Here is a 57,671-nt window from a genome sequence, read left to right as displayed (position 1 = left end):
AAATTCCTTAAAAATATCAACAAGCGCATCGTATAATGACTTGCCTTGTTTCTTATAAAAGGCTGCGACCTCAACTGCTAATAGCGCCGCTTGAACTGCATCTTTATCTCGTGCAAAATCACCGATCAAATAGCCGTAGCTTTCTTCATAGCCAAATTGAAACGTGTATTCTCCGCTTTCTTCAAACTGCTTGATTTTTTCTCCGATAAATTTAAAGCCAGTGAGCGTATCAATCGTGTCAGCTCCAAATGCTGAGGCAACAGCACGCCCAAGCTCACTTGTCACAATCGTTTTCATCACAACGGGGCGAGGCGGTAGCTGACCTAGTTTTTGTTTTTCAGATAATAAATAATGAAGTAGTAAGGCGCCTGTTTGGTTGCCGGTCAAAACGGTAAATTCACCATCATGATTTTTCACAGCGATACCTAATCGATCTGCATCTGGATCTGTCGCAATCAACATATCAGCATTTTGCTTTTTGCCAAGCTTGATGGCGTATTCAAAAGCGGCATGCTCCTCTGGATTTGGAGATGTGACCGTCGAGAATTGCGGATCTGGTTTTTCCTGTTCAGGTACAACCGTCACATGCTCATAACCAAAGGCCTGAAGTCCGTTTCGGACAGGTTTATTCGCCGTCCCATGAAGCGGGGTAAACACCACTTTGACATCGACTTCTTTTGCAAGCTCAGGGTGCACACGAATGGTTTTTAATTTTTCCATATACGCTTGATCGATTTCTCCACCAATCATACGGATCAAACCATTTTGCTTCAATACTTGTTCTGATTCCACTGAAATGGCTAATTCATTTTCGATGGCATCTACTTCTTTAATGACTTGATCTGCTTCAAATGGGGGCATTTGGCCTCCATCTTCTCCATATACTTTATAGCCATTATATTCCGGCGGATTGTGACTTGCTGTCACAACAATCCCTGCAAAGGCATTCAGTTCTCGAACTGCAAAAGAGAGTTCTGGTGTCGGACGCAGTTCATCAAATACGTATGTTTGAATGCCATGTGAAGCAAGTGTTTTGGCCGCTTCCATCGCAAATTCAGGAGATTTATGGCGTGAATCATAGGCAATGGCGACGCCTCTTTTTTTTGCATCCTCTCCATGTGCTGCAATATACGCAGCAAGACCAGCGGATGCTTTTCGAACAGTGTAAACATTCATTCGGTTCGTTCCAGCACCAATTTCTCCGCGCATTCCTCCAGTACCAAACTCAAGGTTTTTGTAGAAACAGTCTTCAAGTGCTTGATGATCATCTTGATGTGCCTCCAGCCATTCCCTCAGTTCAGTATCCAGGTGCTTCTCATTGATCCAACGCTCATAATTCGTATTCCAACTCATGGTCGTCCTCCCAGCTCTTATCATCAATAAAATAACATCTACTGTTATTTTATATGGAATTATCCTTCATGTCATGTTATATCATGAACATATGAAAAAACGATGAACAAAATAAAAAAAGCCGATACACGATCGGCTTTTTACTTATTCAGCATCAAGCGGTACGACTGCTTCATGGAATAGTCGGTCTAATTCAGTTTGATGTTTCTGTTTTGTCTCTTCATCCCAGCCAAAACGATCTGCCATATAGTCAACAACAGGCTGTGCATACGTTTTTGCCCAATTGATATTAAATAATAGGCTGCCTGTTCTTCTCAAGAAGAAATCGACAGGTGTTACAGCCAATTCTTCTTCGATCGCATAGACAAGTTCAGCCAACACATATGCGGGAATGTTTCGTTTGTCTGCTTCCCCTTGAAGCTGCTCTACACGCTTGAAGACATTGCTGACGTTTGAGCCATATTTCTCAGCTAATTTTTGTGCAATCGGTTCTGTCAAACCAACGGATGCTCCTTCTGCCGTTTTCGCTTGAACAAAGGATGCCATATTTTTCGAACCGCCTACATGCCCACCTGAAATTGGCATATGTTTCGTTTTACATGGTCCGAAATCTTTTCCAGTTTCCTCTTTAAGTCCATCACGTACAAGATTCACAATGTGTTCAGCCATTTTACGGTAACCTGTTAATTTACCGCCGGCAATCGTGATTAAGCCTGAAGATGATGTCCATACCTCATCTTTACGAGAAATTTCTGAAGGATCTTTCCCTTCTTCATGAATGAGTGGACGAAGACCAGCCCAGTTAGATTCAACGTCTTTCTCTGTAATGTTAAGATCTGGGAACATATATTGAATGGCTTTGATCACATAATCACGATCTGCTTTTGTCATACGCGGATGTTCCAGCTGTTTTTTGTAAACGGTATCTGTTGTTCCCACGTACGTTTTTCCTTCTCTTGGAATGGCAAAGACCATTCGTTTATCAGGCGTGTCAAAATAGATTGCTTGTTTTAATGGGAAAACAGATTGATCAAATACTAAGTGAATTCCTTTTGTATGCTGTAAATGTTTCCCCTCTTTTGAGTGATCCTTGTCTCTTAGCTGATCGACCCATGGACCTGTCGCATTGACGATTTTTTTCGCATATACATCGTATGTTTTCTGTGTTGTGACATCTTCAATGACAACACCGACAACTTTGCCTTTATCATAAATAAATTCTTTTACTTTCGCATAGTTGACCGCTTCTGCCCCAAATTTCACAGCCTCTTTCATGACTTCAATTGTCAGGCGTGCATCATCTGTACGGTATTCAACATAGTAGCCCCCGCCTTTTAAGCCATCCTTTTTCACAAGCGGTTCTTTTGCAAGTGTTTCTTTCGCATTTAGCATACTTCTGCGTTCACTATGCTTAACGCCAGCTAAAAAGTCATATACTCTAAGTCCAATTGAAGTTGAAAACTTACCGAATGTCCCGCCTTTATGCATCGGAAGAAGCATCCATTCTGGCGTTGTCACATGAGGACCGTTTTCGTATACGATGGCACGCTCTTTACCGACCTCTGCGACCATTTTCACTTCAAATTGTTTTAAATAACGAAGTCCGCCGTGTACAAGTTTCGTTGAGCGGCTAGACGTACCTGCTGCGAAATCCTGCATTTCCGCAAGACCGACACGCATTCCGCGTGAAGCCGCATCAAGTGCCGTACCTGCGCCTGTAATACCCCCACCAATGATAAACACATCATATGGTTTTTTTGTCATGTCCTGAAGCATTTGTTCTCTTTCTAAGCTAGAAAAAGTCATCTCTTGTTCCTCCCATGTTGTACGGTAAAGAAAAAGAGACCGCAAACACCCAAAGCGTATTTCTACACTTCGGTGCTTGCGGTCTCTCCAGTTCTCCAACCGTTCTATTAACTTACTTGAAGTATACCATACTTTTTGTTTATTTGAAAGCTTGAGCTGCTTTTACAGCCTTTTTCCACCCGCTGTATAACGAGTCACGGCTGTCTTCTTCCATTTTAGGTTCAAAGCGCTTGTCAAGGTTCCATTGTTTTGCAATGTCTGAACGGTCGTTCCAGAAGCCAACTGCTATTCCCGCAAGATAGGCCGCACCGAGTGCCGTCGTTTCATTAATTTCTGGACGTTCTACTGGTACATCGAGCAAATCACTTTGGAAGCCCATTAAGAAATCATTCTTTACAGCCCCGCCATCGACGCGCAATGTTTTAAGTGAGATGTTTGAATCTTTTTCCATCGCATCTAAAACATCTTTCGTTTGATAAGCAAGTGATTCTAACGTTGCACGAACAAAGTGCTCTTTAGAAGTGCCGCGTGTTAAACCGAATACAGCGCCTCGGACATCACTATCCCAATATGGTGTGCCTAAACCAACGAATGCTGGTACGACATATACGCCGTCTGTTGACTCAACGCGCTCAGCATAAGCTTCACTGTCTTTTGAGTCTTTAAACATTCTAAGTCCATCACGCAGCCACTGGATCGCTGAGCCAGCAACGAAAATACTTCCTTCTAAAGCATATTCAACTTTGCCGTCAATGCCCCATGCAATCGTCGTTAACAATCCATGATCCGACTTAATTGCTTTTTCCCCTGTATTCATCAACATGAAACATCCTGTACCATATGTGTTCTTCGCCATTCCTTCTTCAAAGCAAGCCTGGCCGAATAACGCAGACTGCTGATCTCCTGCCGCTCCTGCAATCGGAATATTTTTACCGAAGAAGTGATAGTCTGTTGTTTCACCATAAATGTGTGATGATGGTTTGACGTCTGGCAGCATGGAAGCTGGAACACCTAAGATATCAAGTAGTTCTTCATCCCATTTCAGATCGTAAATATTGAACATTAACGTTCTTGATGCATTTGAATAATCTGTCACGTGTGATTGCCCGCCAGTCATTTTCCAAATGAGCCATGTATCAATTGTGCCAAACAGCAAGTCACCATTTTCTGCTTTCTCACGAGCACCTTCGACATTGTCTAAAATCCATTTCACTTTAGTACCTGAGAAATAAGCATCAATGAGTAGACCCGTTTTATTTCTAAACGTTTCATCGTGTCCTTGCGCTTTTAGCTCATCACATATACCCGATGTTTGTCGTGACTGCCAAACAATTGCATTGTAAACAGGTGCGCCTGTATGTTTATCCCAAACAACAGCTGTCTCACGCTGGTTCGTAATTCCGATACCGGCGATTTGATCTGCTTCAATTCCTGATTCGATTAAAGCAGTTGAAATAACTGATAGAACAGAGCTCCAAATTTCATTTGCATTGTGTTCTACCCAGCCTGGGTTCGGAAAATATTGATTGAATTCCTTCTGAGCTGTATGTGCAATTTTACCTTCTTGATCAAATAAGATCGCTCTTGAGCTTGTTGTCCCTTGATCTAATGCGAGAATATATTTTTCTTTTGCCATGGTGTTTTCCTCCCCTTACATACTTTCATTGACAGCATTTGTCTGGTTTTTCGTAGAAACATAGAGTCCTAACAATACCACAACTAAAATAACGCTTACAATCCAAAAGGCTGGTGTGACGTTCGCTTTAAAGGCTGCATTATAGAAAACACCGCCAAATGCACCGCCCAAAATTGGACCAACAACAGGAACCCAAGCATATTTCCAATTTGATGGACCTTTACCTGGAATCGGCAGAATGGCATGTGCGATTCTTGGACCTAAATCACGTGCAGGGTTAATTGCGTAACCAGTTGTACCACCTAATGAAAGACCAATCGCAACAATTAAGAAACCAACAATCAACGGATTGACTCCGTCTGCAAATTTATTTGCACCAATCGCTAAAATTCCTACCACCAATACAAATGTACCAATGACTTCACTGAGCACGTTTGCAAAAGTATGCGGAATCGCAGGACCAGTTGAGAATACGCCTAGTTTTGCACCTGGATCGTCTGTCGCTTTCCAGTGCGGTAAGTAATGTAAGAAGACAATAATAGCTCCGAGTAATGCGCCAAGCATTTGACCGACAATATACATTGGAACATCAGCCCAAGGAAAACTTCCTTCTAATGCAAGACCTATTGTCAGCGCCGGGTTTAAATGTGCACCGCTGATTCCTCCAGTGGCATAAGCTGCAATCGCTACTGCAAATCCCCATCCGAAAGCGATTACAATCCAACCGGACTGATAAGCGAGCGATTTCTTTAAACTGACTGCCGCACACACACCGCCTCCGAAAATAATCAGAAGCATTGTACCAACGACTTCACCCCAAAATGGTGTCATGAAAAATTCCTCCTCTGGTTCAGTTGCCATCCCCTATAAATGTGTAGAAAAGATACAGAAAAAAAGATCCACAACAAACATACTTTACATCAGGGTCATTTGTCACCTAGTAAAGCGTCGTTGTGGATCTCCATTTCTCCATCACATGATATTAACTTAGTGCTATAGTATCAGAGGATGAAAACGTTGTCAATCAATTTTCACATTTTATCTTTTTCACTTTTGGAATGCTTTCCAAAGCTCTGTATTCGATGTGGTGACAGCTGTCGCCCCTGCTGCAAGCGCCCTTTCTACATCTTCTTTTGTTCGGATAAATCCTCCTGCAAATATTGGTATTCCAGCTCTTTCGCGCACTTCTGTAATTAAATCTGGCACGACACCCGGCAATACTTCAATAAAATCTGGACGATGTTTTCCGACAAACTCCATGCTTTTTTCCATCGCACTTGTATCAAGTAAAAACATTCGCTGGATGGCATATACCTTTTTCTGCTTGGCTTTCACTATGACAGAAGACCTAGTAGAAATAATGCCAGCTGGTTTCATTTCCTGACAAATAAATTCCGTTCCGTACTCATCATGTTTGATTCCGTGAATGAGATCGACATGGACAAACATTTTTTTATGATGCGCATTCGCCTCATTCATGATGCCCTTAAGCCGCCCTAAATGAACATCTAGTAAGACCCCATATGTAAATGGACTTTTTAAAAATTCCTCAAATTGCTTCATATTGCGAACAGCAGGTAGAATGGGTTGATCATGAAAACTCATATGCCGTCTCCTTCTCGTGTGTATTGGTTCTATCTTCTCCTTACAGTAATAGAATCACATGTTTTTTTCAATACACCTAGTGTGCCCATTGACCATTCAGCCTAGCAAATCGATCAAAACCTGATCCTTTCAGGGCATAGAAAAAAGCAGAGAAACCTCTCTGCTACAGCGTGTAGGCAAATCCTCGCATTCTTTGTCAGTCCTGCGTGCTGGTGCTCACCCTTCCTAGGGCTGCAAAGATTTTCTATCACGCTGAAAAGAAGACAAAGGGCTAAAATAAATAATATTTTAGCCCTTTGTCAACAATCTGAAGCAGAGAAATCTCTGCTATAATTGTGCCATGCTTTCTTTTAAAGTATGAATAATGAATGAGGCGTCTTCATCAGTGATATTTAGCGGTGGTGCGAGCTGTGCCACGTTATTATAGCCAGCCACTGTATCGCCATTTTTCCCGATGATCAATCCCCGCTTTTTACATTCTGCAATCAATTGACCGACTACACTTGGATCAGCTGGCTTTTTTGACGCCTGATCCTGCACAAGCTCAATCCCAAACAGCAGACCTTTTCCTCTCACATCACCGACAAATGGATGCTCTTTTAACTCTTGCAAACGTTCGAGCATGTCTTGGCCAAGCGTGCGTGACCGCTCCACTAATTGCTCGTTTTCCATGATCTCTAGGTTAGCAAGCGCAACCGCACAGGAAGCAGGGTGACCGCCAAATGTATTCACATGCCGTAGCCTGTCATACGTATCTTCTCCTGCATACGCTTCATAAATGTCTCGTTTTACGCACGTTGCAGATAGCGGTAAATATCCACTTGTGATCCCTTTTGCCATGGTGATGATATCTGGCTTCACTTCCTCATGCATAAATCCAAACCGCTTTCCTGTCCGGCCAAAGCCGCATATGACTTCATCCACAATGAGGAGCGCCCCATGATCTTCACAGATTTCTTTCACCTTCTTCAAATATCCTTTTGGCGGCATTAAGATACCGCCTCCTGTAATCATCGGCTCCATGATGACGCCAGCAATGGTCTCACTTAATTCCCACGTCATGGCCTGATCTATTGCCGCAGCACTTGCCAAGCTCTCTTGATCTTCAGGATGCCGGTACATATCAGGCGGTGCGACATGGATAAATCCCTGCCCTAACGGTTCATATTTGTACTTGCGCTGCGCTTGACCCGTTGCGGCTAGAGCTGCTGCTGTATTGCCATGATACGATCGATATCGAGAAATAAATTTTGTGCGTGTACTCTCTCCCTTTTGCGCATGATATTGTTTGGCAATCTTAAATGCCGCTTCATTCGCTTCAGAACCACTGTTAGAAAAGAAGATCACATAGTCCCCGCCTAGCCATTCATTGAGCTTCTCAGCCAGCTGAATCGCTGGCACATGGCTTTGTGTCAGTGGGTAGTAAGGCATCGTATTTAATTGCCTATACGCCGCTTCTGCAAGCTCTTTACGTCCATATCCGGCATTGACACACCATAGTCCTGACATCCCGTCTAAATAGCGATTTCCATGAATATCTGTCACCCATGCGCCTTCTGCCTCATGAATCACCATACTTTCATTTTCTTTGTTTGTCCCTTTCATATGATGCCAAATGAACTGATCATCTTTCGCCTGAAGATCTTGTGCGTTATGTGTTTTCATCTTCCCACGCCCCCATGTATCCGTTTTCATCATCAAAGAAGCTTAAACCGGTCCTGCATATGACCTCTCCATTCATTATATGGATAAAAAGTGAGGCATATGAAACTGAAACAAGACCGCCCGTGTCGTTACTCTCATTATAAAAAAGGGGCCAGACACATTACATTAGACAGATCGTCAACTGATTGAAAAGAACCATGAGACACTCTACTTGATCCCTTGGCAAATCTAACATATACCGTTAATGGCGATTCCCCTGTAAAAATTCATAAGCAAGGATCGCAAATTCAAGCGCTTGACGTTTTGGCGCTTGCATCATATCCTCACCAAGTAAAGCATGAAGCTTATCCAATCTGTGATAAAGCGTCTGCCTCACAATATAGAGCTGGCTTGCGGTTTCTTTTTTAGAACCGTTTGTCTGTAAAAAGATATTCAGCGTCTGATAGAGCCTGCCGCTATTTTGTTTATCATATAAAATCACCGGCTCTAAATACTCTTTCACCATGCATTCTAATAACCCGCTTTCTTTCATGACAGGCATCAATCGAAGCATATGTAAATCTTGATAAAATGGGCTTTTTATCCGTTGCGGCATCACTTTCTTTAAATGCAGCACTTCTTTCGCTGCTTGAAAACTTTTTCTCATGTACTGAAATTGCTCACAATATGAACCGATTCCATAATTGATGACTGCCTCGCCGGGCTTCTCACGGTCATATAATTGCGTGATGTCGTTTGCCGCTTTTTCTGCACGCTCTTTCCAGTCCTCAACTTTTCTTGTATTCAATAAAATAAATAAGGTTTGTCCTTGATGCTCGTACACAATCAAATGGAAACCAGCACGCTGAAAAATAGAACGGCAAGAGACAAGAAAATAAAGATTCCCTGCGATTTCTTCTATTTGGTGGTTTTTTTGAAAGAGCATCACCACACAGCCTGTCGGTTTTTTCAGTCCTTCTGTTTCCTCAAGGTGTTCTATGATTTCTCTTTCTGTATGCTCTTCATGAAACCATTTTTGCAGCCATTCATTCTCTTTTGTCTTCTTCAGCTCTTCTGTATACAGCTCTCTTAATGTTTGCTGGGCAAGGGCATTCGCTCCTTTATCCATCACAAGCAGTTCAAATTCCGAGAGTGTGTTCGATTGATGAATGAGGACGAGGTCTGCAAAGGTTTGTTTGAGTGCAAGGACTTGTTTTTGCGTCACTTCATATCCTTTTGGTAATGAAGCATATTGCAAATAATTCATCACCAGCTCTTCTGTTTGTTTGGAAGAATCACATAAAATAATCGGCTCACCTTGAACAGGGATCAGCAGTAGTATCCCTCTCACATGCTGATACACTTGATCCAAAATATCCATCTGCGGATGAGGAGTTAGTAAAAGCTCATTCAACTTTGACGACAAGGCTTCTAAATCTGCCATCATCTGATACTGACGTTCAATCATCATCGTATGGAGATGCTGTGTAATATTGACGAACTTCACTTCTTTTGTAAACAAAATAAGCGGAAAATCACGTTCTTCTGCATAAATAATCAGTTCTTCTGGCACATCAAACCGGAGCGGTACAAATTCAATACACAAGCCAGCCGCACCTGAGTCAATCAACTGTCTTAAAAACGCCTGAAAGACTTCCAATTGATCATGGAAGCCTGCGGCCGTCGTTAAGATCAGCTCGCCTCCGTTTAACAAATCCTCTACAGCAGGCACTTCAAGTACATGTACCCATTTTACTTGCCGAAACAATCCCTTTTCCCCAGCTAATACTTTCGCATGCGTAAAATGCTTCGTTTTTAACACATCACTTACTTGAAAATGAATATCTACATTCATTCATAAGTCCCCCTTTGTTTGCCGTCCCCTATCCCAGAGGGTGCATGGATAAAATCCATAATAAAACAGGTAAAGTCACAATACTTAAAATCGTACTGAGAAACGTCGTGCTTGAGACAAACTCAGGCTTCGTTCGAAATTGCACAGCCATCAGCGTTGTATTCGCCGCTGTCGGCATCGCTGCAACTAAAATCATAATTTGTTTCACCAAATCATCAACAGGTAAAATAAGTGTAAAACCAAAGGCGATGAGTGGTGAGATAAACAGCTTCAGCAGCACCGCATAGGAAATATTGCGATAATCCACTTGCTTAAAAGAAATCACTGCGAGCTGCATACCTAAAATCAGCATAATCGTTGGTATCGCTGCATCCCCGACCAGCTGAACACCTGTCATAAGCTCTTTAGGTAATGAAAGGTCAATGAGCTGAAATAATAGACCAAGAAGAGCCCCGTAAGCAACCGGCATACGCAGCACTTTTTTTAGAACGACCTTCAAGTCTCCCGCGTCCTCTCCACCTTTTGCTGCATAATACATGCCGATCGTACTCATGACGAGCTGCTGAAGGACCATTAGCACAATCGCAATATCTAAACCAGCTGCTCCAAAAACAAGAAGGACAACAGGCGTGCCGTAATTTCCATTATTCATAAATGCTGATGACAAAATCATGGCACAATACGTTTCATTCGAATACCCGTAAATTCGAGATAAAATGAAGACACATAAAACAAGTGAAAGACAAAGCCCTACGACAAATATTGATAAGTACACATAGTCCATCGATACTTTATTTTGATAAAAGGTTTCAAACGCAAGAAATGGTGACATTAAATATAAAGACATTGATGAGAGCGTATGTATATCAAAACCAATTGTCTTCTGCCCAATATACCCTATAAGGAATATGCCGAACACTGGCATTAAGACAAGTAAAAACTCCATGTAGCACCTACTTTTCTCTAGATGAATTCCTTCTTTTTTACCCTCTTATCATACCACTGATCATCAATAAAAAAGAAGCACCCTTATGAAAGGTCGCTTCTCTCCTCATCCATATAAAACACTTCCCATAAATGACCATCACGATCCTGAAAGCTCCAGCCATACATGAAATCATGGTCTTGTTTTTCCTTAAACGGTGAACCACCAGCTGCGATCGCACGCTCTACAAGCTCATCAACCTCTTCCCTCGTCTCGACCTGTAAAGAGATAATGACCTCTGCGCCATTTCTAGCATCTACCAATTCCTTCTCTGAAATGGATTGGAAATGCTTAAGTGATAACAGCATGACTGTGATCGTCTCATTCATCACAAAACAAGCAGCATGTTCATTCGTCAGTTCTTGTTGAAAGTCAAAACCTAGCTGTTCAAAGAAAGCCTTTGACTCATTCACATGCTTAACCGGCAAATTGATATACAGATGTTTAGATTGTGGCCCCATATCCCTCTCCCTTTGTAAAACATCATTTCCATTCAGTATATTCGTCTTTTCATTTGGCATCCCTTTGTCGCATGAAAAAATAAGCGGTAAGTCTCATTACCTTATTTTAACAAAAATGTATAATAAATCTCGTGCACAATACTAAATGAACTAGGAGGTTTTCTTAATGAAAACAATCGCAAAATCTTTGATGCTCTCCACCACTGTCCTTTTATTCGCTTCACCTATTACACAAACAGCTGATGCTGCATCTATTCAAACGAAGCAGGTGACAGCAGAAAGTGATTTTCAGCTTCCTTCGACAACAGACACCATTAAACAAAACATTGAACAATCTTTCCAAAAACAAGAAAAATGGCTACAAAAACTAGAAGTGATTGCCGGACAAGAAAAACGTGAACAATTTGAACAGTTTTTCAACCAGCATGTAGGACCTGATTTAAAAAATCTTTTAGAAGAGTCTGATCTTACATGGAAACAAGTAGAAAAAACGATTTATCAATCTCTTGTTAAATCAGACGTTCCATTTTTAGCTGCCAAAAGCATTGCCCATTTTGCTACAGTGGCATTAAAGAAAATGTAAACATACAGAAAAGCGCCTCGCATAACTGCGGGGCGCTTGTTTTGGTTATTTCTTATATTCAATATGGTACACGTCTCTTCTTCGATCTTTCAGCTGACGAACCGTCCCATCTTGACGCTGCCTTCTTAATATTTCTAAGTCGACATCACCAACAACCACCATTTCAATATTCGGGTTGCATTCTCCTACAATGCCATCTCTTGCGAATTCAAAATCAGATGGTGCAAAGATGGCTGATTGTGCATATTGGACATCCATGTTTTCTGTTTGCGGAAGGTTTCCGACCGTTCCAGAAATGACCGTATATATCTGATTTTCAACCGCTCTCGCCTGCGCACAGTAACGTACTCGTAAATAGCCTTGACGGTCTTCTGTACAGAATGGAGTGAAGATAATTTTCGCTCCTTTGTCAGCTGCAATTCGAGCAAGCTCAGGGAATTCAATATCGTAGCAAATTTGGATCGCAATTTTCCCGCAGTCCGTATCAAATACCCGGACTTGGTCACCAGCTGAAATCCCCCACCATTTTCTTTCATTCGGCGTGATATGCAGCTTATATTGCTTTTCAATCGTTCCATCACGTCTAAATAAATAGGCGATATTATAGATTTTCCCTTCCTCTTCAACGAAATGAGAACCACCGATGATATTAATGTTGTACTTGACCGAGAGATCTGTAAACAAATTAATGTAGTCCTCGGTATATTCTGTGATCCGCTGCACTGCTAGACTTGGTGATCTCTCTTCTAAATATGACATAAGCTGCGTTGTAAAGATTTCCGGGAAAACGGCAAAGTCAGCTGACGCATCTGATGCCACATCCACGTAATACTCCACTTGATTCATAAATTCCTCAAAGGAATGAATTTGCTTCATTGCATATTGAATGACACAAATTCGTACTGGGAACGCCGATTTATAATATCTTTTCGATTGCGGGCGATAATCGACATTGTTCCATTCCATTAGCGTTGCGTACGTACTGGAAGCTTTATCATCCGGCAAGTAATTCGGATTGATCCGCATCAGGCTAAATTCATTTAACAGCTGAAAAGATAGCACAGGATCATAAATTTGGTGTAGCATGACTTGCTCTACATATTGGCGAGGCGTCATTTCCTCTTGATATTTATGATAATTCGGGATACGTCCGCCAATGATGATGCTTTTTAAATTTAATCTTCTCGCTAAGTCTTTTCTTGCTTCATATAAACGATGACCGATTTTCATCCGGCGGTACTCAGGACTGACCATTACTTCAATTCCGTACATATTCATCCCATCTGGATTATGGTTTGTGATATATCCATCATCTGTGATGTCCTGCCACGTGTGACGATCATCGTATTCATCAAAGTTAATTAATAAACTTGAACATGAGCCAATGATTTCTCCCTCGAATTCCGCACAGAACTGGCCTTCTGGGAAATGTTCAAGGTGGCTTTCAAGGTGCTCTTTTTTCCAAGGGTCCATGCCTGGAAAGCATACCTCTTGCAATGCGATGATTCGGTCGATATCTTCTTCTCTAATATTTCGAATCACCATTCTTTTTTCAAATCGCGTTAAATCTAGTTTTTCTGCCATGATGTATTGCCCCCTTACTGATCCTCTTTTTCAAGCTGATGGAATAGCTGGAGCAATTCGATTTCAGCCATGGATTCTAATCTCGCATCATATTCTTCAAACTGCAGTGTGCTCGTCACTTTATTTGGCACGATGACACATTTCATACCCGCTCGTTTGGCAGCGATTGACCCATTCACAGAGTCCTCAAATGCCACGCAATCTTTTGGCTCAACGCCTAAGCATTGTGCGGTTTGCAAATAAAGTTCTGGGTGAGGTTTCACTTCTTCCACATCGTCTGACGTGCGGATACATTCAAAGTAATCGAAAAGTCCAATTTGTTTCAGGTGATCAGACACCCATTTATAATCTGAGCTGGAAGCAAGTCCAATCTTAATTCCAAGCTCCTTTGCCGCTTCTAAATAAGCTTCTACACCAGGTCTTGCTGCTTCGTCCTTCATTCTCTTTTGAAAACGTGAACGCCGGTCTTCTGTGAGTGCCTCATGATCTAATGTCTTCCCTAACTGCTCTTCCAAATATTCAAAAGGCTTAAAACCTGCCTGCGTTCCAATCACATTTCCCCATACAGACAGAGGCAACTCCGATTCATGCTCCGCAAACATTTCCTGCAGAACCTCATATTCATGTGTTTCTGTATCTAAAATTAATCCATCAAAATCAAATATAATCGCCTTTACCAAAGAGGCCACTCCTTTTTTCCGAAAGTCTGAAATATCTTCCATACTGCTATCATATCGTGAATAAAATTGACTTTCAAAGATGAATGTCTGCTAAAATGATTATGTATAAAAGGAGCCTGCATCGTTTTGTCAGGCTCCTGTCATGTTCGATTCTTTCTGCAAGAGATCCAAGCGCTCCGATTCGTGGAGAATAGACATTGTTGAAAAAGAGCGGAATTGGTATTACAGATCTTGAAGGTTTCTCCGTTCCCTTAAAAATAGTATGTGCGACGACCTTGTAAGTTAACAAGGAAGTTCACACCAACTTTTACGCATTTTGAAGGTGACGGCCTGCAAAATCATCTAAATCAAACGGGAAAGAAAAGCCGCACGCATTAACTTGTTCACGGTTGAGTTCAAATAACTCACGATCTCGTTTTGTCATATGTCGCTTCGGCTTTAAAATAATGGTATGTAATAGCTGAAGACCTGATAAGATACGAAAAGCATCATCCATTGTCCCGTTATACACACCATCAATGAATGTAAGCGGGGATTGTTTTTCCTGCTCTTCTCCATTGACATTGACAGAATGGGATAAAAGATCTTCAATTTCCTTTGATATTTCTTCAATTGCCTGCTCCTGAAGGTCTGTCGCAGCTTTCATTAATCTCACGTGGCATCTACCTCTCTGTCGTTATTACTCCATTCAGAATAGCACAGAAAAAAAGGCATTCGCTAAGGTAAGTGTTTCCTATATATACCCAAAGAGAGGACGAATATCATGATCATAAAAGGACACACGCTCTCCCTAAAAGTAGGTGAGCAGCAAAATGGCATTTCCTTAAGTCAATTTTTAAAAGACGAAGTGTCTGCCTCTAAACCGATTATCCATTTTTGGATGGAGCACCAAAAAGTCCGTCTCAATCAAAAACCTGCCCACCATGCTGCAAAAGTGAGTACAGGTGATCAGATTCTCATTGATTTATTTGAGACGGAAGAAAGTGATGTGACGCCAGAATACGGTGAATTAGAGGTACTCTTTGAAGACGAGCATTTATTAGTTGTCCAAAAGCCTGCTGGAAGACCGACGCATCCAAATGAAAAAGGACAAACAGGTACGCTGGCGAATCTAGTCGCTTTCCATTTTCAAGCAAATGGAGAAGAAAAGCGGGTCAGACATATACATAGGCTGGATCAAGATACAAGCGGCACCGTCATTTTTGCCAAACACAGGTTGGCACATGCTGTACTCGATCAAATGCTTTCAAAAAAAGCGATTAACAGAACGTATCTTGCCATCGCACAAGGACTGTTTAAGAAAAAGAAAGGAACGATCCAAGCAGCCATTGGACGTGATAAACACCATGCCGTCAGAAGGAGGGTTTCTCCTACTGGTCAAAGCGCCAAGACTCATTATGAGGTCTTCCATCTCAATAAACGTTTACAGATGACGGCCGTTAAGCTGCGATTAGAAACAGGCAGAACGCATCAAATTCGGGTCCATCTTAGCAGTCTCGGGCATCCTTTAGCTGGCGATACATTATATGGCGGGAAGCGTGACCTGATAAACAGATGCGCCCTTCATGCCAAACAAGTAGACATGAACCATCCATTCACAGGTGAAAAGCTGACGATAGAAGCACCGCTCCCACCTGATATGGCTGAATTAATGGACAATATGTAGAAAAAAGAGCCTGATCATACAGGCTCTTTTGACGTTAGACAGATGCTCTTTTCGCATAAATAATGTACCGCTCTGGTGCGTTGCCGACAAAATGAAATGGATAGCATGTGGTTAACACAAGCTCTTCTTTTTTATTTTGTAAGGTAATAATGGATGTATCATGCTGATCCACAATTTTCGTATGCGTAATTTCATAAACAAACTCACCATACGGTACAGTGATTTTCAGCTGATCCCCAATATCCAGTTCACCAGTCCGGCGGAAGACCGTATCCCTGTGTCCCGACAAAACGATTTGTCCATTTTGATCAGGGTAATAACTGCCTTTGTAATGACCGACGCCTTTGGCAAGGTCGTCCGCATCTGTCCCTTCAACAATTGGCAAATCGGCTTTTAATTTCGGAATGGTCAGGATGCCAGAGGCTTTCCCCATTTCAGGTGCAAACTTTTTCTTTGTCATTCCTTGATCAGTTTTTACGACCTTCTTTGCTTCCTCTAACGAATGTGCTGTTTGTAAGTGAGTAGAAGCGATTTGCCAAATTCCCCAGCCAAGCACCACAATCCCCGCTGACATAACAATCACTGCAAGCCATTTTTTCATGCGTTAACTCCTTTGTCTTTGCTGATGATTCTTTAGCTTGCTGCTGCCTTTTCTTCTTGTTTCACTTGTTGAATTCGGCCCTCTTTTTGATACACAATAGAAGCTCCCTCGAAGCTCTTTACAAAAGCGACCGTTGCTTCTAAATCTTCTGGGCCTGTTTCCGGATTTTTCCCTAGCCGTCCAATCGGTGCATACTTACTTCCAGTGGCAGTCGCCATGAAGTTGTTCACTGTGAGTGTATACGTTTTATCGAAATCAACGGAAGAACCATCAGGCAGTTTTAAGTCAACTACTTTATATGTTAACGGATCGTACGAATAAGAAAAGCCTGAAATGCTATAATCCGGTCCAAAGTGAGGAGATATTTGAGCTTCAATGATATCAACTAAATCTTTCCCCTTGATGTCCAGCTTCACTAACACATTTCCAAATGGCTGAATATTAAAGAGATCACCCCAAGTAATCGGTCCTTTTTCGAGATTTTGTCTTATGCCGCCGCCATTCATCATGGCAAAGTCACTTTTCATTGAATATCTCATGCCATCCGCAATGAGGTTGCCAAGTGGTGTATCACCATCATTGGAATAGCCACCTTCCATCTTGACGCCAGCTTCTCCAACAACCTCACTAATAATCGGCTCCACTTCTTTTCCGTAATGGGCTAAAATGTCCGCTGCTTCCTGATCCTTTTCAATACCAGCCTGGTCTACATACTGGATGTTTGCACTCTTTTTGACAATATCTTTTGTTTTCCGGTCAAGTGTGACATTGACTTCTCCAATTGCCTTTCCGTATTCAAAGGCTTGGACAATTAATTTTCCATTCACTTCTCCATTGACCACTTCGTGATTATGGCCAGCGAAAATGACATCAATTTCGTCATCACCTTCTTTGGCGAGCCTTGCGCTTTCTCCAGTAATGGTATCACCATTTTGAGAGGCGGTCATATGAGCCAGAACCGCGATCGCTTTAATCCCTTTTTGCTTTAATTCTTTCGTTGCTTCATTGACAGCTTGGACTTCATCAGTAAATTGAATGTCTTTAATTCCTTCTGGCATGACCATACCTGCCGCTGATGTTGTCACAACCCCGATAAAAGCCACAGGAATTCCTTCGACATCCATGATTTCATAGGCTGGTAAAAGTGGTTTGCCAGTATCCTTGTATTCACAGTTTGCACAAACAAGCGGGAAATTCTGCCCATCGTATCCTTTTGTGCCTTTCGGGTGATCTCCACCTTTTAAGATGCGCAATAGTTCATCCACACCTTCATCAAACTCATGGTTGCCAACTGTCCCAACATCAAAGCCGATGTTCTCCATTAGTTCAACGGTTGGTTCATCTTGTAAAAGAGAAGATATTGGCGAGCTTCCGCCTATCATATCTCCTGCATGAACTGTCAGTGTATTTTTTTGCGCAGCTTGCTTTTGTTTTATATAAGCCGCCACATAATCCATCCGTCCATATGTTCCTTTACTGCCATCACCTTTTACATCCAGCTCATATTGCTGATCAATTTTCCCATGCAAATCATTCATACTTAAAATGGTTAATGGAACTTCACTGGATGATTCTGACGCCTGATATCCAGCCTGCTCTGCTTCTTCTTTAGAAGCAAAAAAGATACGTTTATCCACATCGATCTCATTCCAGCTGTCAGGTGATACGTAGGTTTTTGCAGATGAATCACCCACATAACGTGTGAGCCCTTTTTTCTGCTCGCGTGCTCTAAATTCAAACGGCTGTTCTAACAGAGGATCTTCTTCATTCCAAATACCAAGCCCTTTTTCCTTGGCATCTTTCACTGCTTGCTGGAACATCCGATACTCTTTTTCATCTCCAACAGGCCAGATGAAATAAGTAGGGGCATATCCTTTTTTCACAAGCTCTAGGTTCGTATTCAGCCCTTTTTTGGTTTTGACTTGAGCTAAAAGACGTCCATATCCATCCTTTGCTTCCGGGCCAATCTTTAATGTGACTCGATCACCACTTGAAAGAAGCGTTTTTAAATAATCCGTCGCTTTTTGTCCAAAACGCAGCTGGTTTTGATCTAATTCATTTTTGGGCTTGTGGTAGGTTTCTGGTGTGTCCATATTCACGAAGCGTACCTTTGTTGTGCCGAGCACAGGCTTCTTCAAATGAATGGTATCTCCATCCACAACACGATCTACCGTTGCCTCATATTCTTTTTTGATTTTTGGCGGCTTTGGCTGGTGCTTCAGCAATTTGACATCGGTTTTGTGTCTTGGAAGTACTTGCAGCGTATCATATCTGCTTAAAACGCCAGTAAACTCATACCATTTTCCGGTCTTCACTTGATCAATTGCACCCGTATCAACCATGACTCTAAGGACTGTGCTATGATATTTTTTATCGATGATGGCCACATTGTATCCACCGCCAGCCGGCTGATCTGGCGCCTGTTCTACATAGCCTTTTACCTTCACTAATCTTCCTTCATATTTGCTTGCCTGATCCGATTCCAATTGTTTAATGGAAACTTTCTTTGGCGAAGGCAATGGCTGATTTACAGCATCTATCTTCAGACGATCTTGATCTGGCACAATTTCAACGAGCCCTTTATAAGTCGTCACCTTGCCAGTCACCGTGACCTTCATGCCTGCTTTCAGTTCTGGAAAATTCTTAGGCTGCGCAGAATAAATATTGAGACCAGCTGTTTTGTCTTGAATATATGTTGATAGTTTCCCATTCCCTATAGCGGATTGATCTGCTGTTACGATTCCGCTCACCGTTACCGTTTCTCCTATCAGTTTTCGGGCTTTTTTTATGTTCATCGGCTTTGTTTGTTTCCATAAAGTCTCCTTTTTCTCAGAAGAAGAAAACGCCTCAGCAGTCATCATACTAGGCAGTAAAGATTGCAGACTAAATATCACCAAAATCAAACAACAGACCATTCGAATGGATTGTATACGTTTCATTAGATTTCTCCCCTTTGAACTTCATCTCTTCTAGTGTACAAAGCAATTATTGAGACTGGATGGATTTCATGTAAAGCTGATCTCAATTACTTGGAAACGTAATAATCACACGTGTCCCTTCAAAGCTTTTGCTCTCAAAACGAATGGTACCGCCATGACTTTCAATAATCTTAATGGTCATCATTAATCCAAGACCCGTTCCTTTTTCTTTCGTTGTGTAAAAAGGTTCGCCTAATTTCCCAATCTCCTCTTCTGGTATGCCCTTTCCTTGATCTTCAAATATCAGCATCATTTGGTCGTTTTTCAATAATGAAGTCACTTGGATCACACCTGTTACTCCATCCATCGCTTCAATTCCATTTTTAAGAATGTTAAGAAACACTTGTTTCAGTTCATTTGGAATGCCTTGAATATGTGGCAAAGAGGGAGCCAAATTCTTTTGAATCGACACTCCTTTTAAGACCGCCTGAGATTCAACGACCATAATGACTTCTTCGAGGAGAAGGTTCACATTCACCGGTTCAAATTTAACAGATTTGCTTCTAGAGAGCACAAGGAATTCGTTAATAATAGACTCAAGCCGATTAAACTCTGACATCATCACATCGGCATAATCCTTCTGATACTTTTTACTTTGAATCATTAGCTGTAAAAAGCCTTTTAACGACGTAAGTGGGTTACGTATCTCATGGGCAATACCAGCTGCAAGCTGTCCAACTGCTGACAGCATTTCAGACTTCATCAGCATTTTCTCAGACTGTTTTTGACTTGTAATATCCTCCGAAATCCGCATGACAGTAGACTGCATTTTGTCAGGGTCATCGATTCGGTGTAAAGAGACTCTTTCCCATCGCTCACGCCCTGATAAGTCCTGAAAATACAACTCACCTGTCCAGCTGCCCTCTCTTAAACACACGTCCCATTGTTTCACTAGATCATCACATTGACACAACGCATAATAGACAGAAAAAATATCTTTTCCGATCAAATCATATTCATGCTGCTGTACAAACTGACAAAAGCGCTGATTGACACACTGAATAACACCTTCTCCCGTTGCAACCACAATATGAATATGGCTGTTATCAAGTGCTGTCACCGCAAGATGAAGAGCCTGCTTCAATTTCGTCATTTCGGTCATTTTGATCCAGGTCATCACCGCTCCCTCGCGATCTTGATCATAGAAAGGTGTCATATGAACCGTGAATTGTTCTCCTTCGTTCGTTTCAATTTCACGTTCGATCACGCGCCTATCTGAAATGACAGATTGAATATCATGATAGAGCATTTCCTTCGATAACTTCTTCACCATCGACTGAAACGTTTGCTGGTGCCGGGTTTGAGCTGAAGTGAATAAAGAGGTAGCTGTAGGAGTGTGATAGCGAATATTCATTTCCCGGTCCACAAACAACGTGGCAAGTTCTGGCTTCACAGACGGCCGGTACAGTTCTTCTCTTGTCACCTTTAAGTTGTTGATGATATTAATAAAATGCTCGTTTGTTTTCTCGCGCACTTCTATTTGCTTGTTTTTTTCTTTTAATTGAGCCCTTGCTTCTTGCTCCTTTTGTTTGACCTCATTGAGCTCGTTTTCTAAATCGACAATTCGCTGTTGATAAACCGAATTCTGCTCTAACATCCCTTTGTCCCTGCCGTTCTTTTGATTTTTTCCTCTCTCACTCTTCCGAATGAGAATGACGTATACTCCTTTAAAACGGCGATCAAAATGTTTTACTGTAAAATCTGCATACTGCTTTCTTCCATTTTCCGAAATGAGGACATGTTGAAAGACAACCTCAGTCTCTTCAGTCCACACCTTTTGAAAGCTTTGACTTAGTATCTCTTTCATATAATCAGGGGTTACATATTCACATAATTCATCTGAGACTTCTGCATGCGCTAAGAAAGAATAGGCACCGTTTGATATCGCGAGGATTTTCTCGAAATCGTCTATGATGAAACATGCATCATACTCCTGCTCTACTTCTTTCATATATTGGACAGCTCGTTTTTTTAACTCCGTATGACCTACATTGTATTTAGGAACGTTTGAGTGGGTGTAAATGTTCCACTTTTCATTTAACAAATGAAATAAACGAGGGATATTGGGTACCTTTTCATTCGGTCCTAATATCAACATCCCTTGATCCTTTAGTGCATATTGGAATCGAGATAAGACTCGTTTTTGTACTTCTGGCTGGAAGTACATCAGAACATTTCGGCAACTGATAAAATCGAGGTGGATAAAAGGTGAATCGATCAATAAATTGTGAGGAGCAAAGACAATATGTTTTCTAAGCGACTGCTTCACAATAAAAGCGTCACCTTTTTTTTCGAAATATCGCGCCCTCCATTTTTCTGGCATCCGTGCCATAGACTCAAGCGAATAAACACCTTTGCTTGCACTTTGGATGGCTTTCCGGTTGATGTCTGTTGCAAACACTTGAAGTTCAATGGACACTTGTCTTCGTTTCATTTCTTCTAAAAATAACATCGCAAAAGAATAGGCTTCTTCACCTGTAGAACATCCTGCAATCCAAATGCGGCATCGAGATTTCCCATTTTTCATTGTGTTTTCAATGATCGACGGAATGATGTGATGTTCACATACTCGAAAGGCTTCCATATCTCTAAAAAAGGAAGTCGTGCCGCTTAAAAGCTGTACATGCAGGCGATCAAGCTCATCTGGTTCTCTCTCTAATAAACGATCGTACTCGGACAATAAGGAGATCGATTGGTTCGCACTCCTCATTCTTTTTTGAATGACAGAGAGCAGTCTGCGCTTCTCATAGGTTGAAAATGCAATTCCTTTATGCATTTCAAGACGTTCAATGATTCTGATCAAAACAGGGTCTGCAACATCTGTATGCGGAACGTTGATGATGTTGGCTATATATGACGCAAGTGCAGAAGGGTCTTGAAATGTTTGATGATACATACGATCAAACCCACTATTTGTCTCACTGCACGATATGGCTGTACCGCCTTGCTCAACGATTTGAAGCAAACCACTTCCTACACAATAGCCTTTTTGAAAAAAGATCGCATAGGCCTCTTCCTTTTGCACATTGGCAAGTGACTGAAACAACGAATTTACAGCACACGCCTTGTTTGTAGGATGCTGCTCTGTTATGTGTAGCCGTTTGTCTTCTGTCAATGTCACAGCTGCATGCTGCGGACAAACATAAATCGTATTTTTCATGACTTTCTCACCATGCTTAATCGGCTTTGCCCGGTAGCCAATCGGTAAAACAAGTGCTTCCAAATCAGTTACACAATCGCCTGTCACATGATTTTGCACAACAATAAAAGAGGCATTTAATTCATGCGGAAATGATTGAAAAAAAGCCTCAAGATGATGCTGTTCAAACGGCGAAACACCGATGCCAATCACTGGTGCCTGCACATGTTCGTCTTCTATCAAACGATTAATGATTTTGTCCTGCATCTGGTACCCCCATGTTCATTCGTCTGATACATTTTTTCGACAAAAAGGAAGAAAACCCTCTAATTGTAAATAATGTTTTTTGCATGAAAGGAGGAAAACTTCCTCACATTAAAACAGACTGTATAAACAGAAGGAGGATTCTTTATGCAAAACGATCAGCAGACAAATGTTCAAGGACATGCCCAGCAGCCCCAATTCAATCATGGCGGGCATGAGTTATTTGATTTACATGAGGTATTGGCAGGGACCATTAATATTTTGGATCAATACATGATCTTTCGACAATTTATCCAAGATCCCGCATTATCCGACATTTTAGATCGACAATATCAATTTGTATTGTCCCAATACAACGTCACGGTAGATTGTTTTTCTACTGGTCAAAAGCCTAGTGAAGAAACATCTACTTATATGATGAACGAACATACGCAGGTGACATACGGAATAAAACCATCTCAGCCTAAGAAGCCAAATCAATCATTACAGGATGTAAAAGATGCGGGAATTACAGGGCATATGCTTGGTCTCGTGAAATCTCATGCTGGATTACTCTCAATGACTGCATTAGAGGTCACAAATCCTGTGGTACGACGTGTGCTTGCAGCGCAAATCCCGAACTTTATTGAAATGGCGTATGAAATTTTCTTATATCAAAACAAACATAGCTATTATCAAGTTCCGCAGCTTACAGCGCAAGATATGCAAGCGATGACATCTACATTTGCCCCTATGCAGGGACAAGTGCAGATGCCGCCGAGCAAAGCCAACCAGCAAAAACCGCTTCATTAAACAAAAAAACGGCTAACCGATTTTCAGGTCAGCCGTTTTTTCTTTGATATTTCAGTTTAAATTGCTCTTCAAAATCTGTGAGACGTTGTCCTGTCGCTTGTTCAAACCCTCTATCAAAACGACTAGTTTTCGCCGTTTCCTCCATGATCTCATGTATGACATCTCGTCCATAAAGCTGCACAAGCTCATAGATCATATAGTAGCTTTGTAAATAAACATCTGTCTCATACGTCGTGCGAGATTCTTGCCAGTCTTGATCAGAATAAAGAGATTTAAAAGGAATGACGTCAAACCGTTCAGACGTGGCATTCAGCACATCATAGGCCGTCCATTCTGCTGTTCCTTCATGGAACCAAAGGGGAAAGACGACTGGAGATACCTTATATGCATGCACCTTTTCATAGAAAACGAAATGGGCATACTCATGAATGAATAACGTGTTGAAAAAGTATAAAGGCAGTGTCTCTTTCTTCAACAATTCTTCCCGTTTATCTGGGTATAATCCAATCATATGATCAACATCAGAATAAAAACCTGTAATATGCTTGATGCCAGCAAATTGCTCAATCGTCTCTTTATCATCAAAATAAATGATATCTAACGGTTTATCAGCTTCATACTGAAACACTGACATCGTCCTCTTCTTTGCCTGCTCAAGCGCTTCTATGGTCAGATCGACAAAGGCGCTCTCATCGTCTGCATAGTAGATTCGAATATGTTCATAGACTTGCTTATTGAGTCCTTCCGTTAAGACCGTTTTAGGCGAAGAATGCTCCTCTAGATATTGCCCTGCCAGCTGGAACGCTACATAAATCAAGTACGCAGTGAACGCATAAAAAATCAAACCTGCTGCAATCATTCCGCTTACAAGTTTTTTATGAATTAATGACGGTTTTGCTTTCATTTACTCCCCACCTGAATTCATCCTGCAACCTCTTTCTCTTTCTATGAAAAAACAAAGATCAACAAGAGGTGATATATTTTTTACTTTATGCAGTCAGGTGCGCAAGGTGCGGTTCCAAACAAAAAAGCCGCATATGACATACGGCTTTTGTCGTAGCTATTTAGATTCAGGGAAGACACGTCGAACCGTTTCAGTAAACTCGTCGAAGAATCCTGAAATTGGCTCTCCACTTCTAATACGTTTTCCGTACCCTGCCATACGATCGACAAAGTCTGGATTAGCAGATACATACACATTATCAATTTGTTGATCCGTCGATTTGACTTTGTCAGAAATTTTCTTTTTCAAATCGTCTGTTACATCTCCGCTTTTATTGCCTTCAAGCACGACAGCAACAAATGCATTTTTCCCTGTGACAAGTACGTTCGCTGTTTTCACTTCAGACATGTTGGCAACAAGCTCTGATGCCTTATCTGCCACTTTCACCTTCTGAGGTGTTTGCACATTTGGTTGATCCTGTCTCATGTTGTCGTTCTTATATGTGACATTTTCATACTGTCGTTTCATTGTTCCTCTTCGTTCATCGCCTTGGTTGTTCATTCCACACCCAGCAGTGATCAATGTTGGAACGAGTAATAAAGATAGCATCCATTTCTTATTCATCAATTGATTCCCTCCTTTTGCTCATAGGTTTTTCATCCAGCAGACTTTTTATGCACACATCCTCTATTTCAGCAATGAATTCATAAATCAGCCTTGATTGGTCATCCTAAACATGATGAAGAAGTATCATCACGATCAAATGGAGGGATTCGTTTGTTTAAAAAGAGAAAAGGCATGAGTACTGGTGCAATGATCGCAGCATCAACAGCCATCATTGCATTATTTTCACCACTATTACGGAGAAGACTAAGCAGCATGACTCAAATGAATTTGTCCTCAATGATGAAAGGCAAAGATCAACACCAGCATGAGTCATCTCGTCATGAGCCCCATTCGCATTCACGTAAAGACTCAAAAGGCACAGCTGAAGTAGGACAAATGATCAAGCAAGCATTCAGCGCTGTCCAGCCTAATGAAACAAGCCAGCATCAAACATCATCAAAAACATACCAAACTCATCAGCCGCCGAGAGAGTCTTACGCCCAGTCTCTTCACATTGATGAAAGTGTCATGAATGTAATGGATGATGAATCTATTCAGCAAGTACTCAATGACATCGAGCACAAATAACTAAAACAGGAGCCTTTTTTCAGAAAGGCTCCTGTTTATTCTCCTGAAAAATGCTCTTTCACCATGATGCAGAAGGAAGGCAAGAAGGTGATTTCGATCGTGATAACAAACCGTTCCACACCATCTAATAGTATCAACAGCTCTTTTTCATGCTGCCGATCCTTTTTTATTTCTACATGTCGCACAGTTTTAAAGGCATATACTCCTAAAACGGATGCGTCCTTTTTTCGAACAGCCTTCAAAGAAAATTCTTGTACTCCAAGAGACATCGTCACCACAAATCGCTCTTCCTCATTCTCAAACCGAAACGTTAGATCTTGATATTCAATGGGCATATCTCGTTCAAATCCTTCATCAGGCCACGTCTCAAAAAAAGAAAGCCAGTCTGTTCGATCTGGAAATTGTTTTCTCCTCATTTTAAACCCCTCATAAGTGAAATTTTTATTAATTATCTTGTTTCCCCTTTTCTTTTGCAACAAATTTTAGTAATTTTAAAAAGGTGATTTTATTTTGCTAAGAGACCTCTTTATTAATTTAACAATTCTTGTCACTTTCCATTATTTATTGATGCTTGTGTTTAAAGAGAATTTTTTAAAAAAGGAAGACACCTTGCTCAGACAAATTTTTAAAGGAATCATTTCTGGGTTACTCGGTGTCCTCTTAATGTTTTTCTCTATTAAAGCAGGACCAGCCATCATCGATTTAAGACATATCCCCCTTATTTTAACGGCATTTTATGGAGGCATTGCACAAACGTTCATTGCAGCCTGTGTGATCATTATTGGCCGATTATTAATCGAAGCCAATGTCGCTTCTTTCATTAATATTTTTTCCATGATATTTATCGCCACAGCTTCTTTTTTAATTGCTGAGCGTCATATCAATCACATCGTAAAAATGCTGTTATCTATTACCATGAGCAACGTCATTGCGACTAGTTTATTTATCTCCATCGTCAATGAAAGATCGTTTGAACTGCATGCTGCCTATTGGATTTTCTCGTATATTGCCGGTTTATTTAACTTTTATGTCATTGAGCATCAAACAAAAGCGTATCAGATGTTAAATTTGTATAAATTCCAAGCTCATTATGACTTTTTAACTGGTGTTTTAAATAAACGGAAATTCGATGAAATATTAAGTGATGCTTTTTCTCTGAACTTAAAGCAACCTATCCATCAAATGTCCTTGATTTACCTAGACATCGATTATTTCAAAACCATCAATGATCAGTATGGACATCATGAGGGAGATATCGTTTTAAAAGAAATCGGAACAAGGCTGATTAAGAACACAAGAAGCTCTGACTATATTGGGCGGATCGGCGGTGAAGAATTTGCTGTGCTTTTACCGAATTGTTCCGTTGAAAAAACATGGCAAATTGCGGAACGTTTACGAAAAAAAATGGCGGATCAGCCAATTTATTTGCAAAACGGAACATCTATTCACATTACGGTGTCAATTGGATGTGCTTATGATGCAGGAACAAGTGAAAACATGAAACAATTACCGATTATTGCAGACCAGGAGCTCTATAAAGCAAAGCAGTCAGGCCGAAACCAAGTGAGCTTTTCTGGACGAAAAAGAGAACACTTAACATAGGCTTTTTCCTCAATTTGTTAGCGCTAATTATTTTTAAAAAAGTTTTCGTATAACAGTTGTTTTTTCCCGCAAACACTGGTAAAGTAAAGGTAATTATTTTTGTTCGTATCATCTTTAAGAAGAAAGTTTTGAAAGAGTTTTCGTCTTTGAAGTTTGTGTAAGAGCAAGAATAGTGAATTTAAGCGTTAAGATCGCTTTAGGAGGAAATTTCATGTTAGAAGGTAAAGTAAAATGGTTCAACTCTGAAAAAGGTTTCGGATTCATCGAAGTAGAAGGTCAAGACGATGTATTCGTTCACTTCTCTGCTATCCAAGGCGAAGGCTTCAAAACTTTAGAAGAAGGTCAATCAGTTTCTTTCGAAATCGTTGAAGGTAACCGTGGACCACAAGCTGCTAACGTTAACAAAGCGTAATTTAAGAGCATCTGCTCTTTTAGCACTTTATAGAGTGAAGGAAAACCGCTCGGCTTATGCCGGCGGTTTTTTTGTGTAATAAAAAAAGAGAACCTGACAAGAGGTTCTCTTTTTATTTGTCCTTCTGCTTTAGTTTCTGTAAAGCAGAACGATACATATCATCATTCATTTTCGTCTCTGGTTCTTCTTCTTTGACAGGTGGTTCTGGCTGTTTAAACTTTTGAAGCGCCTGTCTATAGAAATCATCACCTGACGGAGCATCATCTGTCTGAGAAGGCTCTGACGCTTTTTCTTCCACTTCAGGCTCTACAGGTCTCGCCGCAACTTCTGGCTCGCTATGCGGCACGTCAGGATGATTCGATACATCTTCTTTGATCTCTTCCTTCTCGGCCGAAGCGTGTCTGACATTGAACGCTACTAATCCGATAATGACTAGAACAGCAGCTACTAACGCTACAATAATCGTCGCCAAAAGAACCCTCTCCTTATCGCTTAAATGACGCAGTGACTGATGCTACACGTCTTCCTAATGCTTTCCCCAGCTCAATGCCTTCTGTAGAAATCACTTCATCAGAATCAATCGGGCACGTCACACCTGCTCCATAATAAGAGCCGTATAACGCATTTTCTGGAACATTTCCAGGAAGGCCGACCACAAGCATCCCTTGATGGAACATCGGCGTAATCAAATTGTGCATCGTCATTTCTAATCCGCCATGTGTTGTCGCAGTGGTACAGAAAACGGCACCGACTTTATCGATGAGTTTTCCTTCTGCCCATAAATACCCAAGACGGTCAATCCATGTCTTTAATCCAGAACTAATGGTACCAAAGTGACCAGGGCAGCCCCAAATGATTGCATCCATTTGATCAAGCTTGCGGATATCCGCATCTTTCACATGATCAATGAACACTTCAGCTTGCTCTGTTTCACCTGCGCCAGCTGCAATCGCTTCTGCAAGTGCTTTTGTATGGTCACCTTCACTATCGTATACGACATAAATTTTCATGTACGGTCCCTCCACACTTATCTTGCATCTTGGTTTGCTTCCTTAGGTGCTGGAAGCAATGTCATTTCTTGTTTCTTATCCTGCTTTTCTTTTCGCTTTTTATCCTTACGTACATCTCGCAGGAACAAGCTGAGAATCACACCAGCTGCACAGAATAATGTCACCCACATGTAAGCATCATTGATGCCCATCACATTTGAATCAACTTGTGCTTTCGTAAAGAGCTGGGTCGACACATATTTTTGAGCAGCTTCTGCTGTCATGCCCATATGGTGCATCACATTAGAGACAGCCGCCTGGAATGAATTCATAAAGAACGGATCAGCTGTATTCGTTTGATCTGCCATATTAGAATAATGGAATGTCGTGCGATTTGTATAAATCGTCGTGATCAAACTCGTACCGATCGAACCACTGATTTGTCTCAGTGTATTTGACATCGCTGTACCATGACTGTTTAAATGCTGCGGTAATTGGTTCATCCCAGCAGTCATGACTGGCATCATTAAGAGTGACATACCAAAGGCACGTACTGCATACATGAGCACAATGTGACTATAAGATGTATCAATCGTTAGCCTTGTAAACTCGTATGTGGTGACAACTGTAATCAGCATCCCCACAATGGCAAGTGGACGAGGTCCAAATTTATCAAACAAGATCCCTGAAATTGGGGACATAATGAGCATCGCAAGTGCCCCTGGAAGCATTAATAGCCCCGATTGCAATGCAGTAAACCCAACGAGGTTCTGTAAATAGATCGGAAGTAAGAACATCCCAGTGTATAAGGCAACGGTAATAATAATGTTAATAACACTTGATAATGAGAAAATGCTGTATTTAAACACGCGGAAATCAAGCATCGGATTATCCGCTTTTAGCTGTTGGAAAATAAAGAGAATGATCGCAATCGCACCAACAATAATCGTAGATAGAACAATTGGATCTGTCCATCCATCACTTCCCGCTTCGCTCACCCCGTATAGAAGCGAAGCAAAACCAACGATCGACAGAATCGCACCAAGGCTGTCCAGCTTGATTTTTTTAGGCTCTACAATATTTTTAAACATAAAGAAAGCCGCGATAATGACAATCGCACCGATTGGTACAAGTCCATAAAACATAATACGCCATGAATAGTGTTCAATAATATAACCAGATAACGTTGGTCCGACAGCTGGCGCAAACATCATCGCAAGACCAAAAATCCCCATTCCTTTCCCTCTGTTTTCTGGAGGGAAAATAAAAAGGATTGTTGTCATGACGAGCGGCTGTAAGATACCGCCACCGACTGCCTGAATCAAACGACCAATCAGCATCGTAGAAAAGTTTGGCGCAATACCGCAAATAAAGGTCCCTAGTGTAAATGAAATCATCGCCACGAGGAATAAGCTGCGCTGGCCAAAACGCGTGATTAAAAACGCAGATAACGGAATGAGCACACCGTTGACAAGCATGTAGCCTGTTGTAAGCCACTGAATTGTCGTCGCACTCACATTAAATTCAGTCATTAAATGGGGCATGGCTACGTTCAAAAGCGTTTGGTTTAAAATCGCTACGAACAAACCGGCCATTAAAATGATCAGTAAAGACAAGGAGCCTGCTCCCTGTTTTGTCGCTGCAGGTTGATTTGCCATCTCAGACAACCTCCTTTCATTTTTTGATATCAGTCATCATTAAGATGAAATTTTGACAGAAGCATTCATACCTGGAAGTACTTTGTCAGATGGATTTTTAATTGAAATTTTCACTGCTACTTTTTGTGTCACTTTCGTGTAGTTACCACTTGAGTTTGTTGCTGGCAGCATATTGAATGTTGAGTTTGTTGCATAACCAATTTGTTCAACTGTTCCTTCAAATGTTGTATCAGGATCGCCGTCTACAACGATGTCCACTTTGTCGCCTTTTTCAATGTTCTTAATGTCTGTTTCTTTAATATTCGCTGTAATGTAAAGCTTGCTTAGGTCAATCGTTTCACCAAGAACTGTCCCAGGCTGCACTTGTTGGTTGTTTTGTACTTCTTTTTTGACTAATGTGCCATCAGCCACTGCTTTAATGTTTGTTTTTGCTTCTCCTTCAACTTTTGCAACTGTGCTGTCTTTTTGCACTTCGTCACCTTCATTGATGTCCCAGCCTTTGATTTGTCCAGCTGCTGGCGCTGTAATTTGGTACATGTCACCTGTCACTTTTGCTTCATCTGTTTTTACGAAGTTTGTGCTTTCGTAGTAGTAATAAGCACCTCCGGCAATAATGGCAAGAATCACAATAAGGCCAATAATATTCGTTAGCAATAAACGCCCTCTGTTCATGTTTTGTTTCTCCTTTCATGTATAAAAATATAGTGTCATCTGCTTTAGCAAACTTAGAATGCCCATCATCTGACAGATTATGAAACAAGCTCATAGAGCTGCCTGTTTCCACTTTTTCTACTCTGCTGAAAATGGTGTGCAGCCCATTTATACTTATTGTTCACTTATGAGCAAAAAGCAGAAAAAGAAGAAAAGACGATCGGCATCTTTTTTTGAAAAACTTATATTTAACAAGATTAAATATTAATAAATGAAAATTGAAATGTCAAAGAGAAAGTTTTACTTTTTTTCTGGTGATCCCTTCCTTCTCCACACAAAAAACCTTTCAGCCCTTATGCTGAAAGGTTTTTTTGAATGTTCTCTTTAAGAAAGAACTTCTTCCTGCTGAAAAAATTTTTTTAATGCGAGAAAAACGTCTGATTTTTGCTTCAAAATATAATGCTTAAATTTCTCATCCTGAATATGTTTATATGCTGACATTAACGTAGAATGCCGATTATATTGATTCACTTCACCATAACAAAATAAATTGGCTTTTTTCATAATTTCAGAAACGAGCTTCACGCACCGTGCATTATCAGAGGTCAAATTGTCACCATCAGAAAAATGGAAAGGATAAATATTATATCGTGACGGAGGATATCGTTCGTCTATGAGCTCTAGTGCCTTTCGATAGACAGAAGAACAAATGGTTCCCCCGCTCTCTCCCCGAGAAAAGAAGTGCTCCTCATCTACGACCTTCGCCTCTGTATGGTGGGCAATGAATTCGATCTCGACTGTCTCATACTTTGTCCGCAAGAAACGTGTCATCCAAAAGAAAAAGCTTCTCGCCATATATTTTTCCCAAAGCCCCATACTTCCGCTCGTATCCATCATCGCTAGGACAACCGCTTTCGATTCTGGTTTGGTGACTTCATTCCACGTCTTATACTTAATATCCTCTGGATAAATGGGATAAAAGGAAGGGCTTCCTGTCATGGCATTTCGTTTAAATGCTGACAGCATTGTGCGTTTTTTATGGATATTACCGGTTAACCCCGTTTTGCGAATATCATTAAACTCAATTTCCTCGACAACGATATCATCAAGTTCCTTTTGTTTAAGATTTGGTAGCTCCAGCTCACGAAACAACGCTTCCTCTAAATCCATTAATGAGACTTCTGCTTCGTAATAATCATCACCGGCTTGATCTCCAGCACCTTGCCCTTTTCCCTGCCCTTGCTTACTGTCAGATCCATCCCGAGCGACCACATCGCCAACCTGGCTGTCTCCATCCCCCTGACCTACATGCTTATTCTTATCATAGTTGTACCGAATTTTATATTCATCTAAAGAACGGATCGGAATTTTGACCACATCTTTGCCATTAGACATAATGATGCTTTCCTCTGTGACAAGATCCGGCAAATTGTTTTTAATCGCCTCTTTGACTTTTTTCTGATGACGCTGCTGGTCATCAAAGCCTTTTCGATGGAGGGACCAGTCTTCCTGAGACACAATAAACTGACTTTTTTCTTGCCGGGACATCCATCCCCCTCCTCACCTTTTTGGACAATTCTTGTAACCATCGATTCCATTATCGTATGCTGGCCGTCGTCGAAATGACGACGATTTCTAAAAAAGACATTACTGGTGCTGGTTTGCGCCAATAATGCCTCCTTCATTTATTAACGATTCAGAAGACTACCTACATATTTTAAGAGTTCATTTGCACTTGTGGAATTATAGCCATGCTCATCAATCAATCGCGCCACTACTTCATTGACCTTCTTCAACTGCTGCTCATCCGGGGTTTTCGTCGATGTCGTAATTTTCACGACATCTTTCAAATCGGCAAAGAGCTTCTTCTGAATGGCTTCTCGTAATCTCTCATGAGAATTATAATCAAAGCGTTTGCCCTTTCTCGCATAAGCTGAAATCCGAATGAGGATTTCTTCTCTGAATGCCTTTTTGGCGTTTTCAGAAATGCCGATCTGTTCCTCAATTGAACGCATGAGCTTTTCGTCAGGATTCATTTCTTCACCTGTTAACGGATCACGCAGTTTGTTTTTATTGCAGTACGCCTCAACATTATCTAAGTAATTATCCATGAGAGTTTTCGCAGACTCCTCATAGGAATACACAAATGCCTTTTGAACTTCCTTCTTCGCCATATCGTCATACTCTTTTCGTGCGACAGAAATAAAATTCAAATAACGTTCCCGATCTTCACTTGAGATCGATGGATGCTGATCGAGTCCTTCTTTTAAGGAACGGAGGACATCCAGTGCATTGATGGATTCCATGTTCTTTCGAATAATGGTGGATGAAATGCGGTTAATGACATATCTCGGGTCAATTCCGCTCATTCCTTCGTCATGAAATTCCTTTTTCATCTCATCAATATCAACAGATTGGAAACCTTCGACACTTTCCCCATCATACAGTCGCATTTTTTTCACCAAATCGATATCAGACCGCTTCGGCTCTTTCAGCCTTGTCAAAATAGAGAACATCGCAGCCACCTTTAGCGTATGCGGTGCAATATGAACATCTGAGACATCACTTTCTGAAATCATCTTATGATAAATACGTTCTTCCTCTGTCACCTTTAAATTATAAGGGATCGGCATCACAATAATTCTTGAGTGTAAAGCCTCGTTCTTTTTATTCGAAATAAATGACCGGTACTCCGTTTCATTCGTATGTGCAACAATCAATTCATCCGCACTAATCAACGCAAAACGCCCCGCCTTAAAATTTCCCTCCTGCGTTAATGAAAGAAGATGCCATAGAAATTTCTCATCACACTTCAACATCTCCTGAAATTCCATCATTCCACGGTTCGCTTTATTGAGCTCTCCATCAAACCGGTACGCACGCGGGTCTGACTCTGAACCAAATTCAGCAATCGTTGAAAAATCAATACTTCCTGTTAAGTCGGCAATGTCCTGAGATTTCGGATCAGACGGGCTGAAGGTACCAATGCCGGTCCGTTTGTCCTCTGAGAAAAAAATTCGTTCCACTCTCACATCCTCAATGCGGCCGCCATATTCCTCTTCGAGCCTCATCAAGTTCAAAGGTGATAAATTCCCCTGCACACGTATGCCGTATTCTCTATAGAAATCCTCCCGCAGATTTTGCGGAATAAGATGAAGCGGATCTTCATGCATTGGGCAGCCTTTAATCGCATAGACTGCGCCATGATCTGTTAGTGAATACTCTTCCAGCCCTCTTTTCAGCCTTGTGACAAGCGTCGATTTCCCGCCGCTGACTGGACCCATTAACAATAAAATACGCTTTCTGACATCTAAACGTTTAGCCGCAGGGTGAAAATACTCTTCCACTAGCCTTTCCAATGATTCCTCTAATCCAAAAAGCTCCTGATCAAAAAATTTGTAGGTTCTGACCCCATTCTCCTCTTCAATCCCGCTGTCCTTAATCATATGATAAACGCGAGAATGAGCAGATTGAGCGACAAGTGGATTTTCTTTAATAATATCTAAATATTCGCTGAATGTGCCTTCCCATTTCAGTCGCTGCTCTTCTTCTCTGTGCTGTTCAATTTTCTTTAAAATATCCATATGAACCTCCTCTTTCAAGATTGAAGCTAGAAATCAGATACTGTTTTACAATCTATGCGGAGGCGTCCTATTACATGCTTTCGTTCTTCAAAATGACGAATTGGCAAACTGAATTGACAACCATCCGCAAGACCCTTCATAATAAAGGAAAAACAGGAGAAAAATGATCTTCATCTCCTGCTTTTCAAGGCGAACTTCGCAACATATGAAACCGGCAGCAAAGGAACAAAGGGATAAGGGGGAGCTTATATGAGAACGGTCATTATGATGGGCGTCATCATTACGTTTTTAGTATCCATTTTCACAGCTGGCTACGAAGGCAAGCCTGGCAAATGAAAAAAAGGATGTTCCATCAGCGGAACATCCTTTTTCATTTCGTTCATATTTTCAGCACTTACATATTCACTGAAAGCGAGATGGGATCTCGGCTTTTATCATGTTCTTATATCAAATCTCGGTATTGTTGCTGGCGAAGCGCCTCATACACAAGAATCGCTGCCGTATTCGATAGATTCAGTGAACGAACATGCTCTGTCATTGGTAAACGTAGACAGCGATCCATATTCCGTTCAATCAAATCTTTTGGCAATCCACTTGTCTCTCTGCCAAATACGAAGAAGTAGTCTTCATCTAGTTGCGAGTAATCGAACGTTGTATGCGGCTTTTGCCCAAACTTTGTGATATAGAAAAATTGCCCCTTCGGATGAGCCTCAAACAATTCATCTAATGAATCATGATAGACGACATTGGCATATTTCCAATAATCGAGTCCTGCACGCTTCAGCATTTTATCATCTGTCGAAAAACCAAGCGGACGAATCAGATGAAGTGTTGTATTTGTTGCTGCACATGTTCGCGCAATATTTCCAGTATTAGCTGGAATTTCTGGTTGATATAAAACGACATGAAGTCCCAAAAAAGTTCACCTCTAATTTTCTTTTCCGCTCAACATTATACCATTAACTATCCTTTGGAGCATCGTCCAAAATGTGAAAAAACGTATAACGAATACTAGGTGTATAAGCCGTTGAATCTTCATACGACCAGTAACGCATACGGCTGTCATACGTTTGTGCATTCACTAGAGGCATTCCGCCTTTATCATGATCAACGACAATGGTTGTATGATTATACCTACCGTCACCCTCAAAATCGTAGCAAATAACATCACCTATTTGAAGCTCTTGCGGCTCCTTGAGCTTCTTCGCTCTCAACCCCGCTTTGGAATTCGCTAAATAATTTTTCATCGAATGTGCCACCGTCCAGCTGTAGCTCCATGTATGTGGACGAACCCACCAGCCAGATCCACGGTTCGGATATCCTCTCGTTGGCGCATTCCCTGCTTTTAGACATTGTGAAATAAAATTCGTACAGTTATCTTCGAAATTTTTATAGGCTGGATTCCGTTTATTCCAATACGTCTCAGCATATTGAACAGCTGCACGCCGGTCATAGTGAAAAGCTCTTCCAAATTGGTCTTCATTTTGGAAGCGCTCATCCACCTGATCTTCCTTTTGTCGTTCTTCTAACATCATCCGATCTTTCACAAGCATGTCGTTATAAAGAAACGCTTCTCTTTTCTCAACCTGTTCCTCTAAATAAAAAGAATCGTCTATATCCTTACAGACATAAGTGAGGTGAGCGAGATATTGTACTTGCTGAGCTCCATCATCTTGAATAGCTGAATCGAGAAGTTTTGCTTTTGCTTTCGCCTTGACAATCTCAACTTGTCTTCTTGCAAACAGCTCTTTCTTTCGCTCCACAGCGTCCACATCAGACATCAGCTGCGGCTGTTTGATCGTACTGCCATTTAATAAATATGCCAGTCTGTCTTCTAACGTTTGTTCTAATAATTGTTTCACACAGACACCACCAAACTTTTTTTAACATCTCTGTTTGGTTCATTCTATGTTCAATGGGAGGTTATTTAGTATTTAAAGGTGTTTGTAACAATTCAATCCCTTTGATGATCTCTTGTTTTGCTTCTTCATCACTTTCCCGCTCAAGGGCTTTTTCGAGTTCTGAAAGCTGCTGACCATCACCAATTTTACCGATTGCCCAAGCAGCCGTGCCTCGAATGACCGGTCTTGGATCTTTATGCATCAGGTCAACCAAATCTGGCAAAGCAGATGTATCTTTAAAGTGAGCAAGTGCCAAAATGGCATTCCGCTGAATAGGCTTTTTCCCTCGCCATGATCCAGAAACATGACCATACTTCTCTTTAAATTCACGATTGCTGATTGTCAGCAGTGGCTTTAAGAGCGGCTTTGCAATTTCAGGGTCCGGCTCCATTTCAGGATGTAGATGAAAGTCTTTCCCTTTATTAATTGGGCAGACCGTTTGGCACGTATCACATCCATACAACCGATTCCCTATTTTCGAGCGAAATTCGTCAGGTAAAAACCCTTTTGTCTGTGTTAAAAACGAAATACACCTTTGAGAATTGAGCTGGCCTGGATTCACAAGAGCACCCGTTGGGCATGAATCCACACATTTATTACAAGTTCCGCACTGGTCTTCTATTTTCTCATCCGGTTCAAATGGAACATTTGTAATCATCTCAGCCAAATAGACATAAGATCCGAACTCTGGTGTGATAATCATACAGTTCTTTGCACTAAAGCCAATGCCAGCACGTTCGGCTACAGCACGGTCAGACAATTCACCTGTGTCCACCATTGATTTTGTCCTTATATCTTCGTGTTTACTGCGCAAAAATTCTTCAAGCATGTCGAGCTTTTTTTTCAGCACAACATGATAATCAGTTCCCCATGAAGCCCTGCAAAAAATCCCTCTTCTTGCATCCTTTGTACTTCGGGGAGCATCTTTCATTTTGGAAGGGTATGCGAGCGCAATGGCGACAATTGATTTTGCTTTTGGAAGCAGCAAAGCAGGATTTGTTCGTTTTTCGATATCAGGCTCTTCAAAACCGGACAAATACCCTAACGATTCATGTAAGATGAGGCGGTCCTTTAATGAATCAAATGTATCAGCACTTGCAAATCGAATTTTATCGACACCAATTTCGTTCGCATATTGAATTAATTCTTCTTTTAATTGTCCAACATGAATCACCTTGCAAACCTCCTTTCTTTGTTTCTTCAGTTGTTTTCAGTATAATACGAGTGTATCATGACCGATTGGAGTGAGTCACTGTGAAGATACAACTGGAAATCTCCCAACCTCAAAGCCCGTCTATCCATGTTGGACAGATTGAATATTCACATATTGAGATAGGAAAATCCCCTCAAATGTTAAAAGGCCGACTGCGCCTGTTTCAAGAATCTTTGTTTTTTGAATATGAAGATCAAACTTTGGAAGAAGTACCAGCGATCAAAGAATGGACAAATCTTCTAGAAGATGTCCCCTTTCTTCCGCTTCTTGCTGATATTCAAAAAGAACAATTTATTGACTCGACCAATTCCGTACAGGATTTGTCGATATTTTTTTCATTAAAATATTTCTTGCCTATCCTTACATTAGATGCCGATCAATTGAAAGAGCCTCTTTCATTATCCAAAAATGAAACTGGTCATATTAAATGGCAGGATGGCGCAGAGCTTAAAGGGTTATTTTCTCAAGCAAGTAAAGCTCAAATTTCTCAAGACACAAAAAGTATTCTTCAAATCATCCTCTTCCCACCATCTATTTCCCGGGAAAAGAGTGAGGCGCTTATACAATCCTTGACGAAGATGTTTATACAAATACATGGTGGAGAAAGTAAATATGAACTCATTGAAAAAGCACTGTAGGTCACAGTGCTTTTTACATTATACTGACATAATAAAAAACGCAACACTTCGTTTATCTATGAAACGAAATACTGCGTTATAAACAAAATTATGTATTGGAGCGGGTGATGAGAATCGAACTCACGACATCAGCTTGGAAGGCTGAGGTTTTACCACTAAACTACACCCGCATCAATCTTTTAGAGACAACGTCATTGCGTTGACTTTTATTATGTTACAACTTTCTTAACAATTCGTCAAGAGAATATGAAGATTTTTCGTCAAAAAATTTCATATTCTCCATATATATTACGATAGTTATTTGTCTAGCTGGATATAAAATAAATAGGCATGTGACTTATTCTTCAGCGCTTGCTTAGGATTTTTCTCAATCACTTCAAGCATCGGTGAATTTCCGTCTTTCCCCATTGCCGCTGTATACGCAATCAGTGCCTTTCCTCCAGAAGTTACTTTGACCGTATCAGATTGTGCAGAAAAAACATAATCACTTACTTTGAATGGAAAGCTTGCTGTTGCTTTTGTCATTCCCTCATTCTTGTTATCTGACCACATACTAAATTGTGATTCATATGTATCTTTCTCATGCCTTAATTGTAAAAGTACATTCATCGTTTGGTCGGTACCATCCTGATGTAACGTAAAAGTCGAAGAAGATGCCTCCTTATTAACTAGCCGGCCATTTTTGTAGTGGCTCCCGATAAAAGTAATACTCTTATCATTCTTCGTTAATCCTTTAAGTGTAAGAGCTACTATTTCATTCGTCGTTGATGCCTCTAGTAAGTTTTTTTCTTTCTTTGTCAATTTCATTTTTTCAATAGTTACTTGGTTTTGAGAGTCAGACTCTGTTTCTATTTTAGAGACCGTTTTCTCTGTCGTTGTTGTTTCTGCAGCCTTCTCGCCGCATCCTGCTAATAGAAAAACAGTAAATAAAAGAATGCTCCATTTCTTAATCATTGATATCCCCTTTTATACATTTATTTTTTATTATACTAAAATTTGGTTTAATATACAAAAAAAGATTAGGAGAATTCTCCTAATCTTTCGCTTTTTTCTGTTTCATGGCTGATAGGAATGCCACAATGAGAAAACTGACAGCAAAAATGACAACCATATAAATAAAAAAGTTTGGTTTGATTTGGAACGTAAATGCAGACGAACCTTCCATTTCAAAAGCAAGACTGTTAAATAATAATTCATTATTTGTTTTTGATTGAAATAAGTGATAGAACAGAACACCAATGGTCAGCATCGGAAAACCTAAGAAACCTAGGAAACTACCAACAATTGCACCTTGTTTCATTGCCTGAACGTTCATGATCGTTGTCCTCCCATTCCACCAAGCAATAACTGCTTCATAATAGACTTACCATCCCCCATAAACGGAAGAAGGTAGAGCAATTGAATAAAATACGTGATTGAAAAAATGAAAAACCCTGTCGAAATTGGATTTTCTTTTAGAAATAAAACAGTCACAATGATTCCGGCTGCGCCAATGAGCCCCGGCAAAAGCGGACCAAGCAGTGTAATCCACACCTGTTTTTTCTGAAACGGATCTAAAACAGGCCTCACAAATTTCACAGACATCATATCGCTCGCAAAAAAGCCTTGAGGGCCATCCCGGCCGGCGAACTTCCGATGTGCATACCCATGCGCCGCCTCATGCAAGGCAGTTCCAGTAATTAATCCGAAATAAATAATCGTAAAATAAATGGCAATGGCTGCAATCGATGGATCAGGAATAAATAAAAAGGCGATTCCCGCCATGATCATAAAAAGCACCCAGAAAAAGATGATTTTGCGCGTCACCATCAGCAGAGCCGTACCCAATATGTGAAGAAATGAATGACCCGTGCAGTCAAACCGCTCTTTCATCTTTACTTGATACTGCTTAAAAAATTGACAGAAGGCTGTGACAGTCCGATATGGCGATTGATAATGAATCGACAGCAAGTGATGCTGATTCAGCCCCATCATCAATTGATAAAAATCGCGGGCAATCACAGACTCATCGACCTGAAACAAATCGGCGAGCTCTGCCGTAATACTCGCCTCTGTCCTTTGACCATCCACTTTCGTTAACATATGATATGCACTTTCGTTAATCGGAAGCGAACTTCCGTACTGCGTATCAGTCAAATGTCTTTTTTGTAAAGTCACATATGGCGCAAGTGCCGGCACCCGCTCAATCTTTAGCTTATTGTTAAGAAGTTGAATCATGTGAATACCTCCATGAAAAACCTTTATATATGGCAAAGATGAGCAGACATTCAAATCCTGCCACAAGCAGCCACTGAAGCATTTGACTCGATTCCACTATCACATAGTTTCCAATAAATACAATCGGAATCATGATTAAAATAAGCGCTCCAAACGAGAAAATGCCTGTGTATGGATTATTTCGATCAAGGGGCAATAAAATACCTACCACATAAAAGAGAGCCGTTGCATTACACAAGACAGCAGCGCCAATCAACACGATCCAGATCTGATCCGGGAGCGTCAGTGTTGTGATCATAAATAAAACAATTTGGATCACACCAACGAGCAAAAGCCCAAGGAACTTATAAAGAGCCACTTCCCACGGCCTTAGACCGAACGTTTTATACATCCCCAGCATTCGTTTATCATTGCCAAATGAATTAAAAGCTGTTAACCCAGCTAGCGCACATAAGACAAAAAAAGCTTCTCCTTCAAAGCGGAAGGCAAACTGATAACGGACAAATAAAATGACAATAAGGAGAATGAGAAAGTTTAAAATATTTTCTTCATTTCTCACTTGTGACTTTATTTCCTTTACAATGAGTGACCACTTTTTCGAAGATGAAAATGGCAGTTTGTGCAGAAAGGTTAACGCTTTTTTCTCAGCCATAATTGGCATTAAAGCAAGAGAAATAAATGCGCCTCCCGCAGATAATAAGATGAAGAGGATCAACATCGCATAATTCACCCCGTCAGGAGACATCCCTTGTGCCGCTAAGAAAAACGGTGCTGTAAAATACATCAAATGATAATCAAACTGTACATATGATTGCTGTATTTGATTAATGTCGAAATGTGTCATTCCATAGGCTACAACTAGCGCTAATAAAACAAATATCGCTGCAAATTTTTGCAACGGTAATTTTAATTTTAGTACGAGTAAATAAGTCACGTTGTAAATGAGCTGAAGCAGTGTTAAGACAAAGAGCGATTGCAACAGCACCATCAAAAAGAACGTAAGAATAAAGAAAATACCGATCCCTTGTGCAATAAAATTAGGTAAAAGCAAGATCCCGATGAAAAATAAAACAAGCCCTGTCACGACTGTCACCATCGGAATGAAGTAACCAAGACTTTTTTGAAAGGTAGACAGCGGAAACCAGCTGAGCTGCATAGAAAAACGATCTTGTTCAGGTGTTCTGACTTTGATCAGCACAAATAACAAGCTTGTAAAAATGGATGCATTGATTGCCATCGACACAACCAACAACCCAAGTGAACGTTCATCTCCATTTAAGAAAGCCTTCATAAAGACACCCGTAAAACTGTATCCGATGATGGCTCCCATTGTGACTGCAAACAAAAAGAATAAGACCACAATGATTCGCTTCGTTTGAGTATCAAAGAGCTTATACATCTCCTGCTGCCACATTTTAAGCATCATTTTAGAAATGATTAATGATTTCATCAAAATGTGCACCCCTATCACTTAACATTGAAGCTTTCAGAAACACCTGTTCCAATGTGCTTGATTGATACTTTTCTTTTAAGGCTGAAACCGTCCCTTCATCCATTTTATTTCCTTTAGAAATAATGGCGATCTTGTGGCACAGCTCTTCCGCTGAAAGCATATCATGCGTTGAAAGCAAGATTGCACCATGGTGCTCGGCATAACGTTTCATCAGTTTCTTTGTGTTTATAACCGCTTCAATATCAAGTCCTCTAAAGGGCTCATCCATGATCACTAATTGACTCTCAAGCATAAAGGCAGCAATCAGCTGTGTCTTTTTTTTCATTCCATGGGAATAGGTTTCAATCGGTCTTGATAAAGCTGATTCCATATCAAACAATTCAATTAGTTGATTTCTTCTTTGAATTGTTTTACATTCATACATAGAAGAAACAAAATCTAAATATTCAGCACCAGTCAATGCTTCAGGGAGCAGCAGATCATCTGGAACATAGGCGACTTGTTTTTTAAAGGATGGATCATCATTTGTGACATCCTTGATATGAATGGTTCCTTCTGTATGCTTAATGATGCCGAGTACACAGTTAATCATCGTTGTTTTACCAGATCCATTTGGTCCAGCCACAGCAACGATTTGATGAGGGGCAATTTTCAAATGAAAATCATTGACAGCAGTCACGTTATTTTTATACGTCTTGGTTAAATTCTCGATCGTAAACATATAACCTCCAAGTGTCTGCATATTCTTTAAAAACAGATCAGGCTAAACCGCCCGCCACAGACGGTTTAGCCCTGGTGTCTTATCTAAGAAGTAAAAAGATGAATCCTAAGTATAGCTACTTACATTCAATTTGGACTTTTAAGCCACTTTCCCACTGAACGGCTCCTGTAAAGCTACCCTTGCCGTTTGCTAAACACCAAACTGCTGCTCCTAGAACAACTGTTGCTCCCAATCCAAGAAGGACAGCAACAAATACTAAGAACCAAGCTTGGTCCATAATAGCAGGTTCCATAGTGGAATAGTCAACTTGCGGCGCTGCATAAGTCATACTTTTCACCTCCCAGCTTATGATGATCGTATCATAGGCGTCACACTCCAAACATCAACAGAAGATCCCATTTTTGACCGAACGTATTTTCGTGTAAAATGTGACTTTTTATTCAATTATTCATGTTCAACTGTATAAATTCTTCCTTTTTCACTATTTTTCACCACAACGTAAGAACCAACAAACCCATATAATGTCAATTAAACCATCTTTTTTCTGCCTTTTTTCAAATAGTTCATTTTCATCATCTCTTCTATTTAATCTTTCATTTTTTTGAGATAGAAAGAATTCCCCCGATATATCAGATATAAAAGTCCTAATTATATGTCGTTAACACATCAAATACGACATATTAACTGATAATTCCGACAAAAGAGTGAGCATATTTTCCTTCTTCTCTTGTCTCTTAAAATATGTATATACAAGAAAACCTGTTGGGAAAAAAGCCCTTGCCTTCTTCCACAGCACATATCATTTTACTTGCTTCTCTTTCTATAAAAAAAGCAAAGCAGCCCGACAAGTATGACTGCTTTGCTTTCATTTATGAGGAACTTGCAGCAGAGGCTGTATCAGGAAAGTAATTGTTCCCAATAATTTCACCAGCTGGAACGTGTGGTCCTGCATCACCATTTCTTTTAAATGGGAGAAGCGGGAAAACAAGTTCTGCAAAATAATAAGATTCTTCTAAGTGCGGATAACCAGAAAAGATAAATGTATCAATACCTAGAGACTGATATTCTATTATACGTTCTGCTACTGTATGCGGGTCCCCGACGAGCGCTGTTCCTGCCCCGCCTCTAACTAAGCCAATGCCTGCCCAAAGATTAGGGCTAATTTCAAGCTTCTCTTTATTCCCTTGATGTAATTCAACCATTCGTTTTTGCCCTACTGAGTCCATCCCTTGTAAAGTCTTTTGCGCCTCATCAATAGTCTCTTGATCTAAATGACGAATCAGATGTTCCGCTGCCTGCCAAGCTTCATCTTCCGTTTCTCTCACGATCACATGAAGTCGAATACCAAACCTCACCGTTCTTCCTTCCTTTTCAGCCTGCTTTTTCACTTGTACGATTTTCTCTTTTACTTGTGCAGGCGGCTCGCCCCAAGTTAAATAAACATCTGTATGTTTTGCAGCGGCTTGAATGCCTGCTTCTGATGATCCTCCAAAAAAAACGGGTGGATGTGGTGTTTGAGCTGGTGGAAATAGCAGACGTCCATTTTGTGCTTGCAGATGCTTCCCTTGAAACTGAACATTCTCTCCTTTCAATAACCGCTTCCAGATGGTCAAAAATTCTTCTGTTGCCTCATAGCGTTCATCATGAGAAATGAATAGCCCGTCTCCTTCAAGTTCTTCTTTACTTCCTCCCGCTACAACATTGATCAGCAGTCTCCCGCCTGAAAGCCGATCAAATGTGGAGGTCATTCTAGCAGCAACAGACGGCTGCATCAACCCTGGCCGAAGAGCCACAAGAAACTTTAAATGGGTTGTTTCTGCAGCTAAAGCGGCCGCTGTCAGCCATGGATCTTCACAAGATCTACCTGTAGGCAGCAAGACCCCTGTGTACCCAAGCTGATCGGCAGCTTGAGCTATTTGTTTAAAATACGGATAGTCTGCCTGTCTTGCCCCTTTCGATGATCCTAAATAACGCCCATCCCCATGCGTTGGAATAAACCATAGAATATTCATCATATCGCCTCCTATTATTTTTCACCTTGATAACTTGTGCGCCATTTGAGTAGTCGCTTTTCTAACAGCCGTACAAATGAATCAGTCATCTTACCAACTACCGCAAAGATGATAATCCCTACAAACACTTTATCCGTTTGCGAGAATTGTCTTGCATCCATAATCATGTAGCCGACTCCACTACTCGACCCCATCAATTCAGCCACCACTAAACCAAGCCAGGCAATGCCTAATGAAAGCCTCACGCCCAGAAGAATATGAGGAAGGGCAGCAGGTAAAATGAGCTTTGTGATATTTTGATACAGATTAAACTCTAAAGCGCGAGCCACATCGAACAGCTTGTTATCTACACTGCGAATTCCTAGAAAGGTATTGATATAGATCGGAAAAAAAGCCCCAAGTGCAATCAATAAAATTTTCGCTGATTCATCAAAACCAAACCAAAGAATAAATAAAGGAGTCACCGCTAAATGAGGAACTGTTCTCAGCATTTGCAAGGTCGGATCTACATACTGCTCGGTTTTCCTAGAAAAACCGACACACAGCCCCATCACAAGCCCTAAACCTCCCCCAAGTAAAAACCCGCATATTGCTCTGTAGAGACTGATGTAAAGATGGCCAAACAGCTCACCGGAACGAATCAACTCACGAAAAGATTCCGCAATGACAGTGGGTGCAGGTAGTACAGTAGAAGAAACGATTTGGGAAGCAGCAGCTCCCTGCCAAATCGCAATGAGTAAAGCAGGTAATACAAGTCCTTTTAACATGATGAAGGATGAAGCTTTTCTCCTTTTTTTCTTCATTCGCTCGGTTTTAGTCACAAGGGCTGGGTTAGATGCAGCTTTCATCAACTCTTCTCCTCTTTCAGCATTTTTTCAATAAACGAATTATCTACCACCTGATTGACATCAATCTTCCGCTGAATCGCCTTTGTTTGATATTGAAAATCAGCTGTATGCTGCTGGGCGTTTATGATTTTCTTAGAAATGGGCTCATTGAGCGGCTCTGTATTGTTTAATACTTGTGTCACCACCTTCTGATCTAATTGTTTCAAACGAGCATAAAGTGTAATGGCTTCCTGTTGATGATCTTTCTGCCATTTCACCGCTTTGTCATATACTTTTAAAAATTGCACCACTAGTTCAGGGTGTTCATCGGCAAACTTGGTTCTGACAAGTGTGAATCCAGGTGAATATAAATCGGTCGCTTCTCCATTAACCAGTAGCTTTGCTCCCTTTTCTATCGTTTCAAGTGATAAGAACGGCTCCCAGATCGACCAAGCATCAACTGACCCATTTTCAAACGCAGATATTGCCTCATCCGGCTGAAGCTGAATGATCTGGACATCCTTTGCAGATAAACCTGCCTGATCTAATACTTTGTATAAAAAGTCAAAACCACTGCTTCCTTTGGCAACGGCGATTTTTTTCCCTTTTAAATCTTCTACTTTTTGAATCTCACTGTTCTTATTCACTAAAATCCCATTCGCCTTTAACCCATCCTGAGATAAACCAATTTCCTTAAAATCAATACCTGCTGCCTGACCAGCTATAACAGGTGAATTACCAACCTGTGAAAAATCTAATTGATTGGCGGCGAGCCCTTCGAATTGGGGAGGACCACTTTGGAACTCCACCCACTTGACTTTCATACCTTCTTTTTCAAATGATTGCTCAAACCACCCTTTTTCCTTTGCTAAAAGAAGTGGGCTTAGACTTTGCTGAATCCCAATCCGAATCTCTTTCGGCTTGTCTTCTGATCCATTCGCTGCTTGACCACACCCAGCTAATACAAGGAGGATACCCAGAAAGAGAACGATCCTTTTTTGCCTTTTCATTCGATTTGACCTCCTTAAATTCCTGAGCCATTCGTCAGTAACAGCTCATCTGTTTTCTCAAATTCTGAAAGCACCTTTTGTCTTAAGCTCTGAAAAGCTGTTGACGTTCTATTCCGCGGGAATGGTAAGTTCACGGGAAGGATTTTATGAATTCGGCCGGGTCTTGCTTGTAACAGCACAATTTCATTGGCTAAATAAATGGATTCGTCAATATCATGAGTGACAAGCACCATCGTTGTTCTTTTCTCCTGCCAAATATCCAGCAGCACATCCTGTAAGTGTTTCCGTGTAAATGCATCTAGCGCACCAAAAGGTTCATCAAGCAATAAAATCTCCGGATCACGCAGGAGTGCTCTTGCAATAGCAACACGTTGTGACATCCCGCCTGAAAGCTCATGTGGATAGGCGTGTTCAAAACCTTTTAACCGAACAATTTCAATTAATTCATCCACTTTGCGGCGAACAGCTGCTTGTTTTAAATTGAAATTGGCAGCGATATTTTCTTCGACCGTTAACCATGGAAATAAGCGATGCTCTTGAAAAATAAAGCCCTGTTTCATTCCTGGTTCTGTCACACGCCTTTCTCCTATCACGATCTGCCCATCATAATCTGTATCAAGCCCTCCAATCATCTTCAGCAATGTACTTTTCCCGCAACCGCTCGGACCAATCACCGTCACGAATTCACCAGGAACGATGGTGAACCTTACGTTTTCAAGCACTTGAATGGTTTGTTTGTCTTTCCAAAAAGACTTATCCACAATATCAATGGAAATAGTCAATGCAAGTTCACTCCTCTTGTCATCAGATAGATACACAGAAAGGCCCTTATCCCAAAAGAGAGATAAGAGCCTTCGTTTTGTCCGATCAGCTTTTCATATTGAGTTGTTAGCACCATCCTAAATCATATTATTCCTATAAATCAACTATATTTTATAAAATGGTTATTTCGACCTTGTATGTTTTTCATCAATACGATCGTAAATGGCTTCTATTCGTTCTTGATTGCTGTAAATCTCATATTTGTTTCGCTCAATCAAAATGTCTAATGTGATATCCATATGTTTTCTGTATTTTTTTCGTTTTTTCTTTTTCTCCATCTTCAACTTCCCTCCCGATTAAAATAAAAAAAGGCCCTTCACTCATGTCTGAGTGAACGAGCCTTCGGTTGACCGATCAGCGATTCTTGTTGGTATTTTCAGTATGCTTATGTTAATACATACTATTCCGACATGTCAACTATATTTATTGTTTTTTCAGATTTATCTAAAAAATGATTGACCGGGCACTAAACAAGATTTATAGTCTTATTAAATATTTCTTATTAAAGTAGTTGGTTTTATCTAACAAAAGGAGGATACACACATGTCAGAAGAACTTCAATTTCGTTTAGAAACAAAAGCAATACACGCAGGTCAAGAACTGGATTCAGCTACCTATTCAAGAGCTGTACCTATTTACCAAACAAGCTCTTTCGGTTTTAGAGATAGTGAGCATGCGGCGAATTTATTTGGACTTCAGGAACCCGGTAATATTTATTCACGTATTATGAACCCGACAAATGATGTGTTTGAAAAACGGATCGCTGAGCTTGAAGGTGGAATTGGTGCACTTGCTGTCTCCTCAGGACAAGCAGCGACCACTTACTCCATTTTAAACATTGCAGGAGCTGGTGACGAAATCGTATCCTCCAGCAGTCTGTATGGCGGCACATATAATTTATTTGCTCATACATTAAAAAAGCTCGGAATTACAGTGAAATTTGTGGATTCCTCAAACCTTGAAGAACTTGAAGCAGCCATTACAGATAAAACAAAAGCAGTGTATGCAGAAAGCATCGGGAATCCAAAAGGCGACATTTTACATATTGAAGCCGTATCAGCCATTGCACACAAGCACCATATCCCTCTAATTGTGGATAACACACTTGCCAGCCCTTATTTGTTAAGACCGATTGAATTTGGCGCAGACATTGTTGTCCATTCAGCGACGAAATTTATCGGCGGCCATGGCACATCCATTGGCGGAGTCATCGTCGACAGCGGCAAGTTTCCTTGGAGTGATAGTGATAAGTTCAAAGGCCTGACGGAACCAGACCCTAGCTATCATGGTCTGACGTATACGGAAGCGATTGGCGAAGCAGCTTATATCACAAAAGCACGTGTACAGCTCTTACGTGATCTAGGGGCGGCTTTATCACCATTCAACTCATTTTTACTCTTGCAAGGCTTAGAAACTTTGCATCTTCGCCTTGAACGCCACAGTGAAAATGCATTGAAGACAGCTCAATTTTTACAAGATCATCCTCTTGTAGAATGGGTCAGCTATCCAGGTCTTGAAGGCCATGAATCCTTTGAGCTGGCTCAAACTTATTTACCAAAAGGACAAGGTGCCATCCTCACATTCGGCATTAAAGGTGGCAAAGACGCAGGAAAAAAACTCATTGATTCGGTTCAGCTTTTCTCACATCTTGCAAACGTAGGCGACTCTAAGTCACTCATCATCCACCCTGCCAGCACAACGCATCAGCAATTAAGTGAAGCAGAGCAAAAAGCCACAGGGGTGACACCAGAACTTATTCGTTTATCTGTTGGAACAGAAGCGATTGAAGATATTCTGGCAGATCTAGAACAGGCGATTTCAAAAAGCCAGTCTTAACCAAACAAAAAAAGCACACGCCTGTGTGCTTTTTCTTATTGATTAGTGATTGATTAACCGAATATCTTGGACGGGATAAAACACGAATGATGTTGTCCCTTGAATGTCACTCTTTGTAAAAAGACCTAAACCGTTGCGACTGTCCATTGACTTTTGGCGATTGTCACCCATGACAAAGTACTTTCCTTTAGGGACTGTAAGAGGACCAAAATCAGGTGTCAGCAAGGTGCCATCTGCGGCAGCTTTCTTTTTGTTTGATGTTAAATAAGGCTCCGCCACTTTTTGACCGTTCACATATAGCTGGTCATTTTTCATTTCGATTTTATCACCAGGTAAACCAATCAATCGTTTCACATAGTGAGTACTGCGGTCTTCCCCATCAAGAACAATGATCTGTCCGCGTTTATAATCGCCGAAGTAATCCACTGTTTTATTCACAAACACCCGCTCTGTATTATGCAGTGTCGGTTCCATAGAAGTCCCCTTTACAATATACGGTGCGAATAAAAAGTTACGAATGATAAAAACAGCAATAAATGCGATTAAGATGGCTTTGATCCAGCCCCATAATTCTGATTTCTTTTTTTGTGTTTTTGTATTTGTTGTCATAAGCTCCTCCTGAAATCCCCTAGGACAAAATGAGTTATCGCCAGCTGACCGCTAGCGCCACGCTTGTTTCTCCCTAAATATAAACATATTTTGCCAACAAATCAAGCTGTAAGAGAGAAAAAGGCAAGCACCTTTCTGTGCTTGCCCAAAACTCAGTTAGTTAGCAGAAGAATCCGCTTCTGTCTCTTTGTTTGTTTTACCATAGAAATAATCAGATGGATTCACTGGTTTAAAATCAGATAGCTTATGGAATCGAAGAAGATCCCTGTACAGCACTTTATCTGAAAGGCTTAACTGATTATCAACACGGGCTTTAATCGCTTCTGTCTTTTTGTTTTGTTTCACAACTTTACCCGTTTTTGTATCGTAGACGGTATTATCTACAAGGGTATATTTTGGTGTCACATAGTTTCCGTTACGGAATGCAACAGTTTGATCATGCTTTTTAGAAAATAGATCTGTCCCAAAATTCACAAACTCGTTTGAATCAATACCCTGCAAATGAAGAAGCGTCGGCATCACGTCTACTTCACCGCCATACGTATGATTCACGCCGCCTTGTTTACCAGGGATCCGAATCATGAGCGGTACACGCTGATTTTGTGCATTTTGATATGGCGTAATTTCTTTCCCTTGAATCTCACTCATTGCACGGTTATGGTTTTCAGAAATACCGTTATGGTCACCATATAATAGAATCACTGAGTCTTTATACAGACCTGATTTTTTCAAGTCCTTAAAGAATTGTTCTAATGACTCATCCAAGTATCTCGCTGTTTGGAAATAATTATCCACTGTTTTATCGCCAGTTGTTGCCTTAGCGATTGTCGCATCTTTCTCATCTAAATTAAATGGATAATGGTTGGTCAATGTCATTAAGTGTGCATAAAATGGCTTTTTCATTGATTCTAACATTGGGATTGATTCTTTAAAGAACGGTTTATCCTTCAGACCCATGTTTACAAGGTTTTCTTCATCCATGTTGTAATAAGATGCATCGAAGAATTGATCAATTCCCATATGTTTATAAATCGTATCACGGTTCCAGAAAGATTTATAATCCCCGTGAAGCACTGCACTCGTATAGCCTGCTTTTTGATCTAAGATGGCAGGAAGTGATTGGAAAGTATTTTCACCTTTTGTCACAAACGCTGCACCCTCTGGCAAGCCAAACATACTATTATCCATCATGAGCTCAGCATCAGAAGTCTTCCCTTGACCAGTCTGGTGGAAGAAGTTATCAAAATACGTAAAATCTTCTTTTCCATGAGCTAGTTTGTTTAAAAACGGCGTCACTTCTTCTCCATTTAACTTGTAGTCAATTAAAAATGACTGGAAGCTTTCTAAATGGATTTTGATGATGTTTTTCCCTTTAGCTTGACCAAAGTATTCTGCATTTGGTTTCGCATAATGAGAGGTTGTATAGTTCACGACATCCGTTAAATCATCACTACTCGCATTTGCTACCTGCGTTGCATTTTGTGCGGTTTGCACGCCGTCATAAATCGCATAGTTATAAACACCTAAATATTTCACAATATACTTATGATCAAATGTTCTCGTCAATAATTCTGGACGATCTTTTTCAGCTAAGTGTAGGTTAACGAAGAACAGTCCAACACCTGCAGCCACAATCAGCAGTGCGAAAGTTTTTTTCATTTGGAACTTCTTCACTTCTGGTCTCCAAATGACAATGGCAATTAAAATGATGATATCTAGGAAGTACAAAAGGTCATGCGGCTTAATACTTGCTAATACACCGCCAGTCATACCTCCCCCAAGATTACCGGCTTGTTTCATTGTCGGGAAGGTTAAAAAATCATCAAAGAAACGATAGTACGCTACATTCGCATATAAAAGTGCGGTCATAATAAAATCAATGACAATTAAAACAATGGCCGATTTACGCCCCTTCAAAAAGAGAGCAAGTCCTAAAAACACGATGGCTGAACTGAATGGATTTAATAAGAGAAGACCCTCTTGAAAAGATCCCTTCACTCCTAAATTAAAGTCCATTTTGTAGGCTGTGTACGATTTTGCCCAAAATAAAAGGACAGCCAAAACAAAAAAGCTATATTTGTTCGCAAATATTTTTTTCATAAAACCTCTTCTTTCTTATTTTCGATCTGATATAAATGAAATCATAAAAAATTTACATTGATTTTGCAAATGTAAATCTTCTGCACCAAGCATTCCGATGCTCTTTTCTCCGCAGGTTACATGTGCTCCTTTAATATAACGAATAAGAAGCATCATAAGTTTCAAAAAAAATACGAGTAAATAAAAGGAAAAATATCCATTTACATTAAATTTACTGCCACTTCATGTTTCAGAGAATGATGAAGGTTTTGTAAATCACTCAGTACTACTTTACTTTTTTCATCTAATCGTGTCAAAGTAATTATAAAGAAAAGGAAGAATCACCTAGGCTTTTCGACTCACTTAGCCAAATTTATACAAAATCCGAACCGATTTGCTTTTTTATTGTGACTCAACCTCCAGCAATCCATGTATCCTCTCTGTTGCCACAAACCTAAAAAACAGTTTTAAACAAAAAAAGCTTGATTTCCTCTGCCAATGTACGGTGTGATAAAGGTATAGCTCCATCAAATAAATCAAGCTGGGGGACATCCTATGAAATCAAACAAACAAATCAACATATTTGAACAAAGATTCTCAGAAGAAGTGATAGACATCATGGCTGTTACAGGACCTTCTGGAGTCGGCGCAGGAAAAGCGGGAAAAGAAACTCTTTGGACTGCTTCAATCCCACTCATTGCATGGAAGGAAAAAGACCGCATCATAACCGAAAAAGTGAGACTGTGCTGGTTAACAGATGAAAAGGGATTACGAGAAAAACAAGCGCAATTACATAAAGAATCTATCGTCACACTTCAAGTACGTAAAGGTGAAGGTGAATTTATGCTCGTTTCACTTGTTGATACAGATACTGAAGATAAGGAACTTCAAGAAATATTAGAAGAAGCTCAACAACCTATCTTTTACCACGATGACAAGCTGGGTACCTTTGAATTAGTGAAAGGACTAGACTTATTTGAAACAACCATCCAGTGGGGCAATGAGGAGTGCCTACTTTACTTCAATCTTGAAGAAGAGGAAGAAATGAATGACTCTCTGAAAACGGCTAGACAACTCGTAGAAGAGCAGACAACATGGGATGCCTCCATGAAGTCATATGCAGCAAATCAGCTGATTGAACTAGCAAAAGATTGGCAGGAACAAGACGACTCCGCTGAAAATTCAGAAGAGATCACACCGGATCAATTTATCAGCCGCATCTCTCTTGAAAGCCTCCATGCTTATCCAAATGGAGAATTCGAAGCCTACTATCATGACGGACATTTATTTTGGGGACATGTCATCATTGTCTCTGGCAATATGAATGGAAAGTTTCAAGATGCACACATTGCTGGCTAAAGAATGGAGGATAGATAAATGAAGATCAAAGCTTTTGACGAATTAAATCAACTAGGAAAAACACCTATTGTAGCCAAAATAGGCGGGTTTCGCCCTGATACATCTAAGTACAGCTGGTTTGCTGGTCATTTTTTCATCCAACGTGATAAAGGGTGGCCAGCAGATCAAGATGGAGCTATGATTCCCATTTTACAAATGTATTTACCCGAAGTACCAGGGGGAATGAACGGCTTTGATGAATGTAAGATGATTCAAATTTTCATCAACAAGAAAACCCTTCCGATCGATATCGCCAAAAACGGTGAGGGCTGGAAACTCATTGAATATTCATCAATGGAAGGATTAGAAATCGCTGAGACCCCTGAAGACGTGAAAGGAATGAAACCTTTCCAAATAGAGTGGCTCGAAGGGGAACAACCGGATTATCCATGCTGGGAGGAAGCTTGGTCATACGTTGACTTATCAGAGGTTAATGAAAGTGAAGAAGCGACAGATCATTTCTTCGAGCATTACTCAAACTACTCGTTCACAAAAATCGGTGGATACGGAGCTTACATCCAATCTCCTCCCCACCAAATGTCAGGAGAATTCATGCTGCAAATCGCCTCAGAGGAAAAACCTCGGTTCATGATTGGTGATAACGGCACGATGTATTTCTATTACGACAAAGACAATAAAGAATGGTTCATGCACTGGGATTGTTTTTAAAACCAATTGAAAGGAACCATTCCCCTTTCTAAACGTAATAAACGATATGAAGGGGGTCAGTGATATGGGATTCATTTTAGACATCTTCAATCTTGCTCTGTATATCCCTTTTTTACAGGTAGATGAAGATGATATATCACGGAATGCAGCACAGCTAAAAAAATACAGCTGGTTTCAAGCGTTATTAAGTGAACAAACGAGCAGAGAGCTGATCATTTATGATCAAGGAGTCCGCCGTGTAATTGGTCAATTTAAGACGAGTAAACTCCATAAGAAGACATACAACATCAGATGCGAACGAAAGGTACAACAAGCCATACACCGTGCCATGTCAAAACACGGAAAGATCCGCACTTAGCTGTGGCTCTTTCCGTACAAATGTAATAAATCCTTTTGAAGAAAACAATTGACGCTCGGACAACTCTCCCCGTATATTATGTATAAATCCATCTTTTTTTAGAAAAGGGGGCCTTACATGCGCTTGTTTAAGAACTGGAGAAAAAAGCAGCACAAACAGCCGATTACTTCAGATACGCAAGAAGACAGCATCCCAATTAATTTTTCCACCCTGCCCTTTGGCACAGACACCATAGATGATTTTTTGTTCAACTTAGACCTAACCTCAAAACTGATAGATCCATACAAAGAAGCAGACACGAACAAATAGAACCTAAACTTTCGTGAACCCTCATCCAATATTGGATGATTTTTTTATACTTAGAGGAAGGTGTCCCCCCTATGAAGACATATTATTTCGTCAGACACTGTCAAGCAGATGGACAATCCGAGGATGCGTCTTTAACGCCTCAAGGCATCACACAATCGCATAAACTCGCACAGCTTTTTTCCGGCATTCAGCTCAACCAGATCATCTCAAGTCCTTATAAACGAGCGATTCAAACCGCTGAGCCCCTTGCTCATGCCAAACAGATAAAGGTACAAATTGACAAACGTCTCTCTGAACGTAGGTTAAGCAGTCAACCAATGGAAGATTTGTATGAAAAACTAAAGCTCAGTTTTTCGGACATGCATATGACCTGTGAAGGCGGAGAGTCGAGCCAAGAAGCGATGAATCGTATTGTAGAGGCACTCTATGAACAAATAAAATTAGGAAGAGATCATACTTTATTCGCCACTCATGGCAATATTATGAGCCTGCTTCTAAAACACGCCGATCCCGCAATTGGATTCAAGGAGTGGGAACAACTAAGCAATCCAGATGTCTACATCCTGAAATATTTTAAAGCAGACCATGTAGAAATAGAAAGAATATGGCATAAATAAAAAAGGCAGGGTTGACCCCAGCCTTTTTCTTATGAAAAACAACTATTGATTATAGTAAAATGTCTGTACCCACTCATAGGGCTTCTTACGATCCGCACACCATTTCACAAAGCCTCTTGTCTCCGTCTGCTGAAATTCCTTCCAGTCCGATAAAAGCTGGTTATAGTAGACTGCTAGTTTTTCAACATTGCTTTGAACATTTTTATCTTCGATCAGTTTCATGACATCTTGAATCCCTTGAATTCGCTCATGATCTTTCTCATAGGTGCTTAAATAAAGATCTTCATGTATATGATGAAACGAATACCACAAAGCCGAGAAATAGGTTTCGCAAATTTGGACAATCACTCGCTGCTCTTTGCTGCCTCCCATCTCTAGTGCCTTCAATAAATAGGGCAGCCCTTCCCCCTGATGCACAAACAAGCCTTGCCATCGATACGGTCTGGCATCCATTGAATCAATATTTTCCCACTCTTGAAGAACAGGGCGGATCACCCCATGTACCAATGGATACACAAGCAAATGATGACCATCCTCAAAACGTTCAATGTAATCAAACAGCCAAACAACAAATGAACGACGTGCTGCAAATTCATTCTTATTCATCTCTTCAACAAAAGACTGAAGAACCTTTAACGCATCTTTACGCAGACCCTGTTCTTTCCTGACACAGTACTGTCTAAAAAGCGGATAATCATGTGATCGCTCATCTTCAATAATAGTCTGTAATATCGTCTTCGTTTGCAAGATAACAACTCCGCCTCTTTACATTCATTCTATTTATATATTATAACCAATTGTAACATCCACATGAAACTAGTAAAAAGATGAGTTGTCCTTTTTCTTTTATAAAACCCTTGGCATCCTCAAACCCATTCTTTTCTGTGTTCATGAATGAATTGTATGTCTTTTTGATAATGTTCAAAGTGCCCCTCATGAATCATTTTTTGAAAAGCTCTATCCCCTTCACTCGCTTTTCGCTTCATGTATTGACATAAACCTTCTAAACGCAGCAGCACCATATCCACATAATCTTCTGCTATGTCCTCACCATAAGCTTCAAAAAACAGTTTGACTCTATACTTTATATGGCCTGCATGTTCTAATGAATGATAATTTACGACCTCCCCTGTTTCAGTACGAAAAAGTCTACTGAGGGGCACACATGTATAAAGGGTATATGCAATATCCCAAAGCCTTGGGCCAGGAGCAGCTACATCAAAATCAATGATTCCCACTGGCTTTTTATTGTTGAAAATGATGTTGTACATCGCAAAATCATTATGGCACACAACCTCTATGTTATTAGGCGTATTGTCCATTCGTTCCCAATCGTCTGAAATGGGAAAATCACAAACAGCATCATGGTACAGTCTAAGCATTTTCGCTATTTCTTTTAAAGCATTGTGAGAGCACATGTATTCTTTTAAGGGATCATGACCGGCTACACCTTCAATGAAGGACAAGATCTCTCTACCTTTTTCATCAACCCCTAAAAACGTTGGAGCATAGGAGAAATTCTTTTTTTCTAAATGCTTTAGCAGCTTTTGTATATTCATATTGTCTGACTTTACCTCTCTGCGAACCGTATCTCCCGAACGATATACGTTCGAGACATTTCCACCTGTCAATAACTCTTCATGACCATTTTGTTTTTTCATAAATTCTCCCCCAAACTGGGTCACAATGATGATGCCAGCTAAAGATGTGTATGTACCCACAAATATTCATTTAGTTACACAAAGGTAATTCACTGTTTTATGTGAATGCGCTAATCCATTCTGTTTCCTTATATGGTTAAATGTATCGTACCAAATGTTGCAAATCATCTAAAGTTTATTCTGTTAAAAGTAGTACATGCTCATTCTGTTCTAATAGGATTCTATTTTCATCTAAATAACTCATTTAAACCACAAAAAAACGTTTCACCACGAGGGTGAAACGTTAGGTTCACGGTAAAAACCAATCATGAAACTTTTAATAGATACCGGTGGCCGGGGTCGAACCGGCACTCCGTGAGGAACACGATTTTGAGTCGTGCGCGTCTGCCAATTCCGCCACACCGGCATGATCATTAAAGAGCGCAACTTATCATAAAAAACAATGGTGCCGAGGGCCGGACTTGAACCGGCACGGTAGTCACCTACCGCAGGATTTTAAGTCCTGTGTGTCTGCCAATTCCACCACCCCGGCAGTCTTTTCAAAAAAGGCGACACCCGGATTTGAACCGGGGATAAAGGTTTTGCAGACCTCTGCCTTACCACTTGGCTATGCCGCCATAATTGGAGCGGAAGACGGGATTCGAACCCGCGACCCC

55 protein-coding genes and 4 tRNA genes (1 of these 59 running past the window's edge) are annotated in these 57,671 nt (G+C 40.6%); 13 read left to right on the top strand and 46 right to left on the bottom strand.

Annotation, left to right across the window (positions count from 1 at the left end):
• The 9 genes from BA79_RS13950 to BA79_RS13910 all read right to left on the bottom strand — a co-directional run.
• Positions 1–1,353 carry the 5' portion of a phospho-sugar mutase gene (locus BA79_RS13950; protein WP_035703413.1) on the bottom strand. 393 nt of this gene lie to the left of the window's left edge, so only the first 1,353 of its 1,746 coding nucleotides appear in the window; the start codon lies at positions 1,351–1,353; its stop codon lies beyond the left edge, outside the window.
• Between the two features lie 144 nt (positions 1,354–1,497).
• Positions 1,498–3,159, bottom strand: coding sequence for a glycerol-3-phosphate dehydrogenase (glpD, locus tag BA79_RS13945; RefSeq protein ID WP_035703411.1), 1,662 nt, complete (start codon positions 3,157–3,159; stop codon positions 1,498–1,500).
• 139 nt (positions 3,160–3,298) lie between these two features.
• Positions 3,299–4,795 carry a glycerol kinase GlpK gene (glpK, locus tag BA79_RS13940; protein ID WP_007497075.1) on the bottom strand — a complete coding sequence of 499 codons (1,497 nt, stop codon included), beginning with the start codon at positions 4,793–4,795 and terminating at the stop codon, positions 3,299–3,301.
• Between the two features lie 15 nt (positions 4,796–4,810).
• Positions 4,811–5,626 (bottom strand): MIP/aquaporin family protein, encoded by an 816-nt coding sequence (locus BA79_RS13935; protein WP_008349011.1) that lies wholly within the window; start codon positions 5,624–5,626, stop codon positions 4,811–4,813.
• Positions 5,627–5,842: 216 nt separating this feature from the next.
• Positions 5,843–6,400 carry a glycerol-3-phosphate responsive antiterminator gene (locus BA79_RS13930; protein WP_017360356.1) on the bottom strand — a complete coding sequence of 186 codons (558 nt, stop codon included), beginning with the start codon at positions 6,398–6,400 and terminating at the stop codon, positions 5,843–5,845.
• 327 nt (positions 6,401–6,727) lie between these two features.
• Positions 6,728–8,065: an aspartate aminotransferase family protein gene (locus BA79_RS13925; protein WP_035703409.1), complete on the bottom strand. Its 1,338-nt coding sequence runs from the start codon at positions 8,063–8,065 to the stop codon at positions 6,728–6,730.
• Positions 8,066–8,306: 241 nt separating this feature from the next.
• Positions 8,307–9,899 carry a PucR family transcriptional regulator gene (locus BA79_RS13920; RefSeq protein WP_035703407.1) on the bottom strand — a complete coding sequence of 531 codons (1,593 nt, stop codon included), beginning with the start codon at positions 9,897–9,899 and terminating at the stop codon, positions 8,307–8,309.
• Positions 9,900–9,927: 28 nt separating this feature from the next.
• Positions 9,928–10,845 carry an AEC family transporter gene (locus tag BA79_RS13915; RefSeq protein WP_007497064.1) on the bottom strand — a complete coding sequence of 306 codons (918 nt, stop codon included), beginning with the start codon at positions 10,843–10,845 and terminating at the stop codon, positions 9,928–9,930.
• A gap of 83 nt (positions 10,846–10,928) precedes the next feature.
• A complete protein-coding gene (locus BA79_RS13910) occupies positions 10,929–11,345 on the bottom strand; it encodes a VOC family protein (RefSeq protein ID WP_035703404.1) in 417 nt (138 codons plus the stop codon).
• 166 nt (positions 11,346–11,511) lie between these two features.
• Between BA79_RS13910 and BA79_RS13905 the strand changes: the two genes are divergently transcribed.
• Positions 11,512–11,928, top strand: a complete 417-nt coding sequence (locus BA79_RS13905; RefSeq protein WP_007497062.1) for a hypothetical protein — start codon at positions 11,512–11,514, stop codon at positions 11,926–11,928.
• 45 nt (positions 11,929–11,973) lie between these two features.
• Here BA79_RS13905 and BA79_RS13900 read toward each other — a convergent pair whose 3' ends face one another.
• From BA79_RS13900 to BA79_RS13890, 3 genes are all read right to left on the bottom strand, one after another.
• Positions 11,974–13,512 (bottom strand): bifunctional GNAT family N-acetyltransferase/carbon-nitrogen hydrolase family protein, encoded by a 1,539-nt coding sequence (locus BA79_RS13900; protein WP_007497061.1) that lies wholly within the window; start codon positions 13,510–13,512, stop codon positions 11,974–11,976.
• Between the two features lie 14 nt (positions 13,513–13,526).
• Positions 13,527–14,192, bottom strand: a complete 666-nt coding sequence (locus BA79_RS13895) for an HAD family hydrolase (RefSeq protein WP_017366913.1) — start codon at positions 14,190–14,192, stop codon at positions 13,527–13,529.
• Between the two features lie 307 nt (positions 14,193–14,499).
• Positions 14,500–14,847: a DUF5365 family protein gene (locus BA79_RS13890; RefSeq protein ID WP_035703402.1), complete on the bottom strand. Its 348-nt coding sequence runs from the start codon at positions 14,845–14,847 to the stop codon at positions 14,500–14,502.
• A gap of 108 nt (positions 14,848–14,955) precedes the next feature.
• Here BA79_RS13890 and BA79_RS13885 point away from each other — a divergent pair, with 108 nt between their 5' ends.
• Positions 14,956–15,858, top strand: coding sequence for an RluA family pseudouridine synthase (locus BA79_RS13885; protein WP_025207003.1), 903 nt, complete (start codon positions 14,956–14,958; stop codon positions 15,856–15,858).
• Between the two features lie 34 nt (positions 15,859–15,892).
• Here the strand turns inward: BA79_RS13885 and BA79_RS13880 are convergent, their stop codons facing one another.
• The 3 genes from BA79_RS13880 to BA79_RS13870 form a co-directional block, all read right to left on the bottom strand.
• Positions 15,893–16,459, bottom strand: coding sequence for a class D sortase (locus tag BA79_RS13880; RefSeq protein ID WP_035703399.1), 567 nt, complete (start codon positions 16,457–16,459; stop codon positions 15,893–15,895).
• 32 nt (positions 16,460–16,491) lie between these two features.
• Positions 16,492–19,398 carry a 5'-nucleotidase C-terminal domain-containing protein gene (locus BA79_RS13875; protein ID WP_035703397.1) on the bottom strand — a complete coding sequence of 969 codons (2,907 nt, stop codon included), beginning with the start codon at positions 19,396–19,398 and terminating at the stop codon, positions 16,492–16,494.
• 82 nt (positions 19,399–19,480) lie between these two features.
• Entirely contained in the window at positions 19,481–22,843 is a 3,363-nt protein-coding gene (locus BA79_RS13870) for a CheR family methyltransferase (RefSeq protein ID WP_035703395.1), read from the bottom strand.
• Between the two features lie 144 nt (positions 22,844–22,987).
• On the opposite strand from BA79_RS13870, the gene BA79_RS13865 reads away from it, so the two are divergent.
• A complete protein-coding gene (locus BA79_RS13865) occupies positions 22,988–23,632 on the top strand; it encodes a spore coat protein (protein WP_035703393.1) in 645 nt (214 codons plus the stop codon).
• 28 nt (positions 23,633–23,660) lie between these two features.
• On the opposite strand, the gene BA79_RS13860 is transcribed toward BA79_RS13865, so the two are convergent.
• Complete coding sequence (locus tag BA79_RS13860) at positions 23,661–24,536, bottom strand: hypothetical protein (protein ID WP_035703391.1); 876 nt, start codon at positions 24,534–24,536, stop codon at positions 23,661–23,663.
• 156 nt (positions 24,537–24,692) lie between these two features.
• Positions 24,693–25,199 (bottom strand): YhcN/YlaJ family sporulation lipoprotein, encoded by a 507-nt coding sequence (locus tag BA79_RS13855; RefSeq protein WP_008349054.1) that lies wholly within the window; start codon positions 25,197–25,199, stop codon positions 24,693–24,695.
• Positions 25,200–25,352: 153 nt separating this feature from the next.
• Between BA79_RS13855 and BA79_RS13850 the strand changes: the two genes are divergently transcribed.
• Positions 25,353–25,769, top strand: a complete 417-nt coding sequence (locus BA79_RS13850; RefSeq protein ID WP_035703388.1) for a hypothetical protein — start codon at positions 25,353–25,355, stop codon at positions 25,767–25,769.
• Positions 25,770–25,804: 35 nt separating this feature from the next.
• Here BA79_RS13850 and BA79_RS13845 read toward each other — a convergent pair whose 3' ends face one another.
• Positions 25,805–26,185 carry a hypothetical protein gene (locus tag BA79_RS13845; protein WP_008349057.1) on the bottom strand — a complete coding sequence of 127 codons (381 nt, stop codon included), beginning with the start codon at positions 26,183–26,185 and terminating at the stop codon, positions 25,805–25,807.
• A gap of 94 nt (positions 26,186–26,279) precedes the next feature.
• On the opposite strand from BA79_RS13845, the gene BA79_RS13840 reads away from it, so the two are divergent.
• Both BA79_RS13840 and cspB read left to right on the top strand, forming a co-directional pair.
• Positions 26,280–27,371, top strand: a complete 1,092-nt coding sequence (locus BA79_RS13840) for a GGDEF domain-containing protein (RefSeq protein WP_035703386.1) — start codon at positions 26,280–26,282, stop codon at positions 27,369–27,371.
• A gap of 211 nt (positions 27,372–27,582) precedes the next feature.
• On the top strand, positions 27,583–27,783 hold the full coding sequence (gene cspB, locus BA79_RS13835) for a cold shock-like protein CspB (RefSeq protein WP_008349061.1): 201 nt from the start codon (positions 27,583–27,585) through the stop codon (positions 27,781–27,783).
• Between the two features lie 112 nt (positions 27,784–27,895).
• On the opposite strand, the gene BA79_RS13830 is transcribed toward cspB, so the two are convergent.
• The 9 genes from BA79_RS13830 to queG form a co-directional block, all read right to left on the bottom strand.
• Positions 27,896–28,255 (bottom strand): hypothetical protein, encoded by a 360-nt coding sequence (locus BA79_RS13830; protein ID WP_017360371.1) that lies wholly within the window; start codon positions 28,253–28,255, stop codon positions 27,896–27,898.
• A gap of 13 nt (positions 28,256–28,268) precedes the next feature.
• Entirely contained in the window at positions 28,269–28,793 is a 525-nt protein-coding gene (locus BA79_RS13825; RefSeq protein WP_017366904.1) for a flavodoxin family protein, read from the bottom strand.
• Between the two features lie 17 nt (positions 28,794–28,810).
• Positions 28,811–30,430 carry a DHA2 family efflux MFS transporter permease subunit gene (locus tag BA79_RS13820; RefSeq protein WP_017366903.1) on the bottom strand — a complete coding sequence of 540 codons (1,620 nt, stop codon included), beginning with the start codon at positions 30,428–30,430 and terminating at the stop codon, positions 28,811–28,813.
• Between the two features lie 39 nt (positions 30,431–30,469).
• On the bottom strand, positions 30,470–31,102 hold the full coding sequence (locus tag BA79_RS13815) for a biotin/lipoyl-containing protein (RefSeq protein WP_007497037.1): 633 nt from the start codon (positions 31,100–31,102) through the stop codon (positions 30,470–30,472).
• A gap of 363 nt (positions 31,103–31,465) precedes the next feature.
• Complete coding sequence (yhbH, locus tag BA79_RS13810; protein WP_007497035.1) at positions 31,466–32,629, bottom strand: sporulation protein YhbH; 1,164 nt, start codon at positions 32,627–32,629, stop codon at positions 31,466–31,468.
• Positions 32,630–32,769: 140 nt separating this feature from the next.
• Entirely contained in the window at positions 32,770–34,665 is a 1,896-nt protein-coding gene (locus BA79_RS13805) for a PrkA family serine protein kinase (RefSeq protein ID WP_017360374.1), read from the bottom strand.
• 442 nt (positions 34,666–35,107) lie between these two features.
• Positions 35,108–35,581 (bottom strand): tRNA (uridine(34)/cytosine(34)/5-carboxymethylaminomethyluridine(34)-2'-O)-methyltransferase TrmL, encoded by a 474-nt coding sequence (gene trmL, locus BA79_RS13800; RefSeq protein WP_003211950.1) that lies wholly within the window; start codon positions 35,579–35,581, stop codon positions 35,108–35,110.
• A 43-nt stretch (positions 35,582–35,624) separates the two neighbouring features.
• A complete protein-coding gene (locus BA79_RS13795) occupies positions 35,625–36,527 on the bottom strand; it encodes an amidase domain-containing protein (protein WP_008349082.1) in 903 nt (300 codons plus the stop codon).
• Positions 36,528–36,588: 61 nt separating this feature from the next.
• Positions 36,589–37,737: a tRNA epoxyqueuosine(34) reductase QueG gene (gene queG, locus BA79_RS13790; RefSeq protein ID WP_026050065.1), complete on the bottom strand. Its 1,149-nt coding sequence runs from the start codon at positions 37,735–37,737 to the stop codon at positions 36,589–36,591.
• An 83-nt stretch (positions 37,738–37,820) separates the two neighbouring features.
• Between queG and BA79_RS13785 the strand changes: the two genes are divergently transcribed.
• Positions 37,821–38,417, top strand: a complete 597-nt coding sequence (locus BA79_RS13785) for a hypothetical protein (protein WP_035703381.1) — start codon at positions 37,821–37,823, stop codon at positions 38,415–38,417.
• 96 nt (positions 38,418–38,513) lie between these two features.
• Here the strand turns inward: BA79_RS13785 and BA79_RS13780 are convergent.
• The 12 genes from BA79_RS13780 to BA79_RS13725 form a co-directional block, all read right to left on the bottom strand.
• Positions 38,514–38,587: transfer RNA gene (locus BA79_RS13780), tRNA-Gly, on the bottom strand.
• 127 nt (positions 38,588–38,714) lie between these two features.
• A complete protein-coding gene (locus BA79_RS13775; RefSeq protein WP_035703379.1) occupies positions 38,715–39,371 on the bottom strand; it encodes a hypothetical protein in 657 nt (218 codons plus the stop codon).
• A 79-nt stretch (positions 39,372–39,450) separates the two neighbouring features.
• Positions 39,451–39,732, bottom strand: a complete 282-nt coding sequence (locus BA79_RS13770) for a hypothetical protein (RefSeq protein ID WP_008349089.1) — start codon at positions 39,730–39,732, stop codon at positions 39,451–39,453.
• A complete protein-coding gene (locus BA79_RS13765) occupies positions 39,729–40,634 on the bottom strand; it encodes a PqqD family protein (protein WP_008349091.1) in 906 nt (301 codons plus the stop codon). The genes BA79_RS13770 and BA79_RS13765 overlap by 4 nt, the downstream gene beginning before the upstream one ends.
• A complete protein-coding gene (locus BA79_RS13760) occupies positions 40,618–42,084 on the bottom strand; it encodes a hypothetical protein (protein WP_035703377.1) in 1,467 nt (488 codons plus the stop codon). Before BA79_RS13760 ends, BA79_RS13765 begins: the two co-directional genes overlap by 17 nt.
• Positions 42,062–42,808: an ABC transporter ATP-binding protein gene (locus tag BA79_RS13755; protein WP_008349096.1), complete on the bottom strand. Its 747-nt coding sequence runs from the start codon at positions 42,806–42,808 to the stop codon at positions 42,062–42,064. Before BA79_RS13755 ends, BA79_RS13760 begins: the two co-directional genes overlap by 23 nt.
• 115 nt (positions 42,809–42,923) lie before the next feature.
• Positions 42,924–43,136, bottom strand: a complete 213-nt coding sequence (locus tag BA79_RS13750) for a hypothetical protein (RefSeq protein WP_003211695.1) — start codon at positions 43,134–43,136, stop codon at positions 42,924–42,926.
• Between the two features lie 541 nt (positions 43,137–43,677).
• On the bottom strand, positions 43,678–44,820 hold the full coding sequence (ssuD, locus tag BA79_RS13745) for an FMNH2-dependent alkanesulfonate monooxygenase (protein WP_035703375.1): 1,143 nt from the start codon (positions 44,818–44,820) through the stop codon (positions 43,678–43,680).
• 14 nt (positions 44,821–44,834) lie between these two features.
• Positions 44,835–45,623, bottom strand: a complete 789-nt coding sequence (locus BA79_RS13740; RefSeq protein ID WP_224559741.1) for an ABC transporter permease — start codon at positions 45,621–45,623, stop codon at positions 44,835–44,837.
• Between the two features lie 44 nt (positions 45,624–45,667).
• Positions 45,668–46,657, bottom strand: coding sequence for an aliphatic sulfonate ABC transporter substrate-binding protein (locus BA79_RS13735; protein ID WP_035703372.1), 990 nt, complete (start codon positions 46,655–46,657; stop codon positions 45,668–45,670).
• Positions 46,658–46,671: 14 nt separating this feature from the next.
• Complete coding sequence (locus tag BA79_RS13730; protein ID WP_035703369.1) at positions 46,672–47,439, bottom strand: ABC transporter ATP-binding protein; 768 nt, start codon at positions 47,437–47,439, stop codon at positions 46,672–46,674.
• Positions 47,440–47,601: 162 nt separating this feature from the next.
• Positions 47,602–47,757 (bottom strand): FbpB family small basic protein, encoded by a 156-nt coding sequence (locus BA79_RS13725; RefSeq protein WP_008349111.1) that lies wholly within the window; start codon positions 47,755–47,757, stop codon positions 47,602–47,604.
• A gap of 265 nt (positions 47,758–48,022) precedes the next feature.
• On the opposite strand from BA79_RS13725, the gene BA79_RS13720 reads away from it, so the two are divergent.
• A complete protein-coding gene (locus tag BA79_RS13720; protein ID WP_008349114.1) occupies positions 48,023–49,315 on the top strand; it encodes a homocysteine synthase in 1,293 nt (430 codons plus the stop codon).
• Positions 49,316–49,357: 42 nt separating this feature from the next.
• Here the strand turns inward: BA79_RS13720 and lepB are convergent, their stop codons facing one another.
• Both lepB and ltaS read right to left on the bottom strand, forming a co-directional pair.
• Positions 49,358–49,924, bottom strand: coding sequence for a signal peptidase I (lepB, locus tag BA79_RS13715; protein ID WP_035703366.1), 567 nt, complete (start codon positions 49,922–49,924; stop codon positions 49,358–49,360).
• 156 nt (positions 49,925–50,080) lie between these two features.
• Complete coding sequence (gene ltaS / locus BA79_RS13710) at positions 50,081–52,024, bottom strand: lipoteichoic acid synthase (RefSeq protein ID WP_017360388.1); 1,944 nt, start codon at positions 52,022–52,024, stop codon at positions 50,081–50,083.
• A 534-nt stretch (positions 52,025–52,558) separates the two neighbouring features.
• Between ltaS and BA79_RS13705 the strand changes: the two genes are divergently transcribed.
• From BA79_RS13705 to BA79_RS13685, 5 genes are all read left to right on the top strand, one after another.
• Positions 52,559–53,362 carry a DUF2262 domain-containing protein gene (locus BA79_RS13705; protein ID WP_035703364.1) on the top strand — a complete coding sequence of 268 codons (804 nt, stop codon included), beginning with the start codon at positions 52,559–52,561 and terminating at the stop codon, positions 53,360–53,362.
• An 18-nt stretch (positions 53,363–53,380) separates the two neighbouring features.
• Positions 53,381–54,070, top strand: a complete 690-nt coding sequence (locus BA79_RS13700; protein WP_035703361.1) for a DUF1963 domain-containing protein — start codon at positions 53,381–53,383, stop codon at positions 54,068–54,070.
• 64 nt (positions 54,071–54,134) lie between these two features.
• Positions 54,135–54,428 (top strand): hypothetical protein, encoded by a 294-nt coding sequence (locus BA79_RS13695; RefSeq protein ID WP_035703359.1) that lies wholly within the window; start codon positions 54,135–54,137, stop codon positions 54,426–54,428.
• A gap of 117 nt (positions 54,429–54,545) precedes the next feature.
• A complete protein-coding gene (locus BA79_RS13690) occupies positions 54,546–54,737 on the top strand; it encodes a hypothetical protein (protein ID WP_024719924.1) in 192 nt (63 codons plus the stop codon).
• A gap of 71 nt (positions 54,738–54,808) precedes the next feature.
• The gene (locus tag BA79_RS13685) at positions 54,809–55,354 is read left to right on the top strand and encodes a histidine phosphatase family protein (RefSeq protein ID WP_035703356.1); all 546 of its coding nucleotides are present in this window, start codon (positions 54,809–54,811) and stop codon (positions 55,352–55,354) included.
• Positions 55,355–55,396: 42 nt separating this feature from the next.
• On the opposite strand, the gene BA79_RS13680 is transcribed toward BA79_RS13685, so the two are convergent.
• The 5 genes from BA79_RS13680 to BA79_RS13660 form a co-directional block, all read right to left on the bottom strand.
• Positions 55,397–56,101 (bottom strand): hypothetical protein, encoded by a 705-nt coding sequence (locus BA79_RS13680; protein ID WP_035703354.1) that lies wholly within the window; start codon positions 56,099–56,101, stop codon positions 55,397–55,399.
• Between the two features lie 119 nt (positions 56,102–56,220).
• Complete coding sequence (locus BA79_RS13675) at positions 56,221–57,015, bottom strand: phosphotransferase (RefSeq protein WP_035703352.1); 795 nt, start codon at positions 57,013–57,015, stop codon at positions 56,221–56,223.
• A 324-nt stretch (positions 57,016–57,339) separates the two neighbouring features.
• Positions 57,340–57,421: transfer RNA gene (locus BA79_RS13670), tRNA-Leu, on the bottom strand.
• Between the two features lie 37 nt (positions 57,422–57,458).
• A tRNA-Leu gene (locus BA79_RS13665) sits at positions 57,459–57,547 on the bottom strand.
• A 14-nt stretch (positions 57,548–57,561) separates the two neighbouring features.
• Positions 57,562–57,632: transfer RNA gene (locus tag BA79_RS13660), tRNA-Cys, on the bottom strand.
• Positions 57,633–57,671: the final 39 nt, after the last annotated feature.

Source organism: Bacillus altitudinis 41KF2b, assembly GCF_000691145.1.
Taxonomy (GTDB): Bacteria; Bacillota; Bacilli; order Bacillales; family Bacillaceae; genus Bacillus; species Bacillus altitudinis.
The sequence above is the reverse complement of the archived record's forward strand: the minus strand, read 5'-3'. Positions and strand labels throughout refer to the sequence as shown.

Coding starts and splice junctions, on each gene's coding strand:
- BA79_RS13880 (WP_035703399.1), bottom strand. CDS start 16,459: ATGAAAAAATGGCTTGCAGTGATTGTTATGTCAGCGGGGATTGTGGTG.
- BA79_RS13735 (WP_035703372.1), bottom strand. CDS start 46,657: ATGAAAAGGCAAAAAAGGATCGTTCTCTTTCTGGGTATCCTCCTTGTA.
- BA79_RS13725 (WP_008349111.1), bottom strand. CDS start 47,757: ATGGAGAAAAAGAAAAAACGAAAAAAATACAGAAAACATATGGATATC.
- cspB (WP_008349061.1), top strand. CDS start 27,583: ATGTTAGAAGGTAAAGTAAAATGGTTCAACTCTGAAAAAGGTTTCGGA.
- ssuD (WP_035703375.1), bottom strand. CDS start 44,820: ATGAATATTCTATGGTTTATTCCAACGCATGGGGATGGGCGTTATTTA.
- ltaS (WP_017360388.1), bottom strand. CDS start 52,024: ATGAAAAAAATATTTGCGAACAAATATAGCTTTTTTGTTTTGGCTGTC.
- glpD (WP_035703411.1), bottom strand. CDS start 3,159: ATGACTTTTTCTAGCTTAGAAAGAGAACAAATGCTTCAGGACATGACA.
- BA79_RS13805 (WP_017360374.1), bottom strand. CDS start 34,665: ATGGATATTTTAAAGAAAATTGAACAGCACAGAGAAGAAGAGCAGCGA.
- BA79_RS13685 (WP_035703356.1), top strand. CDS start 54,809: ATGAAGACATATTATTTCGTCAGACACTGTCAAGCAGATGGACAATCC.
- glpK (WP_007497075.1), bottom strand. CDS start 4,795: ATGGCAAAAGAAAAATATATTCTCGCATTAGATCAAGGGACAACAAGC.
- BA79_RS13845 (WP_008349057.1), bottom strand. CDS start 26,185: ATGAGGAGAAAACAATTTCCAGATCGAACAGACTGGCTTTCTTTTTTT.
- BA79_RS13690 (WP_024719924.1), top strand. CDS start 54,546: ATGCGCTTGTTTAAGAACTGGAGAAAAAAGCAGCACAAACAGCCGATT.
- BA79_RS13765 (WP_008349091.1), bottom strand. CDS start 40,634: ATGATTCAACTTCTTAACAATAAGCTAAAGATTGAGCGGGTGCCGGCA.
- lepB (WP_035703366.1), bottom strand. CDS start 49,924: ATGACAACAAATACAAAAACACAAAAAAAGAAATCAGAATTATGGGGC.
- BA79_RS13700 (WP_035703361.1), top strand. CDS start 53,381: ATGAAGATCAAAGCTTTTGACGAATTAAATCAACTAGGAAAAACACCT.
- BA79_RS13820 (WP_017366903.1), bottom strand. CDS start 30,430: ATGGCAAATCAACCTGCAGCGACAAAACAGGGAGCAGGCTCCTTGTCT.
- BA79_RS13770 (WP_008349089.1), bottom strand. CDS start 39,732: ATGAACGTTCAGGCAATGAAACAAGGTGCAATTGTTGGTAGTTTCCTA.
- BA79_RS13875 (WP_035703397.1), bottom strand. CDS start 19,398: ATGAAACGTATACAATCCATTCGAATGGTCTGTTGTTTGATTTTGGTG.
- BA79_RS13815 (WP_007497037.1), bottom strand. CDS start 31,102: ATGAACAGAGGGCGTTTATTGCTAACGAATATTATTGGCCTTATTGTG.
- BA79_RS13900 (WP_007497061.1), bottom strand. CDS start 13,512: ATGGCAGAAAAACTAGATTTAACGCGATTTGAAAAAAGAATGGTGATT.
- BA79_RS13905 (WP_007497062.1), top strand. CDS start 11,512: ATGAAAACAATCGCAAAATCTTTGATGCTCTCCACCACTGTCCTTTTA.
- BA79_RS13775 (WP_035703379.1), bottom strand. CDS start 39,371: ATGATTAAGAAATGGAGCATTCTTTTATTTACTGTTTTTCTATTAGCA.
- BA79_RS13910 (WP_035703404.1), bottom strand. CDS start 11,345: ATGGGGCCACAATCTAAACATCTGTATATCAATTTGCCGGTTAAGCAT.
- BA79_RS13930 (WP_017360356.1), bottom strand. CDS start 6,400: ATGAGTTTTCATGATCAACCCATTCTACCTGCTGTTCGCAATATGAAG.
- BA79_RS13755 (WP_008349096.1), bottom strand. CDS start 42,808: ATGTTTACGATCGAGAATTTAACCAAGACGTATAAAAATAACGTGACT.
- BA79_RS13860 (WP_035703391.1), bottom strand. CDS start 24,536: ATGAAAGCAAAACCGTCATTAATTCATAAAAAACTTGTAAGCGGAATG.
- BA79_RS13720 (WP_008349114.1), top strand. CDS start 48,023: ATGTCAGAAGAACTTCAATTTCGTTTAGAAACAAAAGCAATACACGCA.
- BA79_RS13705 (WP_035703364.1), top strand. CDS start 52,559: ATGAAATCAAACAAACAAATCAACATATTTGAACAAAGATTCTCAGAA.
- yhbH (WP_007497035.1), bottom strand. CDS start 32,629: ATGTCCCGGCAAGAAAAAAGTCAGTTTATTGTGTCTCAGGAAGACTGG.
- BA79_RS13920 (WP_035703407.1), bottom strand. CDS start 9,899: ATGAATGTAGATATTCATTTTCAAGTAAGTGATGTGTTAAAAACGAAG.
- BA79_RS13675 (WP_035703352.1), bottom strand. CDS start 57,015: ATGAAAAAACAAAATGGTCATGAAGAGTTATTGACAGGTGGAAATGTC.
- BA79_RS13740 (WP_224559741.1), bottom strand. CDS start 45,623: ATGAAGAAAAAAAGGAGAAAAGCTTCATCCTTCATCATGTTAAAAGGA.
- BA79_RS13885 (WP_025207003.1), top strand. CDS start 14,956: ATGATCATAAAAGGACACACGCTCTCCCTAAAAGTAGGTGAGCAGCAA.
- BA79_RS13825 (WP_017366904.1), bottom strand. CDS start 28,793: ATGAAAATTTATGTCGTATACGATAGTGAAGGTGACCATACAAAAGCA.
- BA79_RS13760 (WP_035703377.1), bottom strand. CDS start 42,084: ATGAAATCATTAATCATTTCTAAAATGATGCTTAAAATGTGGCAGCAG.
- BA79_RS13925 (WP_035703409.1), bottom strand. CDS start 8,065: ATGAAAACACATAACGCACAAGATCTTCAGGCGAAAGATGATCAGTTC.
- BA79_RS13865 (WP_035703393.1), top strand. CDS start 22,988: ATGCAAAACGATCAGCAGACAAATGTTCAAGGACATGCCCAGCAGCCC.
- BA79_RS13750 (WP_003211695.1), bottom strand. CDS start 43,136: ATGACTTATGCAGCGCCGCAAGTTGACTATTCCACTATGGAACCTGCT.
- BA79_RS13915 (WP_007497064.1), bottom strand. CDS start 10,845: ATGGAGTTTTTACTTGTCTTAATGCCAGTGTTCGGCATATTCCTTATA.
- BA79_RS13870 (WP_035703395.1), bottom strand. CDS start 22,843: ATGCAGGACAAAATCATTAATCGTTTGATAGAAGACGAACATGTGCAG.
- BA79_RS13855 (WP_008349054.1), bottom strand. CDS start 25,199: ATGAATAAGAAATGGATGCTATCTTTATTACTCGTTCCAACATTGATC.
- BA79_RS13935 (WP_008349011.1), bottom strand. CDS start 5,626: ATGACACCATTTTGGGGTGAAGTCGTTGGTACAATGCTTCTGATTATT.
- BA79_RS13695 (WP_035703359.1), top strand. CDS start 54,135: ATGGGATTCATTTTAGACATCTTCAATCTTGCTCTGTATATCCCTTTT.